Genomic DNA, 52,010 nt, shown 5'->3' with positions numbered 1-52,010 from the left:
ACCATGTCCAGCGCCCCCGCATCGACGGTGGCCGCACCGGCCGGTGGCGGACCGTTCGGCGGCGGGCCGGGCGCCGGCTTCAGTCCCACGGCCACGGACGGCATCGGAGCGGGCATGCCCGACGCCCTGTACGCCGTGGGACTGTCCGGGCTGGCGGCCCGCGGCAGCGCCAGCGGCCGGTCACGTCGCAAATCGGAGGAACCGGCGCCCGACGACGTCGACGCCCCCGCCGCGGCCGCCGCGGCCGCCGCGGCCAAGAAGAAGGCGCGGGCCCGCCGGCGCCGCCCCGGAACGGCCACCGACCGCGCGTACCGCTACGAATTCATGGACCTCGATCAGGAGTCGGGGGCCGGCGACGAGGACCCGGACGCCGTGCGCGCCTCGGACCAGGGCGGGGGACCGCTCGGATTCGCCGGTGCCGCAGCGAGATCCGGTCTCGCGCAGCCGACCGGGTTGGCGACGCTGACCCGCGACGGGTTCGGTGACGGGCCGACCGTGCCGATGATGCCCAGCAGCTGGCGCAGCGACGATTAACCGAGCGGGTAGCGCCGGGGTGTGAACACCCGGTCGCCGGAATCGCTTGCATGCCATTGCGTTTGCGACGATCCGACGATCAGCAGGCAACGCATGTCCACCTGCGCGGGGTCTAGATCGGCCAGCCGCACCACGCGGACGTCCTCGTCGGGCCCGGAAACGCTGCGGCCGACCACCACCGGCGTCCCGGGCTCGCGGTGTTCCAGCAGCAGGTCGCGCATCGCGCCGACTTGCCACGTTCGCGACTTGGACGCCGGGTTGTAGATGGCCAGCACCAGGTCGGCGGCGGCCGCCGCGGCCAGCCGCTCGGCGATGATCTCCCACGGTTTGAGCCGGTCGGACAGCGAGATCACCGCGTAGTCGTGGCCCAGCGGAGCGCCGACCCGGCTGGCGACGGCCTGGGCCGCCGTCATCGCCGGAATCACCCGGATCGCCACTCCCGGCCACTCTTTGGCCTCTTCCAGCACCGCGGTCGCCATCGCGAACACCCCGGGGTCCCCCGAGGACACCACCGCGACGGCACGGCCCTGCTCTGCCAACGCGCAGGCCAGTCGGGCGCGCGCGGGCTCGTCTGTGTTGTCGCTGGGGTGCCGGCGTTGGCCGTCGCGCACCGGGACGCGATCCAGGTAACCGGCGTAACCGATCAGGTCGGTGGCGCCGGCCAGCTCACGCCGGCTCTGCGGGGTCATCCAGTCGCTGCCGCCGGGCCCCAGGCCGACCACCGCGACCGTGCCGGCCGCCGCTGGCTGCCGTCCGCGGCGCCCACCCGGCAGCATCGCCAGCGAGAAGTAGGGCACGCCGGCCTCGTCGACGTCGGCGGCGGGCAGGATTCGCTGCCCGGCGGTGCTGGCCCGCTCGACGTAGAACGCGTCGTCGAGCTGCCCGGACGCCGAAAGCGCTTCGCGCACAGCGCGATACGAGCGACCAAGTTTCAGCACCACCGCGGCGTCCGCGTCGGCCAGGCGGCGGGTGAGCTCGGCGACCGGCAGGGTGCCCGGCAGCACCGAGAGCACCTCGTCGCCGGCCACCAACGGCGTCGCGATGGCCGCCGACGCGGCGCTCACCGACGTAACCCCCGGCACGATGACGGCGTTGAACCGCTGCGTCAGCCGGGTGTGCAGGTGCATGTAGGAGCTGTAGAACAGTGGGTCGCCCTCGGCGAGCAGCGCCACATCGCGGCCCGCGTCGAGATGAGCGGCGATGCGCGCGCTGGCTTCCACGTAGAAGTCCTCGAGGGCCCCGGCGTAGCCGCCGGGGTGGTCGGTCACCTCGGTGGTCACCGGATAGATCAGGTGCTCCTCGATCTGCCCGGCCCGCAGGTACGGTTCGGCGATCCCGCGCGCGATGCTGCGGCCGTGCCGGGCGCTGTGGTAGGCCACCACGTCGGCCTCGCCGATCACCCGCGCCGCCTTGACGGTCACCAGCTCCGGGTCGCCGGGTCCCAGCCCGACACCCCAGAGAGTGCCCCGCGTGGTCATTCGCGGTCGCTCGCGATCGCATTGACCGCGGCGGCGGCCATGGCGCTGCCACCGCGGCGGCCCCGCACCACCAGATACGACATCCCGCGCGGACGGTCGATGAGCTCCTGTTTGGACTGGGCCGACCCGACGAATCCGACCGGCCCGCCCAGGACTCCGGCCGGCGGGGAAATCCCTTCGTCGACCAGCTCGAGCAACCGGAACAGGGCGGTGGGCGCGTTGCCGATGGCCAGCACGGCGCCGGGCAGCCGATCGGCCCACAGCTCCACCCCGGCCGCCGATCGGGTGGTGTGCCTGCGCGAGGCCAGGTCCGCGGCGCGCGGGTCGGCCACCAGCGACACCACCTCGTTGCCGGCCGGCAGCCGCGCGCCGGTGATCCCGGCGGCCACCATCGACGAATCGCACAGCACCGGCGCGCCGCCGCGCAGGGCGGCGCCGACGCGCGCGGCGACGTCGTCGGTGTAGGCGACGTGCTCGGCGATGTCGACCTGCCCGCAGGTGTGGATCAAGCGCACCACCACCCGCGCGATGTCGTCCGGGAAGCGGGCCAGGTCGGCTTCGGCCCGAATGGCCGCGAACGACTGCCGATAGATCTCAGCTGCGTCGCGGATGTAGTCGAGCACCCGCTTACCCTAAGGTCCTGGCGGCGACCCGCTTCGCCCGGCTTCGCCGCGCTTGCGGTCACCGCGTAGCTGGCGGTATCCGTCGCCAGTCGCCAGCAGCACCTCGCCGGTCAGCGGGCTGCCGCACGCGCGGTCGCAGCCGACGAAATGGCGATGCACTCCCGCATCCCCGCCCAGCGCCGCGGCCGCGTCGGCCCGGACATCGGCCAGCGAATGCGCGCATCCGGGGCTGCCGGTGCAGGCGCTGACGTTCAGCCAGGGGGAGTTCTCGTCGAACACCAGACCCAGCGGGGCCAGCACCCGCAGCGCGACGTCGGCGATGCCCTCGTCGAGATCGCACACCAGCACCGAGCGCCAGGGTGTGATCACCAGCGGCGCCTCGATCGCCGCCAGGAATTCCGCGACCCGCGCGGACAGCACCCCGAGCGGCACCGCGGCGCCGAGCGCCACCCTGCCTTCTTGGCCGGGCCAGTCCTGGTTGATCCAGCCCACCGGCGGCCTGGTGACCGCGGGAAAGGCGACGGCGCCCAGTTCCGCGCCGGGCAACAGGCTTTCGATGTCGTCCAATTCCTTGACACGCCAAGCGCTTCCACGTGTCGCCGCGAAACGTGTCGCGATCATGACCAGCGTCTCGATCACCTCGCCGGCCGTCAGCCGGACGCCGGTGTCGCGTCCGGCGAGCAACAACGCCCAGCCATCGGGAAGCGCGTGCACACCGACGTCGGCGCACAGGCCGGAAACGTCGGCGCGCCCGTCGTCGAGGCTGAACCAAAAGCGCCCGCCCAGCTCGACCAGGCTCGGCTCGGCGCGGATCGCCTCGTCCAGCTCGGTGATCCACGGACGCACGTCGACAGTCCCGCCAGCCCGGCCGGATAGCGGCGAAGCGACGATGTTGCGTACCCGCTCGTGGGTCGCCGAGGGCAACAGCCCCGCGTCGGCGATGGCCTCGGCCGCCGCCGTCACATCGGTGATCCCGCGCAGCTGCACGTTGCCGCGCGCGGTGAGCTCGAGCGTCGCCGAACCGAATTCGGTGGCCACCCGTGCCAGCGCGGCGAGCTGGGCGGCCGTCAGCACGCCGCCGGGCAGCCGGATCCGCGCCAGGGCGCCGTCGGCGGCCCGGTGCACCTGTAGCGCACCCGGGCATGCGTCGGTGTCGCGGGATCTGGGCACGCGTCCACGGTACGGGCCTGGTCCGCCTCACGATTGGGGTCTCGGGATCCGGGGCACCCTCGTCCGCATGCAGACGGTCGAATACGCCCCGGGCCGCTTGGCTGATGTCTACGGCGACTCCACTCGCCCCACGGTCCTGTTATGGCACGGCATGCAGACCGACGCGCGCGCGGCCTTCGGTCCGCTCGCCCGCCTGCTCGCCGAACGTGGCGCGGCGGCGGTCGCACCGGACTGGAACTCCCACGCCGACGACGGCGGGCGCGCAGACCTGCTGCGGTCGCTCGACTTCACCCGGGAACGTGCCGGCGACCCCGACGGCATCGTGCTGGTCGGGTGGTCCATGGGTGGGTGCGCCGCGGCGGGCCTGACGCTTCGCGGCGACGTCCCCTTGGCGCACACCGTCTGCCTCGCCGGGGCTTTCATGGTGCCCGACCCGCTCACCGGCCGGGTGCCGACCGGGGCGTTGACGCCGGAGGGCGGCGGCACACCCTTCACGTTGCTGCACGGCCTGGCCGACGATGTCGTCCCGGTGACGGCCAGCAGGGACTTCGCCGCCGCCTTGCGACGGGCCGGCTGGCCGGTGGAGTTGGTGGAGCTGGCGGCCGACCACGGGTCCATCGCGGGCGCCGACTACGACGCCGCCGCGGATCGCTACGAGCCGGGTAAGAGCGACGAGGCGCTGCGGGTCGCCGGAGAGGTCGCCGACCGGATCGCGGCGACCCTACGGTACGAATGAGGGGTGGCTGAGCCGACCATCCTTTTGCTGTCGACGTCCGACACGGACCTGATCAGCGCCCGCGCCAGCGGACGAAATTATCGGTGGGCCAACCCTTCGCGCCTGGATGAAAGCGAACTGCCGGAACTGCTGGCCGGCGCGGCGATCGTGGTGGTTCGCATCCTCGGCGGTTACCGCGCCTGGCAGAGGGGGATCGACAGCGTGGTCGCCAGCGGCGTGCCCACCGTGTTGGTCAGCGGTGAGCAGGCCGCCGACGCCGAGCTGACCGGGCTGTCCACGCTCGCCGCCGGCATCGCGGTGCAGGCGCACATCTATCTGGCGCACGGCGGCGTCGAGAACCTCCGCCAGCTGCACGCCTTCCTGTCCGACACCGTGCTGATGACGGGGTTCGGGTTCAGCCCGCCCGTCGTGACACCGACCTGGGGCGAGCTGGAGCGGTCACACACCAGTGAGTCCGACGGCCCCACGATCGCCGTCCTGTACTACCGCGCGCAGCAGCTAGCCGGCAACACCGGCTACGTCGAGGCGCTGTGCCGGGCCATCGAGGACGCCGGCGCGCGGCCGCTGCCGGTCTACTGTGCGTCGCTGCGGACCGCCGAACCCGAACTGCTGCAACGGCTGGGGGACGCCGACGCCATGGTGGTCACCGTCCTGGCTGCCGGGGGACTGAAGCCGGCCACGGCGTCCGCCGGTGGCGACGACGACAGCTGGAACGTCGAACACCTTGCGGCCCTGGACATTCCGATCCTGCAGGGACTGTGCCTAACCAGCTCTCGGGCCCAGTGGAGCGAAAACGACGACGGGCTGAGCCCGCTCGATGTGGCCACCCAGGTGGCGGTGCCCGAGTTCGACGGCCGCATCATCACGGTCCCGTTCTCCTTCAAGGAGATCGACGACGACGGCCTGATCTCCTACGTTGCCGACCCGGAGCGGTGCGCACGGGTCGCGGGGCTGGCAGTCCGGCACGCGCGGCTGCGCCACGTCGCCCCGGCCGACAAACGAGTAGCCCTGGTGTTCTCGGCCTATCCGACCAAGCACGCGCGGATCGGGAACGCGGTGGGGCTGGACACGCCCGCCAGCGCGGTCGCGCTGCTGCGCGCGATGCGCGCGCGCGGGTACCAGGTGGGCGAAATCCCCGGCGTCGACGCCGACGACGGCGACGCCCTGATCCACGCCTTGATCGAACGGGGGGGTCAGGACCCCGACTGGCTCACCGACGGGCAATTGGCGGGCAACCCGATCCGCCTGTCCGCCAAGGACTATCGGGACTGGTTCGCCACCCTGCCCGCCGATCTGACCGACGCGGTGACACGGCATTGGGGCCCGCCGCCCGGGGACCTCTTCGTCGATCGCACACGAGACCCCGACGGTGAAATCGTCATCGCCGCAATGCAAGCCGGCAACCTGGTGCTGATGGTGCAGCCGCCCCGCGGTTTCGGCGAGAACCCGGTGGCGATCTACCACGACCCCGACCTGCCACCCAGCCACCACTACCTGGCCGCCTACCACTGGCTCGACGCCGGGTTCGGTTCGCACGCCGTGGTGCACCTGGGCAAGCACGGCAACCTGGAATGGCTGCCCGGCAAGACGTTGGGCATGTCGGCCGCCTGCGGATCCGACGCCGCGCTGGGCAACCTGCCCCTGATTTACCCCTTCCTGGTGAACGATCCGGGTGAGGGCACCCAGGCCAAGCGGCGGGCGCACGCGGTCCTGGTCGACCATCTCATTCCGCCGATGGCGCGCGCCGAAACCTACGGCGACATCGCCCGGCTGGAGCAATTGCTCGACGAGCACGCGAACGTCGCCGCGCTCGACCCCGGCAAGCTGCCCGCCATCCGCCAACAGATCTGGACCCTGATCCGGGCCGCCAAGATGGACCACGATCTCGGGCTGACTGAGCGGCCCCCCGAGGATTCGTTCGACGACATGCTGCTGCATGTCGACGGCTGGCTCTGCGAGATCAAGGACGTGCAGATCCGTGACGGACTGCATGTACTGGGCCAAAAGCCTTCGGGGGAAACCGAACTCGACCTTGTGCTGGCGATCCTTCGCGCCCGCCAGCTGTTCGGGGGAGAGCAGGCCATCCCGGGATTGCGGCAGGCGCTGGGCCTTGCGGAGGACGGTACCGACGAACGCGCATCGGTCGACTCGGCCGAGGCAGCGGCCCGCGGACTCATCGCGGCGCTGCAGGCCAGCGGCTGGGAGCCCGACGCCGCCGACCGCATCACCGACAACCGCGAGATCGCGGCGGTGCTCCGGTTCGCCGCCACCGAGGTGGTGCCCCGCCTGGCCGGCACCGCGGCCGAGATCGACCAGGTGCTCGACGCGTTGGACGGCCACTTCATCCCGGCCGGCCCGTCGGGCTCACCACTGCGCGGTCTGGTCAACGTGCTGCCCACCGGCCGCAACTTCTACTCCGTCGACCCCAAGGCGGTGCCCTCGCGGCTGGCCTGGGAGGCCGGCGTGGCGCTGGCGGATTCGCTGCTGACCCGCTACCGCGACGACCATGGGCAATGGCCGCAGTCGGTGGGGCTCTCGGTGTGGGGCACCTCGGCGATGCGCACCGCAGGCGACGACATCGCCGAAGTGCTTGCGCTGCTGGGAGTCCGGCCGGTTTGGGATGACGCGTCGCGGCGCGTCGTCGACCTCACCGCCATACCGCTCGCCGAGCTGGGCCGTCCGCGCATCGACGTGACCGTGCGGATCTCCGGGTTCTTCCGCGACGCCTTCCCGCACGTGGTGACGATGCTCGACGACGCGGTGCGGCTGGTCGCCGGGCTCGACGAGCCGGCCGACGACAACTACGTGCGGGCGCACGCGCAGGCCGACCTGGCGCAGCACGGCGACCAGCGCCGCTCCACGACAAGGATTTTCGGCTCCAAGCCGGGAACTTACGGCGCCGGGTTGCTACAGCTGATCGACAGCCGCAACTGGCGCGACGACGCCGACCTGGCGCAGGTGTACACCGCGTGGGGTGGCTTCGCCTACGGCCGCGACCTGGATGGCCGCGAGGCGGTCGACGACATGAATCGTCAGTACCGGCGGATCGCGGTGGCCGCCAAGAACACCGACACCAGGGAACACGACATCGCCGACTCGGACGACTATTTCCAATACCACGGTGGGATGGTGGCCACGGTGCGGGCGTTGACCGGGCAGGCGCCCGCAGCCTATATCGGCGACAACACCAGACCGGATGCGATCCGCACCCGAACGCTCTCTGAGGAGACCACCCGGGTGTTTCGCGCCCGAGTGGTCAATCCGCGCTGGATGGCGGCGATGCGCCGGCACGGCTACAAGGGTGCGTTCGAGATGGCGGCGACGGTGGATTACCTGTTCGGCTATGACGCGACCGCGGGCGTGATGGCGGACTGGATGTATGAGCAGCTCACCCAGAGCTACGTGCTGGATCCCGAGAACCGGAAGTTCATGGCCGAATCCAACCCCTGGGCGCTGCACGGCATGGCCGAACGACTGCTGGAGGCCGCCGGCCGCGGCATGTGGGAACAGCCGCAACCGGAGACCCTCGACGGCCTGCGCCAGGCGCTGCTGGAAACCGAGGGCGACCTGGAGGGCTGACCCCTGACGCGAGTGTGCGGCTAGCCGCACACTCGGCAGCGAACGTGCGGCTAGCCGCACACTCGGCACGGGCGGGCTACGGGGCGTAGGTTGACACCGTGACACCCACCTTCGCCGATCTCGCCAAGGCGCAATACATCCTGCTGACCACGTTCACCAAGGACGGCAAGCCCAAGCCGACGCCGATCTGGGCCGCCGCCGACCAGGATCGGCTGCTGGTGATCACCGGAGAAAAGTCGTGGAAGGTCAAGCGGATCCGCAACACTCCGCGGGTAACGCTGGCCACTTGTACCATGCAGGGCAAACCGACCAGCGAGGCCGTCGAAGGCACCGCCGCCATCCTCGACAAGTCGCAGACCGGCGCCGTGTACGACGCCATCGGCAAGCGCTACGGCATCCTCGGTAAGGTCTTCAACCTCTTCAGCAAGCTGCGCGGCGGCATGGAGAACAACGTCGGCCTCGAACTCAGGGTGTCCCCGACGTAAGGGCCATGGGCACCGTTCTCGTCCCGATCCCGGACCGCGACTTCGACCCGACCGAGGTCGCGGTCAGTTGGCGCGTCCTGACCGACGACGGGCATCGGGTGGTGTTCGCCACCGAGAGCGGAACGCCCGGCGCGGCGGACGACATCATGGTGAGCGGCCGTGGCCTGGACCTCTGGTCCGCCCTGCCGGTGCTGGGGGCCATTCCCGTCATCGGTCTGATGCTGCGGGCGAACAAGGCCGGGCGCGGCGCCTATCGGGACATGTTGGCGTCAAACGAGTTTCAGCGCCCGGTCGCGTGGGCCCAGGCCACCCTCGACGGCATCGACGCGCTGCTGCTGCCCGGCGGGCATCGGGCCCGCGGAATGCGCAGCTACGTCGACAGCCACATCCTGCATCGGCTTGTGGTGGACGCCTTCAAACGCGGCATGGTCGTCGGCGCCATCTGTCACGGCGTGCTGCTCGCGGCGCGCAGCGTCGACCCCGAGACGGGCCGCTCGGTGCTCTACGGGCACCAGACCACGGCCCTGACGTGGGCGATGGAGCGCCTGGCGTGGCGGTTGACGCGTGTCACCCGGTTCTGGGACCGAGACTACTACCGCACCTACACCGAGGAACCCGGCCAGGCGGAAGGGTACATGTCGGTGCAGGCGGAAGTGACTCGTGCGCTTGAAGATCCGGCGGACTTTCGCGACGTGGTGCGCGGTTCACCGGACTGGCGGCGCAAGACCTCCGGCATGGCGCGCGACACCGCGACCGACCCGCGGCCCGCGTTCGTCGTCGACGACGGCGACTACGTGTCGGCGCGCTGGCCCGGAGACACGCACACGTTCGCGACGGTCTTGTCGCGAAAGCTCAACTGACGCAGCTACGTCGTCGCGCCCGCCGCCAAGTGCTCGCCGAAGAACGCGAACACCCGGCGCCAAGCGTCCTCCGTGGCCGCCTCGTCGTAGCCGAAACCGGTGATCCGCAGCAGTGGCTGGGCCGGCAGGTCGTTGGCAAAGCTATGCCCCACACCGGGATAGACCTTCACATCGGCAGTGATGTTCTTCCTGGCGATGGTCTCGCGCAGCTTCTCGGGCGCGCCCCGTCCCAGCGGGTCCTTGGCGCCGAAACTGGCCACGATCGGGCACGCCCCGTCCAGCGTCTTGTCGAGGTTGCGGGGCAGGGGAGCGCCGTAGAACGGGGCGGAAGCCCCGAAACCCTTGGGAGACATGACCAATGCGAACTGGCCGCCCATGCAGAACCCCGCGATGCCGACCTGGCCGGAACATTCCGGCATGGCTTTCAGGTGATCGCGCGCCGCCAGGATGTCCGATAGGGCGCGGCCGCGCTGCGTCTGCAGCTCCTTCATCACCCGGGTGATGCAGCGCATCCGGCCGCCCCGCGCGTACATGTTGGGGGTGATCGCCACATAGCCGGCCTGGGCGATGCGCTTGTTCGTCGACTCCTTATCCCTGCCGTATCCGAACGCGTCATGAATCACGACGACGCCCGGCCACGGGCCCTGACCCGAGGGAAGGTCCAGCAGCGCGTCGATCGGTCCGTCGGGCGTGTCGATCTCAATCGTGGTCATAGCGTCATCTAACTGCAATCGCCCCGGACACCACCATGGGAACTTCGACGCGGTCGGCGAACGTTGCCCTGACATGCTGTCACGGCTGTTTCTCGGCTACGCCGTCGTCGAGCTGGCGGCGATCATCGCCCTGGTCTCGATGATCGGGTGGGGTTGGACGCTGCTGGCATTGGCGGGCACCTTCCTGCTCGGATGGGGCCTCCTGGTGCCGATGATGGGCTCGCACCTGCTGCGCCAGGTCGGCGACCTCCGCTCCGGTCTCGCAGAGCCGCGCACCGCGGTGCGGGACGGGACGCTGGTCTCGCTGGCCACCCTGCTGGTCTTGGTACCCGGCCTCGTGACAACGGCGCTGGGGCTGTTGCTGATGGTGCGATCCGTACGGTCGGCCGTCGGGCCCGGTTTGGCCGCGATCGCGATGCGCGGACTGCGGCGGCGCATGCCGCTGCTCGCCGACACGACTCTGTTCGGCGCCGGCGCGCGTCAGACCGGCGGCCCCGCGCAAGACGGCTACATCGACGGCGAGGTCGTCGACGTCCGGGACTACCGCCCGGCCGCCCTCGAGAACGAGCCGGTGCGCGGCGGATTCCCGGGCCGGCCCGCCTGGGACTGATCGCCCCGCCCCGAAGCCCACGTAGTTTTGCCCTGTGAGCCACACGCCCACCACGCTGTTGGTCAATGGCCGGGTGCACAGCCCGAGCCATCCGGACGCCACCGCCATGGCGGTGCGAGGCGACGTCATCGCCTGGCTGGGCAGCGACGACGTCGGCCGCGGCCTGTTTCCCGACGCTGACATCGACGACGTGGACGGCGGTTTTGTGGCGCCGGGATTCGTGGACAGCCACATCCACCTCACCGCCACCGGCCTGACGCTCAGCGGCCTCGACCTGCGCGCGGCCGGCTCGAGAGAGCAGTGCCTCCAGCTGGTGGCCGATTACGCGGCGGCCCACCCGGGCCTTCCCGTCTGGGGCCACGGGTGGGACGAGTCCTCGTGGCCCGAGAACAGCGCGCCAACCACCGCCGACCTCGACGCCGTCCTGGGTGACCGGCCCGCCTACCTGTCCAGAGTCGACGTCCACTCCGCGCTGGCCTCGACGGCCCTGCGCCAGCGCATCGCGGACCTGCCGGCGGCCGGCGGCTTCCATCCCGACCGGCCGCTCACCGCCGACGCGCACCATCTGGTCCGCGCCGCCGCCCGCGACCAGCTCATTCCCGAACAGCTGACCGAAGCCCGCACCGCCGCCCTGCGGGCCGCCGCGGCGGCGGGCATCGTCGCGGTGCACGAATGCGCCGGACCCGAGATCGGCGGCCTCGACGACTGGCTGCGGCTGCGGTCGCTCGATCAGGGCGTCGAGGTGACCGGCTACTGGGGTGAGGCCGTGAGCACCACGGCACGGGCGCGCGCGCTCATCGAGGAGACCGGAGCCCGCGGGCTGGCCGGCGACCTGTTCGTCGACGGCGCGCTCGGGTCCCGCACCGCCTGGCTGCACGAGCCCTACGCCGACGCCGCGGACCGGTTCGGCACCTGCTACCTCGACCCCGACCTCGTCGAGGCGCACCTGCGCGCGTGCACCGAGGCCGAGGTGACCGCCGGCTTCCATGTCATCGGCGATGCCGCGGTGTCGGCGGTGGTGACGGCCCTCGAACGGGTCGTCGCCGACCTCGGGGCGGTGGCCGTCGCCCGGTGCGGGCACCGGTTGGAGCACCTTGAAATGGTCACCGCCGAGCAGGCCGGCCGCCTCGGGCAATGGGGCGTGATCGCCAGCGTGCAGCCCAACTTCGACGCGCTGTGGGGCGGCGCCGACGGCATGTACGCGCGGCGTCTCGGCGCCGAACGAGGCCGTCGGCTCAATCCGTTTGCGCTGTTAGCATCGCAAGGCGTGCCCCTCGCGCTTGGTTCCGATGCGCCAGTCACGGGCCTCGACCCGTGGGCGAGCGTGCGCGCGGCGGTCAACCACCACACGCCGGGCAGCGGGGTCTCCGCGCGGGCGGCGTTCGCCGCCGCGACCCGCGGCGGCTGGCGCGCCGCCGGCATCGACGACGGCAGGACGGGAACCCTGGTGCCGGGCGCGCTGGCCTCCTTCGCCGTCTGGGACGCCGCGGCCCTGGAGGTCCACGCGCCCCGCGACGCCGTTCAGCGCTGGTCGACGGACCCGCGCGCCCGGGTCCCGGCCTTGCCGCGCCTGGGCCCGACCGACGCCTTGCCGCGGTGCCGGCGAACGGTGCATCGGGGCGCTGTCATCCATGGCTAGGGAATGGTTCGGCCGGAAAGACCGCCCCGGCCCAGCCGACGAGCCCGACCCGGCGGCCGGCGACCTGGCGGTCCCCCCGGACACCGACCCGATCGGCGACGAAGCCGAATCGGATCGCGACGACGATCCCGCCGACATCGCCCCGGAGTCCGGGGCCGGTGACGCCGCCGCGGAACCGGGCGCCGTGCCGCTCACGCACCGACTGCGGCCGGCGCTCGCGGCGCTGGGGGCGGGAACGCTCGCGCGGCTGCCCGGCGTCCGGGCGGCCATGCTGCCGCGGCTGACCCGGTTGGCGTGCGCCATCGGGGGCGGCGTTCTGCTGTTCACCAGCTTCCCGTCGCTGAATTGGTGGTGGGCCGCGGTCGTTGCGGCCTCGCTGCTGGCCTGGGTGCTCAAGCATCCGGCAACAACTCCGGCCGGTGGTCTGGGCTACGGGTTCCTGTTCGGGCTGGCGTTCTATCTTCCGCTGCTGCCCTGGGTCAGCACGCTCGTCGGCGCCGTGCCCTGGATGGTGCTGGCGATGACGTGTGCGCTGTTTCCCGCGCTATTCGGCCTGTGCGCCGTGCTCGTGCGCGGGCTGCCGGGCTGGCCCGTCTGGTTCGCGCTGGTGTGGGCGGCCCAGGAATGGTTGAAATCGATCGTCCCGTTCGGCGGCTTCCCGTGGGGAGTGGTGGCATTCGGACAAGCGCAGGGCCCGTTCCTGCCGTTGGCCAAGCTAGGGGGGCCCGCGCTGCTCTCGTTGGCGATCGTGCTGATCGGGTTCAGCGCGACCGCGATCGAACTGGAAATCGTCAAGTGGTGGCGCACCGGCAACCGGGCGCACCGCGGTGCCGGCGAAGAGGAGGCGGCCAACGCCGATGCGGCACCGCCTGCGGTGGTGCTGCCCGGCGTCTGCATCTGCCTGGTGCTCTTCGCATCCGTCGTCGTCTGGCCGCAGGTTCGGCACGCCGGCACCGGGTCGGGCGGCGAGCCCTCGGTCACCGTCGCCCTGGTGCAGGGCAACGTGCCGCGACTCGGGCTCGACTTCAACGCGCAACGCCGGGCGGTCCTCGACAACCACGTCCGCGAGACGCTGCGGCTGGCGGAGGATGTGCGCGCGGGGCAGGCGCCACAACCCCAGTTCGTCATCTGGCCGGAGGACTCCTCCGACATCGACCCCCTGGCCAACGTCGACGCCGCGCTGGAAATCTCACAGGCGGCGACCGCGATCGGCGCGCCGATCCTGATCGGCACGGTCTCGGAGCTGCCCGGCAGCCCACCGGAGAACCCCCAATACACCAACACGATGATCGTGTGGAATCCGTCGACGGGGCCCGCCGATCGGCACGACAAAGAGATCGTGCAGCCGTTCGGCGAATACCTGCCGATGCCGTGGCTGTTCAAGCACCTATCCGGCTACGCCAACCGAGCCGGGAACATGGTGCCCCGCCCGGGCAGCGACGTCGTGCACATCGCCGGGGTGCCGATCGGGGTGGCCACCTGCTGGGAAGTGATCTTCGACCGCGTCCCGCGCAAAGCCGTCCTGAATGGCGCCCAATTGTTGGCCGTGCCGAGCAACAACGCCACCTTCAACAAGACGATGAGCGAACAACAGCTGGGCTTCGCCAAGGTGCGGGCCGTCGAGCACGATCGTTATGTGCTGGTCGCGGGCACCACCGGGATCAGCGCCGTGATCGCCCCCGACGGCGCCGAGCTGGTGCGCACCGACTTCTTCCAGCCCGATTACCTGGACATACAGGTGCGCCTGAAGACAAAACTGACGCCGGCGACCCGCTGGGGTCCCATCCTGCAATGGCTCCTGGTCGCGGTGGCCGCGGGGGCGATCCTGGCCGGGATACGGCAGAATGGTTGGTTCGCGCGTCCGGTTCGTCGGAGGTCCGAGGCCCCGAACGAATCCCCAGACACCGGTGCGCCCTCGGGTGAAGCCCCGCTTGACGAGGACAGTCCGCCCGCCGAGGGCGGGGACCAGGCGCCGCCGGGCGACGGCGGTGACTACACTCCGCTCCACGAGGGCGGCCGACGACCGTCGCGTAATTTCGGGCGACACAGAGGAGCTACATGACCACCGGCCAGCCGGCGCCCCGCGGCCCGGGGAATCGTCCCAGCGAGCGTGTCCTGGTGATCATCCCCACCTACAACGAGCGGGAGAACCTGCCGGTCATCCACCGGCGGCTGAAGGACGCGTGCCCCCACGTCCACCTGCTGATCGTCGACGACAGCAGCCCGGACGGCACCGGCGAGCTCGCCGAGGAGCTGGCGGCCGCCGACGCGGGCCGCACCCACGTGATGCACCGCACCGCCAAGGACGGCCTGGGCGCGGCGTACCTGGCGGGCTTCGCGTGGGGTCTGAGCCGCGACTACTCGGTGCTGGTCGAGATGGATGCCGACGGCAGCCACGCGCCCGAGCAGCTTCACCGTCTGCTGGACGCGGTCGACGCCGGAGCCGACCTGGCCATCGGATCCCGCTACGTCGAGGGCGGGTCGGTGCGGAACTGGCCATGGCGGCGCTGGGCGCTGTCCTGGACGGCCAACACCTACGCGCGGCTCGCGCTGGGGATCGGTGTCCACGACATCACCGCCGGCTACCGCGCCTACCGGCGGGAAGTCCTCGAGGCGATCGGTCTCGAGGCGGTGGACTCCAAGGGCTACTGCTTCCAGATCGACCTGACCTGGCGCACCGTGTGCAGCGGGTTCGTCATCGTCGAGGTGCCGATCACCTTCACCGAGCGCGAACTCGGCGTCTCCAAGATGAGCGGATCGAACATCCGCGAGGCGCTGATGAAGGTCACCCGATGGGGCATCGAGGGCCGCAAGACCCGCGCCGGCACCCAGCGCGCCGACAACCGCAGCTAAAGCGGTCTGAGGTCAGCCGCGGCGGCGTGTCCGGATGATTTCGAGCCGCTCCTTGAGCAGCTCTTCGAGCTCTTCGACGCTGCGCCGCTCCAGCAACATGTCCCAGTGCGTGCGCGGGGGCTTCACCTTCTTCGGCTCGGGCAGGTCGCCCTCGATCAGGGTGCCTTCCAAGCCGTTGCGGCACAGCCACGTGCCGGGAATTTCAGCGTCGTCGGCGAAAGGGACCTCGAACTCTTCGCCGTTCTCGGTGCGGTACTTCGCGAGCTGACGTGGGGCGAGGTCGTGATTGCGGTCGGTCTCGTAGCTCACGGCTCCGAGGCGACTGCCTCTAAGGACGCGATCAGCCATGTTGCTACTCCTCTAGGTCTACTGAACTTCGGGCTGCTGTAATGCAATTCTGTCCGCTTGGCAAACGTTGCGGCGGTCTGCGTAGTTCCCCGGTCGGGTGGCCGGCGTACGCGACGCGACCTTCAATGATACCGGGATCGCCGCGCAATCCCGACTAAAGTCGGCAGGCGTGAGCCGCCGTCCCCGCCCGCAGCCGTGCCGTTGGTGCGGTCGAGACGTGTCCGACGCCGGGATGGGACGCCGCCGCCAGTACTGCCGCCAGTCGTGCCGGCAGCGGGCGTACGAACAACGCGCCTCGTTGACCCGGGGCGGTGCCGGCGCCTCGCTGGCCTTGCCTCCCGACGCGGTGGTCCTTTCGGCCGACGACGCCGCCGACCTGTCCGACCGGGTCTACCAGGTGCGGTGCGCGGCGGAGGATGTCGCCACCGCCCTCGACGAGGGAGCGCAGGCGACCGAACTGCGCGAACTGTGCGACCTGCTGATCAGGGCCGCCCGGGCGGCCGACGGCTGGCGCCGGGTGGGCGTCTGAGCCGTCCTGACCACTGCCGATGCATAGCCGGGTACAGTCGCGCCATGGACGGCGCGTCAGTTGTATCCCGGCGTACCGGGGTCGTGAGATGCCCCGGCACCCGCGGGCGCAACGGCGCGTTCCGGATCCCCTTGGACAAGGCGTGCCTCACGCCGATGCCGGTTCTCCCGTAGCAGTCGGGAGCATCGGGCGTTTTGAAATACCGTCAGAGTTGGCCATACTCACCAGCGACATTCTTGGGCCGGAGAGCGGCACGGCATCGCATCGTGCAGCAAATTCCGTGACTCGGCGAGAGTCGCATCGGGGCAGCTGACGGCCAAGTTAGGCGAGAGGTAGTGATGGTGGATCAACTCCAGCATGCGACCGAAGCGCTGCGCAAAGCGCTGGTCCAGGTCGAGCGCCTGAAACGCACCAACCGTGCGCTGCTGGAGCGGTCGAGCGAGCCGATCGCGATCGTCGGTATGTCCTGCCGCTTCCCCGGCGGAGTCGAGACACCAGAAGACCTGTGGCAGATGGTGGCCGACGGCCGCGATGTGATCACCGATTTCCCCAACGATCGCGGCTGGGACCTGGCGAGCCTGTACGACCCGGACCCCGACGCCCGCCACAAGACCTATGCGCGGACCGGCGGTTTCGTGGACGGTGTCGCCGACTTCGATCCGGCCTTTTTCGGCATCGCTCCGAGCGAGGCACTCGCGATGGACCCGCAACATCGGATGCTGCTGGAACTGTCTTGGGAGGCCTTGGAACGGGGCGGCATCGACCCGAGCGGGCTGCGGGGCAGCGCGACCGGGGTGTTCGCCGGGCTTATCGTCCAGGGCTACGGCATGCTCGCCGAGGAGATCGAGGGCTACCGCCTGACCGGCATGACCTCCAGCGTCGCCTCCGGTCGGGTGTCGTATGTGCTGGGACTCGAGGGCCCGGCGGTGTCGGTGGACACGGCGTGTTCGTCGTCGTTGGTCGCGTTGCACATGGCGGTTCAGTCGTTGCGCTCGGGGGAGTGCGATCTGGCGCTGGCCGGGGGCGCGACCGTCAACGCCACCCCGACGGTCTTCGTCGAGTTCAGCCGCCACCGAGGGCTGGCCCCCGACGGCCGGTCCAAGGCGTACGCCGGGGCTGCCGACGGAGTCGGCTGGTCGGAGGGCGGGGCGATGCTCGTCGTCGAGCGGCTCTCGGATGCCAGGCGGTTGGGCCATCCGGTGCTGGCGCTGGTGCGCGGCTCGGCGGTCAATCAGGACGGCGCATCGAACGGGCTGACCGCGCCCAACGGCCCCTCGCAGCAGCGGGTGGTGCGGGCGGCGCTGGCCAATGCCGGCCTGTCGACGGCAGACGTCGACGTGGTGGAAGGCCACGGAACAGGCACCACGCTGGGCGACCCCATCGAGGCCCAGGCGTTGTTGGCGACGTACGGCCAGGACCGGCCCGAGCCCCTGTGGCTGGGCTCGATCAAGTCGAACATGGGCCATACCCAGGCCGCCGCGGGCGTGGCGGGCGTGATCAAGATGGTCCAGGCCATGCGTCACGAAATGCTGCCGGCGACACTGCATGTGGACGTGCCCAGCCCGCACGTCGATTGGTCGGCGGGATCGGTCTCGTTGCTGACCGAGGCGCGGCCCTGGCCCGCGAATCGCCACGTACAACGGGCCGGGGTGTCGTCGTTCGGGATCAGCGGCACCAACGCACACGTGATCATCGAGGCGGTCCCGGCGCCCGAGCCGCTGACCGACCGCCCGAAGCCCGCGACGGTGCCGTGGGCGTTGTCGGCAAAGTCACTGTCGGCGTTGAGGTCTCAGGCCGCCCGGTTGGCCGGGCACCTGCGCGGCCACGACGAGATCGACGTCGCCGACGTGGCCTGGTCGTTGGCCGGCCGCGCCACCTTCGAGCACCGGGCCGTCGTCGTCGGTGCCGATCGGGATCGATTGCTGGCCGGGCTCGACGAGTTGACCGCCTCAGATATTCAGGACCCGGCCGGTTCGGTCATCCAGGGCAGCGCGCCACCCGCGGGCAAGAACGTCTTCGTGTTCCCCGGCCAAGGCTCGCAATGGCTGGGTATGGGGATCGAATTGCTCGACACCGCACCGGTATTCGCGCACCAGATCGACGCGTGCGCGGAAGTCTTCGCGGAATTCGTCGACTGGTCGCTGATCGACGTGCTGCGCGGCAACGCGGACGCCCCGGGCTTGGACCGGGTGGACGTCGTGCAGCCGGTGCTGTTCGCGGTGATGGTGTCGCTGGCCGAACTGTGGAAGTCGGTCGGCGTCAGCCCCGACGCGGTGATCGGCCATTCGCAGGGAGAGATCGCCGCCGCGTTCGTCGCCGGCGCGCTGTCGCTGCGCGACGCCGCTCAGGTGGTCACGCTGCGCAGCAAGTTGTTGCGGTCGATGGCCCACTCCGGAGGCATGCTGTCCATCGCGTGCAGCACCGAACGCGCACGGGAGTTGTTGGCGCCCTACGGCAACCGTGTCAGCATCGCCGCCGTCAACGGCCCCTCGGCGGTGGTCGTGTCGGGCGAAGTGGCCGCGCTCGACGAACTCGCCGGTTTCTGCGTGGACCTGGAGCTGCGCACCCGCCGGATCGACGTGGACTACGCGTCGCACTCGGTCGAGGTCGAGGCCATTCGCGACGAGCTGGCCGAGGCCCTGGCCGGTATCGAGCCCCGTTCCTCGCGTGTCGCCTTCTTCTCCACCGTGACCGGAAGCCGTTTGGACACAGCCGGTTTGGACGCGGCCTACTGGTACCGCAACATTCGGCAGACCGTGCAGTTCGACCAGGCGGTGCGCGCCGCCTGCGAGCACGGGTACCGCACGTTCATCGAATCGAGCCCGCACCCCGCGCTGATCGCCGGGATCGAAGGCAGCGCCAACGACTGCCTGAAAAACTCGGCCGGCGACCCCGAGGCCATCGTGGTTCCCACCCTGGGCCGCGATGACGGCGGCCTCGAGCGCTTCCTCACGTCGGCCGCCGCAGCATTCGCGGCCGGTGTGAGCGTGAACTGGCGTGGCGTCTTGTCCGGGGCGGGCTTCGTGGAACTGCCCACCTACGCCTTTGACCGGCGCAGGTTTTGGCTGTCCGGCGAGGGCATCGGGGCCGACGCCGCCGGGCTGGGGCTCGGGACCAGCGAGCACGCATTGCTCAGCGCGGTCGTCGAACTGCCGGCCTCGGACGGGGTGCTGCTGACCGGCCGGCTGTCGCCCGGCCTGCAGGGCTGGCTGGCCGATCACGCCGTCTCCGGTGCCGCGGTGTTCCCCGGCGCGGGTTTCGTCGAGTTGGCGATCCGGGCCGGCGACGAAGTCGGCTGCTCGGTGGTCGACGAACTCACATTGCAGGCGCCCCTGATGTTGCCCGCGGCCAGTTCCGTTGCCGTGCAGGTCGTTGTCGGTCCCAGCGAAGAATCGGGGCGCCGCGCCGTCTCGGTGTTCTCCCGCGCCGACGCCGGTTCGGCGTGGGTGTGTCACGCGGAGGGTGTGCTGAGTTCGCGGTCCATCGAGCCCCGCGCCGATCTGTCGGTGTGGCCGCCCGCGGGCGCGGTTGCCGTGGAGGTCGCCGACGGCTACGACCAGCTCGCGGCGCACGGCTACGGGTACGGCCCGGCGTTTCGTGGTTTGACCGCGACGTGGACCCGCGGAGACGAGGTGTTCGCCGAGGTGCGGCTGCCGGACGCGGCGGGAGGCGTCGGCGGTTTCGGCGTGCACCCGGCGTTGCTCGACGCGGCGATGCATGCCGTCATCATGGCCCAGCAGGCGGCGGGCCAGCCCGTCGAAGTGATGTTGCCGTTCTCGTGGCAGGACGTGTCGTTGCATGCCGCGGGCGCGACCGCGGTCCGCGTGCGGATCGCACCGACCGACAATGGCCCGCATGCGGGTGCCGGCACCGCCGCCATCTCGATCGAGCTGGCCGACGGGCTGGGCCTGCCGGTGCTGTCGGTGGGGACGATGGTCGCCCGGCCGGTGAGCGAGCGGCAGCTGCGTGCGGCGGTGTCGAGCTCCGGCCCGGAGCGATTGTTCGACGTTGCCTGGTCGCCGGCCTCCGCAACGGCCGTCACGGACCAGGCGCCGCCGCACGAGATTCTGGAATCCCTTGCCGGTGAACAAGATCCGGTCACCGCAACCTACGAGCGCACCCACCGGGCGCTGGCCGCCGCACAGGCATGGCTGACCGAGCGCGACTCCGGCGTGCTGATCGTGGCCACCCGGGGGGCGGTCGGACTGCCGGGCGAGGACATCAGCGACCTGCCCGGCGCGGCCGTATGGGGGCTGGTGCGTTCGGCGCAGACGGAGCACCCCGGCCGCATCGTCCTGGTGGATTCCGATGTGCCGCTCGATGATCGGGCGGTCGCGTCGGCGCTCGCGACCGGCGAACCCCAGGTCTTGCTGCGCAACGGCCAGGTCTACACCGCGCGGGTTCGGCCCAGCCGCGCGGTCGACGACCTTTTGGTGCCTCCGGGCGACGGTCCCTGGCGACTGGGCATCGGCACCGCCGGCACCTTTGAAAACCTGCGGCTGGAGCCGGTTCCCAACGCCGACGCGCCGCTGGAGCCGGGTCAGGTGCGGGTGGCGCTGCGCGCGATCGCGGCCAACTTCCGCGACATCATGATCACTCTGGGCATGTTCACCCATGACGCGTTGCTCGGTGGTGAAGGCGCCGGCGTGGTCGTCGAAGTCGGTCCCGGGGTCAACGAATTCGCCGTCGGCGACTCGGTTTACGGATTTTTCCCCGACGGTAGCGGCACGCTGGTCCCGGGCGATGTCCGCCTGCTGCAGCCGATGCCGGCGGACTGGTCCTACGCCGAGGCCGCCGCGATCTCGGCGGTCTTCACCACCGCGTACATGGCCTTCGTGCACCTGGCCGATGTCAAGCCGGGCCAGCGGGTGCTGGTGCATGCGGCGGCCGGCGGTGTCGGCATGGCCGCGGTCCAGCTCGGCCGCTACCTGGGTCTCGAGATCTTCGCGACTGCCAGCCGCGGTAAATGGGACACGTTGCGGGCCATGGGCTTCGACGACGACCACATCTCGGATTCCCGCAGCCTGGAGTTCGAGGAGAAGTTCCGGGCCGTGACCGCCGGTCGCGGGGTGGATGTGGTGCTCGATTCGCTGGCGGGCGACTTCGTGGACGCCTCCCTGCGCCTGGTGGCTCCCGGCGGCGTGTTCTTGGAGATGGGCAAGACCGACATCCGCGACCCCGGCGTGATCGCCCAGCAATACCCCGGCGTGCGCTACCGCGCCTTCGACCTCTTCGAGCCCGGCCGTCCCCGGATGCACCAGTGGATGAACGAGTTAGCCGGGCTCTTCGAAGCCGGTGTGCTACGGCCGTTGCCGGTGACCACCTTCGACATCCGGCGCGGTCGCGCGGCGTTGCGGTACCTGAGCCAGGCCCGCCACATCGGCAAGGTCGTCATGACCCTTCCGGGTGCCCTGGCGACCGGCACGGTGCTCATCACCGGTGGAACCGGGATGGCGGGTTCGACGCTGGCCCGCCACCTCGTCGCGCACCACGGTGTGCGGAACATGGTGTTGCTCAGCCGCACCGGTCCCGACGCGCCCGGGGCAGCCGAGCTGATCGCCGAATTGGAGCAAGCCGGCGCCCGGGTGCGCGCCGTCGCGTGCGATGCCGCCGACCGGGCGGCATTGGCCTCGGTGCTCGCCGACATCCCGGCGGAGCATCCGCTGAGCGGGGTGATCCATGCCGCGGGCGTGCTCGACGACGCGGTCGTCACATCCTTGACCGCTGAGCGAGTGGACGCGGTGTTGCGCGCCAAGGTCGATGCGGCCTGGAATCTGCACGAGCTCACCCGCGACCTCGATCTCGCTGCGTTCGTGATGTTTTCGTCGATGGCCGGGCTGGTGGGGTCGTCGGGCCAGGCCAACTACGCGGCGGCCAACTCGTTCCTCGACGGGCTGGCCGCGCACCGCCGGGCTCTCGGGTTGCCCGCGATCTCGCTGGGCTGGGGACTGTGGGATCAGGCCAGCGCCATGACCGGTGGGCTGGACGCCGCCGACATCGCCCGGCTCGGTCGCGACGGGATCCTGGCTCTGTCGTCGGACGAGGCGATGGAATTGTTCGACGCCGCCCTGATCGTCGACGAGCCGTTCCTCGCGCCCGCCCGCATCGACCTGAACGCGCTGCGCGCCCACGCCACCGCAGTGCCACCCATGTTCGCCGAACTGGTCAACGCGCCCGCGCGGCGTCAGGTCGACGACTCACTGGCCGCCGCCAAATCGAAATCGGCCTTGGCGCATCGGCTGCACGGCCTGACCGAACCCGAACAACACGCCGTGCTGCTGGACCTGGTCCGCGCGCACATCGCCACCGTGTTGGGCAACACCACACCGGAGGCGATCGACCCGGACAAGGCGTTCCAGGACTTGGGCTTCGACTCGCTGACCGCGGTCGAAATGCGCAACCGGCTGAAAACCGCGACCGGGCTTGCCCTTTCACCCACCCTCATCTTCGACTACCCGACACCGAACGGCCTCGCGGGTTACATTCGGGGCGAACTCGCGGGAGTGCCGCAGGAAGTCGCGCCCGCCCCGGCCGTCCGTGCCGTCGGCGACGACCCGATCGTGATCGTCGGCATGGCGTGCCGGTATCCGGGCGGGGTCACTTCCCCCGACGATCTGTGGCGGATGCTCGTCGAGCAGCGTGACGTGCTCTCGGACTTCCCCACCGACCGCGGCTGGGACCTGGCCGGCATCTACAACCCGGACCCCGACGTCCCTGGCACGTGTTACACCCGCACCGGCGGGTTCGTCGAGGGCGTCGCGGACTTCGACCCCGCCTTCTTCGGTATCGCGCCCAGCGAGGCGCTGGCGATGGACCCGCAGCAGCGGATGTTCCTCGAGCTGTCCTGGGAAGCCTTGGAGCGGGCCGGAATCGAACCCGGCGCGTTGCGGGGCAGCGCGACCGGCGTCTTCGCCGGGGTCTACACGCAGGGCTATGGCATGGGCGCCGCCCCGGCCGCGGAGGGCTTCCGCCTGACCGGGCAGTCGTCGAGCGTGGCGTCGGGCCGGGTGTCGTACGCCCTGGGCCTGGAGGGCCCGGCGGTGTCGGTGGACACGGCGTGTTCCTCGTCGCTGGTGGCGCTGCACATGGCGGCGCAGTCCCTGCGCTCGGGCGAATGCGACCTGGCGCTCGCCGGCGGCGTCACCGTGAACGCCACACCCGACATCTTCGTGGAATTCAGCCGCATGCGCGGGCTTTCCGCCGACGGCCGATGCAAGGCGTACGCCGGGGCCGCCGACGGCACCGGATTCTCCGAGGGCGGCGGCATGCTGGTGGTCGAGCGGTTGTCGGATGCGCAGCGGCTCGGGCACCCGGTGCTGGCGGTGGTCCGCGGTTCGGCGATCAACCAGGACGGCGCCTCCAACGGCCTCACCGCGCCCAACGGCCCGTCCCAGCAGCGGGTGGTGCGCGCCGCGCTGGCCAACGCCGGCCTGTCCGCGGCCGACGTCGACGTCGTCGAAGGCCACGGCACGGGGACCACGTTGGGCGATCCCATTGAGGCCCAGGCGTTGTTGGCCACTTACGGGCAGGGCCGTGCCGAACCGCTCCTGCTTGGCTCGATCAAGTCGAACATCGGTCACACGCAGGCCGCCGCCGGCGTGGCCGGCGTGATCAAGATGGTGCTGGCGATGCGCCACGACCTGCTGCCGGCGACGCTGCACGTCGACGAACCCAGCCCGCACGTCGACTGGTCGATGGGTTCGGTGGCGCTGCTGACCGAGTCGCAGCCCTGGACGGCCGATCATCCGCGGCGGGCCGGCGTGTCGTCATTCGGCATCAGCGGCACCAACGCGCACGTGATCATCGAGTCCGCGCCCGTCGGCGCCGCGCCGGTTGCCGAACGCGCCACGGCGCCGCTCGTTCCGTGGGTGGTATCCGCGAAGTCGTTGTCGGCGTTGGGTTCCCAGGCCGCACGGCTGGCCGAGCACGTACGCCAGCGCGGCGACCTCGACGCCGGTGATGTGGCGTGGTCGTTGGCTGGCCGGTCGAACTTCGAGCATCGCGCCGTCGTTGTGGGTGGTGATCGCGAGCTGTTGCTGGCCGGCCTCGATGAGTTGGCCGCCGGTGAACTCGGAGCGGTCGTCCAGGGCACGGTCACGCCCGGCGGCAAGACCGTCTTCGTCTTCCCCGGCCAGGGCGCCCAAATTCTCGGCATGGGCATGGGTTTGCACGCCGCCTACCCGGTGTTCGCCGAGGCGTTCAACACCGTCGTGGCCGAGTTGGACCGGCATTTGCTGCGGCCGTTGCGCGAAGTCATGTGGGGCCACGACGAAAATCTCTTGAACACCACCGAATTCGCCCAGCCGGCGTTGTTCGCGGTGGAAGTCGCCCTGTTCCGGTTGCTCGAATCCTGGGGCATCCATCCCGACTTCGTGCTGGGCCACTCGATTGGTGAGCTGTCGGCCGCGCACGTCGCCGGCGTCTTGTCGCTGGAAAACGCGGCGGTGCTGGTCGCCGCTCGCGGCCGTTTCATGCAGGCCCTGCCCGAGGGTGGGGCGATGATCGCCGTGCAGGCCACCGAGGATGAGGTGCGACCGCTGCTGGTGCCCGGGGTCGGCATCGCCGCGGTCAACGGGCCGATGTCGGTGGTCATTTCGGGGGTCGAGGACAAGGTGTCCGCGATTGCGGGCCAACTCCGGGCCGACGGGCGCCGTGTCCACCAGTTGGCGGTGTCCCACGCGTTCCACTCGCCGTTGATGGATCCGATGGTCGACGAATTCGGCACGGTCGCCGCCGGTCTCGCAATCGGCAGCCCGACGATACCGATCGTGTCGAACCTCACCGGACAGCTGGCGGCCGACGACTTCGCTTCGGCGGCCTATTGGAAACGGCACATCCGCGAAGCCGTGCGGTTCGCCGACAGCGTGCGCTTCGTGCATTCGGCCGGCGCAAACCGCTTCCTCGAGGTCGGTCCCAGCAGCGGGTTGACGGCATCGATCGAAGAATCGCTTCCCGACGCTCCGGTGATCACCATGTCGGCGCTACGCAAAGACCGCCCGGAGCCGCTGGCCCTGACCAACGCGGTCGCGCAGGGATTCGTCGCCGGGATGGACGTGGACTGGCGCCGCGCCATCGGCAAAGCCAATTTCGTGGAATTGCCCACCTACGCGTTCGAGCGCCGGCGGTTCTGGCTCTCCGGCGCCGGAGCCACGGTCGACGCCGCGGGTTTGGGGCTCGCGCCCGGCGAGCACGCCCTGCTCGGTGCGGTGGTGGAACTGCCGGCGTCCGGCGGGGTGGTACTGACGGGCCGGTTGTCGCCCAGTGCGCAGGGCTGGCTGGCGGATCACGCCGTCGGCGGCGTGGTGCTGTTCCCCGGCGCTGGATTCGTGGAGCTCGCGATCCGCGCCGGCGACGAGGTGGGCTGCGGCGTTGTCGACGAGCTGAATCTGGCGGCGCCGCTGGTGTTGCCGGGCTCCGGATCGGTCGCGGTGCAGGTCGTCGTCGGCGGCGCTGACGAATCGGGTGCCCGTGCGGTGTCGGTCTTTTCGCGCGCTGACGTGGGTTCGGGCTGGTCGTTGCACGCCGAGGGCGTCCTGCGTGCGGGCGAGGTGCAGCCGAGCGCGGACCTGTCGGTGTGGCCACCGATGGGTGCCACCGCGGTCGACGTCGGCGACGGCTATGAGCGCCTCGCCGAGCGCGGATACGGCTACGGCCCCGCGTTCCGCGGCCTGACCTCGATGTGGCGTCGCGGCGACGAAGTCTTCGCGGAAGTGACCCTGCCCGCGGACACGGGGGTTTCGGCGGCCGGGTTCGGCGTCCACCCGGTTATGCTCGACGCGGCCCTGCACGCGGTGATCTTGGCGTCCGACGGCGACGAACTCCCCGAAGGTTCGATGTTGGTGCCATTCTCCTGGCAGCGGGTCTCGCTGCACGCCGCGGGCGCGACGGCGGTGCGCGCACGGATCGTGCCGGTGAGTGATTCGGCGGTGTCGATCGAACTTGCCGACGGGTTGGGGCTGCCGGTGCTCTCGGTGGCGTCGATGGTGGCCCGGCCGGTGACCGACCAGCAGCTGCTGGCGGCGGTCTCGAGTTCGGGACCCGACCGGCTCTTCGAGGTCATCTGGTCGGCCCAGCGGTCGACGTCGGTGCAGCCTGTGACGGTATCACTCTGGGGCGCAACGGAATCAGATGGTCCCGAGACGCAGCCGTCGGCGGTCGTCTTCGAATCGGCGCCGGTGGTCGACGATGTCGTGGCCGATGTCTACGCGGCCACGCGCGCGGTCCTGCCGGTGCTGCAGTCCTGGCTGGCCCGCGACGGCGCGGGCACCCTGGTCGTGGCGACCCGCGGCGCGATGGCGTTGCCGGGGGAGGACGTCACCGATCTTGCGGGCGCGGCGGTGTGGGGACTGGTGCGCTCGGCGCAAACCGAACACCCCGGTCGCATCGTGCTCGTCGACACCGATGCCCGGTTGGACGACGAGTCCGTCGGAGCGGCGTTGTCGGTCGGCGAGCCGCAGGTATTGCTGCGCGACGGGGCGGTGTACACCGCGCGGGTGCATGGCACTCGCGCAGTCGGCGGCCTGCTGGTGCCCCCGGCCGACGGGCCGTGGCGACTCGGCATGAGCAGTTACGGCACGTTCGAGAATCTGCGGCTGGAACGGATCCCGGACGCCGACGCCCCGCTGGCGCCCGGGCAGGTTCGGGTCGCCCTGTCGGCCCTGGCCGCCAACTTCCGCGACGTGATGATCGCGCTGGGGCTCTACCCGGACCCGGATGCCGTCATGGGCATCGAGGCCTCTGGTGTGGTCATCGAAACTGGGCCGGGCAGCGGGCGTTTCGCGGTCGGCGACCGGGTGATGGGTCTGTTCCCCGATGGCACCGGCACGATCGGCAGGACCGACCAGCGCCTGCTCGCCAAGATGCCGGCCGGGTGGTCGCACACCGCGGCCGCCACCACCACGGTGGTATTCGCCACCGCCTTCTACGCGCTGGTGGACCTGGCCGCCGCCAAACGGGGCCAGCGGGTGCTGGTGCACGCCGCCGCCGGTGGGGTGGGAATGGCCGCGGTGCAGCTGGCCCGCCACCTGGGCCTCGAAGTCTTCGCGACCGCCAGCCGGGGCAAGTGGGACACCCTGCGCGCCATGGGCTTTGACGAGGACCACATCTCGGACTCCCGCAGCCTGGACTTCGAGGAGAAGTTCCGGGCGGTCACCGGCGGGCGCGGCATGGACCTGGTGCTGGACTCGCTGTCCGGCGACTTCGTCGACGCCTCCCTGCGACTCGTCGCCCCCGGCGGCGCGTTCCTGGAGATGGGCAAGACCGACATGCGCGACCCCGAGGCGGTGGCCCAGGCACACGCCGGTGTGCGCTATCGCGCCTTCGACCTGTTCGAGGCCGGGCCGGACCGCATCGCGCAGATACTCGACGAACTGACCGCGATGTTCGGTGATGACGTGCTGCGGCCGTTGCCGGTAACCAGGTTTGACGTACGACGCGCACCGGCGGCATTGCGGTATTTGAGCCAGGCCCGCCACGTGGGCAAGGTCGTCATGACCATGCCGGACGCCTGGGCGGCGGGCACCGTCATGATCACCGGTGCCACCGGGATGGCGGGTTCGGCCCTGGCCCGCCACGTGGTCAGGCGCCACGACGCGCGGAACCTGGTGCTGGTCAGCCGGCGTGGTCTCGACGCGCCGGGCGCCGCCGAACTGGTGACGGAACTCAACGCCGCCGGTGCGCAGGTGCAGGTGGTGGCCTGTGACGCCGCCGACCGCGAGGCGCTGGCCAAGGTGATCGCCGACATTCCGGTGCACCGGCCGCTGTCGGGTGTGATCCACGCGGCCGGTGTACTCGACGACGCGGTGATCTCGTCGCTCACCCCGGAGCGGGTGGCGTCGGTGTTGCGGGCCAAGGTCGATGCCGCATGGAACCTGCACGAGCTGACCCGCGACCTGGATGTGTCTGCGTTCGTGATGTTTTCGTCGATGGCGGGTTTGGCGGGAGCGTCGGGTCAGGCCAACTACGCGGCGGCCAACTCGTTCCTGGATGGACTGGCCGTGCACCGGCGCAACCATGGCCTGCCGGCGATGTCGCTGGCGTGGGGGTTGTGGGATCAGGCCAGCGCCATGACCGGCGCGCTCGGTGCGGCCGACCGTGCCCGGTTCGGCCGCGACGGAATCGTCGCGATGTCGTCCGATGAGGCACTGGAATTGATGGACACCGCGCTCATCGTCGACGAGCCGTTCCTGTTGCCCGCCCACATCGACCTCGCCGCGTTGCGGGTCAAGTTCGATAGCGGGACGCTGCCGCCGATGTTCGTCGATCTGATCAACGCGCCGACCCGGCGTCAGGTCGACGATTCGCTGGCCGCGGCGAAGTCGAAATCCGCTCTGCTGCAGCGCCTCGAAGGGCTTCCGGAGGACGAGCAGCAGGCGGTTCTGCTGGACTTGGTGCGGGCCAACATCGCCACCGTGCTCGGCAACTCCAGCCCGGAGTCGATCGACCCCGACCGCGCATTCCAGGAATTGGGTTTCGACTCGCTGACCGCGGTCGAAATGCGCAACCGGCTGAAATCCGCTACCGGCCTGGCGTTGTCACCCACGCTGATCTTCGATTACCCGAACTCCGCCGCCCTGGCCGGTTACATGCACCGCGAACTCGTCGGCGCGGCCGAGCAGCAGACGCCCGCCGCCGCGCCGGGTGAGGCCGAGATCCAGCGCGCCGTGGGTTCGATTCCGGTCAAGCGCCTGCGGCAGGCCGGGGTGCTGGAGCTGTTGCTCGCGTTGGCGAACGAGGCCGACGGCGGTCGGGGGGGCGGACAGTCGCCGGCCGCCGCGGCGACCTCGGAGAAGGACATCGCGGACATGGATCTCGAGGATCTCGTCAACGCGGCGCTGATGGACGACGACGAGTAGCCATGGGTCTGCGCAAGGGCAATCAGTGAGAGTCGCGATCACCGGGGCCAGCGGTGTGCTCGGCCGCGGCCTCACCGCCCGCTTGCTCAGCCAGGGCCACGACGTCACCGGGATAGCCCGGCACCGGACCGAAAGCTGGCCCAGTGCGGCCGAATTCGTCGTGGCCGACATCCGGGACACCGACACGGTCACCCGCGCCTTGGCCGGCGCGGACGTTGTCGCCCACTGCGCGTGGGCAACGAGTCCCGGACACGACGACCGAATCAGCCGGCAGGTCAACATCGACGGCACCCGCAATGTGCTGGCGGCGATGGCCGAGACCCGGGCCAGAAGGATCGTCTTCGCATCGTCGGCCCATGTTTACGGCGGCGGGGACGCACCGAAGACCGAGCACGACGAGAGAACGCCGATCGGCGCCGACGGCCGGCACAAGGCAATGGTCGAGCAGATGCTCGAGGATTCGGACCTGGAGTGGGTCGCGATCCGCTCCGCGCTGATCCTCGGCCGAAGCGTGGACAACTGGGTGCGCCGGCTGCTGGCGCTGCCGGTATTCCCGGATGGATCGGCCGACCGCCTGATGCAGGTGGTCCACCCCGACGACGCCCTTCGGTTATTTCACCGGGCGATCGTCGACGACGAAATCGGCAGCGGTCCAGTCAATCTCGCCGCTCCGGGCGAGCTGACGTTCCGCCGGATCGCCGCTGCGCTCGGACGCCCCGTCATGCGGTTGGGCTTCGAACTGGCCGAGTTGGAACTGGTGCACGGCGCCGCGTTCATGGATACCGCGCGGCTGCGTGAGCAGTGGGGGTTCCGGCCGGCCTGGAACTCCAGTGAATGTGTCGAAGATTTCTCGCTCGCGGTGCGCGGCCGCGTCACGGTGGGCAAGCGGGTGGTGTCACTACCGTGGCGGATGGCCACCATCGGCGACCTTCCGTCCGTCGATGCGCCGACTGAGGACGGGGTGAAGCCCGATTGGGCCGGTCCCGCCGGTGACAACGGGGAATTCGATACCCCGATCGATCCGCGCTTTCCGACGTTTCTTGCCACCAACCTGTCGGAGGCGCTGCCCGGCCCGTTCTCGCCCGCTTCGGCCTCGGCGACCGTGCGCGGGTTGCGCGCCGGCGGCGTGGCAATCGCCGAGCGGCTGCGCCCCGGCGGCGTCGTCCAGCGCGAAATCGCCACGCGAACCGTCGCCGTCTTCGCCCACCGGCTCTACGGGGCCATCACGTCGGCGCATTACATGGCCGAAACCGTACCGTTTGCCAAGCCCACGACCATCGTCAGCAACAGCGGATTCTTCGGACCCAGCATGGCATCGTTGCCGATCTTCGGTGCGGAGCGTGCGCGCTCGGATATCGGCCGGATCCGCAAGCAACTGAGGACCATTCGCAACATCGGGGTCTTCGGCGTCAACCTCATCGGCCTGTCGGCGGGCTCGTCGAAGGACACCCACGAGTTCGTCGCCGACGTCGATCGGCTGGAGCGTCTGGCCGACGACGTCGCCCGCCTGGACGATCGTCGGCTGCTGAGTCTGATCACGTTGGCGCGCGACGAGGTGGTGCACGGCTGGGTGCTGGCGTCGGCGTCGTTCATGCTGTGCGCGGCGTTCAACGTCCTGCTGCGCGGTTTGTGTGGACGAGATACCGCCGCGCCGGCGGGCCCCGAATTGGTCAGTGCGCGATCGGTCGAGGCAATGCAGCGGTTGGTGGTCGCCGCACAGCGCGACCCGAAAGTGACAGCGTTGCTCGCCGAACCGGGGGAGCGGCTGGACAAACTCGCCGTCGAGGCGCCGGAGTTTCACGCCGCCGTGGCGGCCGAGCTGGCGCTGATCGGGCATCGCGGGCCCGCCGAACTCGAGATGCTCTCGATCAGCTACTCGGATGATCCCGAGTTGCTCGTCCGGATGGTGACGAAAGCGATGAGCGCCCCTCCGGCACCTCAGCCGCAGCGTCCTCGTATTCCACTGCACGCCAAGCCCGTTGCGCACCTGGCAGCACACCAGCTGCGCGACCGCGAAGTCCGTCGCGATAAAGTGGTGCGAGCCAACTGGGTGCTACGAAACCTGATGCGCGAGTACGGCCGGAGGTTGGTCGAGGCCGGAATCTTCGACACCGCCGATGATGTGTTCTACCTGCTCGTCGACGAGCTCGATGCGCTTCCCGCGGATGTCGGGGCGCTGGTGGCCCGGCGCCGTGCCGAACAACGCCGGCTGGCCGCCGTGGTTCCGCCGACGGTGTTCAGCGGGAGCTGGCAGCCAACCACGACGACGCCGGCGGCTCTCGCCAGCGGAGAAACTCTGCGCGGGGTCGGCGTGTGCGGGGGGAAGGTTCGCGGCCGGGTGCGTATTGTGCGGCCCGAAACGATCGACGACCTGCAGCCCGGCGAAATCCTCGTCGCGGAGGTCACCGACGTCGGCTACACCGCGGCTTTCTGCTACGCCGCCGCAGTGGTGACCGAACTCGGCGGCCCGATGTCACACGCCGCGGTGGTGGCCCGCGAATTCGGCTTCCCCTGTGTGGTGGACGTTGAGGGAGCCACCAAGTCGTTGCCGCCCGGCGCCCTCGTCGAGGTCGACGGCGTGACCGGCGAAATACGGGTGCTCGCACTGGCCCCGGGAAGTTAGGACTCGGCTGAGTCGGCTAAGGCATCGAATTCGATGTCGAGATCGAGCGGCCCGCTCAGCCCGAGCATCGGCTTCCAACGGGACTCCGTGACGCGGCGCGGGTTGGGCTTGCGCCGGTCGATTTTGAGGGCGCCCGTCGTCCACTGGACGACGCGATGGGTCACGGGTGCGGCGCCGTGTGCTGTTGGGCGGCCTGGCGCGCGAGCCGGTCGTTGTGGATCTTGACCAGTTCGCGGAACCCGAGCCGGTGGTACTTCGGTATCGGCTGGATGCCCCACACGTCCTGCGCGGTGGCCTTGCCTTCGGCGCCCTCCGGCGGCCCGAACGGCGGGTAGGGGTACTTGCACTCCAAAGCGTCGTTGGAGTATCGAATCTTGAGCAGTTCGCTGCAGATCTGCGTGAGGCTCAGCGTGGGGTAGCCGTAGTAGACCGCCATGAACGGCAGCGTGAACGCGCCTTCGATGACGAGCGCTACCAGGCATACCAGGACGGCCCGTTTGATCCATTTGTGCATGCGCGCGTAGTACGGCGTGGTCCCCGGCTCGAGATCCGTTGCCGGTTCCCGTTCTTCGGATGTGGCGGTCATGACGGCGCTCCTTGAGCTAGTCGGTGAAGATTTCTCGGTTGACGGTGTGCAGGTAGGGGATGGCGAGGAACGGGGTGATGTAGAAGATGTCGTAGAGCCACCAGCCGACGACGGGGAATACGACGCCGGCGTAGCGCACGTCGGCGAACATGGTCATGTTGAACACGTAGGCGGACCAGATCACCACGCCCATCCAGCAGGTAACCACCATCCACTGGTGACCCCACCGCTTCATCTGGAGAAACCCGATCGCCGCGGCCACCCGCATGGAGAACACCGTGAGGATCAACCCGGCGACATAGGCCTTCTCGCCGGGCCCCGCGGCGCCGCCGACCCAGAGCTCGTTGTAATGCCAGAAGTATCCCGCGTCGAACATGTTGCCCCAGCCGACCATCAGCACCCGGTTGATCAAGGTGTGGTTGGCGACCAGGTCGAGGGCCCAGCCGAGACTGTTGAGCATCCCGTCGATCAGAACCAGATACCCGATCAGCGTCACGATCATGGGCCGGACCGACAAGCCGGCGCGCAGCGCCTGGCGTTGCAGCCATACGCCGCGCATGAAGATGGGGAATCCGATCAAACCCGGCGCCCACATGCCCATCAAGGCGGCGCCGACGATCATCCACTTGTCCGCGCGGCGCTGCGCGTGGCGGGACGCGTCGTGGTGATCGTCCAGGCTGACCGTGACAGCCGGTTGGGCGACAACAGGTTTCACAAGTTCCACCACCCGCGGGCGAAGGACATGTAGAGCTGGATGCCGAACATTGCCAGCAAATAGCCGTAGATGAACAGCTGGAAGACAATCAGCGCCCTCTTGCGCTTCCTCTCCTGTTGGTCCATGCCGTCAGCTCCTCTCCTAAGGGCGTGCACTCGGGGCGTCGGTGGTGGCCAGGCTGGCCACCGCGACTTCACGTAGGCCGTCGGTGACCGCGCCATCGAGACTCAGCGGCGCGAGGATGCAGGCCTCCGCCGCATCCAATTCGCTTGCCCCGGCGGCGATCAGGTGCGCGGCGGTGACCAGCACCCTGGTCGAAGGCGGCTCGAAGTGGAAGGCGTCGTCGGCGGTGCGGATCGCAACAGCGCACCCGACCAGTCGACGCGCGGCGGCGATGGGGATTCCGGCTTCGGCGACGATCACCTCGGCTTCGCGCTCGGGCGGCAGGTAGCTCATCGCGAGTGTGACGAATCGCTGCCGGAAGGACGGCTTCAGCTCCTTCAGCGAGCTGCGATACGCCGGGTTGTACGAACACACCAGCATGAAGGTGTCCGGCGCCGTCACGACCTCACCCGCCCGATCCAGGTACAGCGATCGCCGGTGATCGGTGAGCGAATGCAGGATGGCCAGCGAATCGTGGCGAGCTTCGACGACTTCGTCGAGATAGCAGATCGCGCCGGCCTTGACGGCCCGGGTCAGCGGGCCATCGGTCCAGACCACGTCGCCGCCGGTCACCATGAAGCGGCCGACGAGATCGGAGCTGGTGAGATCGTCGTGGCAACTGATGGTGACGACGGGCCGCTGCAAGAGCAGGCCCATGTGTTCGACGAAACGCGTCTTGCCGCATCCGGTTGGGCCCGTGAGCATCACCGGCAGGCGCTGGCGGTAGGCCCGCTCGAACAGCTGGACTTCGTTGCCGTGTGCGAAATAGGTATCGGTGGCGGCACTCATGCGGCCACCAGTTCGCGATGGACATGAGCCAACACCCGAGGAAGCTCCTCTACGCGTCGGATCCGTTGGGACCGTCGCGGCCCGAACACCTCCGGTAGGGGATCGACACGCGTCGGGCCCACGCCGACGTAGTACATCGACACCCCCGCATCGTTGCCCTCCTCGACGGCGTGCGCGGCATCCGCCCAGGCGTAGCGCCCCTCGTAGCCTTCATCGGAGAGCAGACCGTCGCCGATGACGATCAGCAGCCGCCGTTCGGATGCCTGCGCGAGCAGCCGGCTGGTCAAATGGCGCAGTGGCGCACCGAGCCTGGTGTACCCCCGGGTGGACAGGCCGAGCCCGCTGGGAGCCACCAGCCGCCGCTCCTCGAAGTCCTTCAGGCAGTGGACTTCGACGCGATGGCGGGTATTGCCGGTGAAAGCGAAGATGCCGTGACGCTCTCGCGCCAGGGTCATCGCGCGCGAAAGCGCGTCGGCGCAAGCCAGTTCGAGTTGAAAGATTCGCCCGCCGTGCACCCCCAGCGACGAACTGCCGTCGAGCAGCACCGCCGTGGTGACGTCGCGGCCGACGGGCAGCAACTCGCGGAAGATCCTCGGTTCCTTGGCCTCGCCGGTGGTCAGGTCGATGTAGTGGCTGACGTATTGGTCGACGTCGAGGTCGGAGCCGTCTTCGAGGCGGTTCGCCATCCCCCGGTGGGTGTGTTCTTCGAACCACTTGCGGACGTCGACGGCCACCGCCGCCGGACCGCCTGCGCGCCGGGCATCCGCACGCTCGATCACCGCGACGTGGTCGCGCACGAACCGCTGGGTCCACATGTTCCATTCCGGGTAGGGGATCCCGGGCCGATGCTCCGGGGTCACGTCGAGATCGTTGTCCTGCGGCCGGCTCGGCGGCGGCAGATTGGGATTACGGACACCGCCGTCGCCGCCGACGGGAACCGCGTACGGTCGCGGCAGTCGGTTTTGCGTTGTCGTCCAGGGCATCCGGCCAAAGCTGCGGCGCAACCTGTCGGCCAAGCCTCGCGGCGCCGTGAAGGCCAGCGGCAACGTGCCCAGCAGCGGATGGACCGCCAATGTCTGACCCGTGGCGGCCAACGCGATCGCCCGGTTGAGCATTTCCAGGGCGCTCATGTCGCCCGATTCGGTTTGGAGGTCCGGCAGCAGTCGTCGCGCATCGGGGAGCAGGCCCGGCCAGCGCGAGGCCATCCAGCCGAGGGCGACACCGGCTTCGACAACGCTGAGAGCGCGCACTTCGCGAGTAGACAACTCGTTCAACCGATATTGGGTGATTCGTTCTTTGGACGGTGAACATTGCAGGGCCACACCGCATGTCAGGGCTCTGCGAGTCCAATCGCACAGTGGTGGGTAGGGGACGTGAACGGACGTCAGCGCCGCGTTCAACCCGAAGCGGCGCCGGTCACCCGTGACGAGCCGCACGCCCTCGCGACGTCGTTCGCTCAGCGCGACGGCTGTCACCGAGCAACTCCGCTCCAGTGACATTGCGTGGGAGTCTTCAGGCATCAGCCGAATCCCATGCGTCCCGGCGGTCCACTCCAGCGCTCAAAACGTGCCGATGTTGGAGAAGAGCCAATACCAGAACCAGATGATCAGTCCGGTGCCGCCCCACGCCGCGACGTAGCGAAGGATCTCCCACACATAAGCCACGTTTGGACCTCCTCAGTGACGTAAGGACATTCGGCTCGCGCATCTCAGTCGGAGAAGAGCTCGCGGTTGACGGTGTGCAGGTAGGGGATGGCGAGGAACGGGGTGATGTAAAAGATGTCGTAGAGCCACCAGCCGACGACCGGCAGCACGACGCCGGCGAAGCGCACGTCGGCGAACATCGTCATGTTGAAGACGTAGGTAATCCAGATCACCACGCCCATCCAGCAGGTGACGACCATCCACTGATGCCCCCAGCGCTTCATCTGCAGGAAGCCGATGGCGGCGGCGATGCGCATCGTGAACACCGTCAGGATCAGGCCGACTTCCAACGCCTTTTCGCCAGGTCCGGCCGCGCCGCCGACCCACAGCTCGTTGTAGTGCCAGAAATAGCCCGCATCGAACATGTTGCCCCAGCCGTTGAGGAGCACGCGGGCCAGCAGCGTGTGGTTTGCCACAAGGTCAAGCGCCCATCCGACGGTGTTGATGGCCGCGTCGATGATGACCAGATAGCCGAGCAGCGTGACCAGCATCGGCCGCACCGAGAGGCCGTCTCGCTGGGCCCGCCGGAGCAACCGGACGCCCCAGAGAAACAGCGGTAGGCCGAAGACACCCAGGGCCGCGGTGCCGATCAGCAGGCTGCCGGAGATGAGCCATCTATCGGCCTGACGCTGCGCCAGGTGCGATCGCTCCACGTGCTCGTCGATGGTCAGACCGGAAGCGGGGCGGGCGGCGACGGTGTCGGCATTGGGCTGGCCCAGCTTCGGCGGATTCACGAACCCTCCCCGGTCGTCAACGCTGATTGGATTGGCCTGCGCACTATAACAGGCTGACTACAGTCAGCGTAAGTGCTGGCCTAGTAGCGACCGGTGTCCACAAGAAACTGGGCGTTACGCCGCTGCGCGGCGTGACATGGCCTTGAGTCCCACGCTCTTCAGCGCTGCATGCTCCGCAACGTCCGCGCGACGTAATCCTCCAGCAGCGCGCGGCCCGTCGGCCAGTGGTTGGTGGTGATCAACAACGAGTACAGGCCGAGCAAGAAGAACACCGCGCTGTTCATCGGGCTGACCTCGGGATCGATCTCGCCGCGCTCTTGAGCCTGCGCGATCTCCCGGGCGACCAATACGATCAGGGGGTGATCCCGGCCGTCCTCGGTGGGCGGACGAGTTTGTGAGAAGTGCAGGGCGAGAAAGTCGTTGAAGAGCCGATCGCCCAGCCGTCGTTCCAATCCCACCACCAGGCGGACCGCCTCGTTCAGCGCGGAAGCGAGATCGTGCTCGGCCTTCAAGAATTGCGCGAACTGCTTGGCGATACGGTCCTCTTCGCGGCGCTCCAGTTCCAGCAGAACATGCTCCTTGGTGGGGAAGTGGAAGAAGAAGGTCCCGTGGGCGACGCCGGCGGCGGCCACGATGGCGCCGACGTCGGCCTCGGCCATCCCGGCCCGGGCGAACTCCGCGATCGCGGCGCCCATCAATCGCTCCCTTGTCTGCAGGCGCTTCGCTTCTCGCGCCGACAGCCGGTCCGTCACAGCCATTTCATCCCTCGCAAATTGACCTGACTCGAGTCTGATTTTCCGGGCTAACCCGACAAGTATGACGTGCTCCGCTCAGAAAGGCTTGCAATATCTGGTCATTGTTGGACGGTACACGCTGTTTCCAGCCTGAATGCCGGAGATTCATTGACTATAGTCAGTAAGATTCATAGATTGAACGGCGCATCCGTCGCACGCGGCCGAAGGAGTCCAGCATGGCATTGGAGCAGTTCCGGTTGGACGGACAGGTCGCGATCGTCACCGGCGCCGGGAAGGGCGTCGGGGCAGGCATCGCCCGGGTGTTGGCGGAGGCCGGGGTGACTGTGGTCGGGACCGCCCGAACCGAGGCGGATATCGTTGGCACGATTGAGGGTATCGAGGCGGCGGGCGGTAAGGGGTTGGCGCTTGTCGCGGACGCGATGAGTCGCCCGGACGGTGAACGCGTCGTGCAGACGGCCATGGAGCGTTTCGATCGCATCGACATTCTGGTCAACAACGTCGGCGGGTCGACCTACGCGCGGTTTCTGGATATCACCGACGAGGATTTTCGGCATACGTTCGACTGGTGTGTGACCTCCGCCTTCATCATGAGCCAGCTCGTGGCACCGCACATGCTCAGTGCCGGACACGGTTCCATCATCAACATCTCGTCGGGATCGGCGCGGTTCGGCATTCGGGCGCTGACCGCGTATTGCGTCGCGAAGGGCGGACTCGAAGCGCTGACCCGTGCCATGGCACAGGAACTCGCCCCGAAGATCCGCGTCAACGCGATCGCCCTGGGCTCGTTCGCCACCGACGGCCTGAAGGGCAGCCTGGATCTGATGCCCGGATCACTGGAGAAGATGCAGGAGGCCACCCCGCTGCACCGGCTGGGCGACGTCGAGGACCTCGGGCGGCTCGCGGTGTATCTCTGCACGCGCGATTGTTACGCCACCAACGCGACCTTCCACGTCGACGGCGGCATCGACTCGAACAATTCACCGTTGCCGATACCCGATTACTGACCTGCCCGGCGCCTGAACGCGTGATGATGGGCTCGGCAGCTTCCTGAAAGGATGTGGGGTAACGGTGCGCAGAGTCATACAGTTTTCCACCGGAAACGTGGGTCGGCACTCATTGCGGGCGATCATCGGTCGACCGGATCTCGAACTGGTCGGAGTGCACGCAGCGAGCGCGGAGAAGGTCGGCCAGGATGCGGCGCGGCTGTGCGGGCTGGACCAGCCGACGGGCGTCGTTGCCACCGACGATGTCGACGCCCTGGTCGACCTCGGCGCCGACTGTGTGGTCTACACGTCTCAGGGTGAGACCCGGCCGATGGAAGCCATCGAGCAGATGGCCAGTTTCCTGGCGGCCGGGACCAACGTCGTTGGCACGTCGATGGTCTGGCTGGTGACTCCTCGCCACGCCGACGATTGGCTTCGCGCGCCGTTGGAACGTGCCTGTGCGGCCGGCAATTCGTCGCTGTACATCAACGGCATCGATCCCGGCTTCTCCGGCGATACGCTGGTGCACTCGGCGGTGAGCCTGACCACCCGCGTCTCGTCGATCACCGTGCAGGAGATCTTCGACTATGGAAACTATGACGACGCGGAGTTCACCGGTGCCGCAATGGGCTTCGGTTCGGCACCGGACGACGACTCGCCGATGATGTTCCTGCCCGGGGTGATCGTGTCGATGTGGGGAGGCCAGGTCCGCAGCCTGGCGGACAACCTCGACATCGAACTCGACGACGTGCGCCAGCGCGTCGAACCCTGGTACACGCCAGGACGAATCGAATGCACAATGATGACGGTGGAGCCCGGCCGAATGGCCGCCGTGCGCTTCGCCACCGAGGGCGTGCGCGCGGGGAGGCCGGTGATCACCCTCGAGCACGTCACCCGGCTCACCCGAGCCGCGGCGCCCGACTGGGAGTTTCCCCCCGATGGGCATACCGGTGTGCACCGCGTCGTCGTCGAGGGTGAGCCGCGGGTGGAGATCAACACCCACGTTTCGCATCCCGTCTTGGATTCCACTGATGCCGGCTGCATTTCGACGGCGGCCCGCGTCGTCAATGCGATTGACTGGGTATGCCGCGCGCCGCAGGGGCTCATCGGCGTGGAGGACATCCCGCTGTCCGCCACGATGCGCGGCGTGATGTGGGACGAGCGGTAGGGCCTAGAGCGGCCAGCTGTTCGGCCCGATCTCATAGCGCAGCGCGGCGGCCGGAGGCAACGACTGTCGTTCGTTGACCGAAATCGCATCGACGACGAGTGCGACGTAGCGTCGCCAGCCGTCGCTACCCGCATCCATCGTCGACAGCACGCTGAAGAGCATCGCGATCAGGCGGGGTAGGTCGTCGCTGACCAGGTCGGCGCGGATGCTGCCGGCTCGCTGACCCTCGAGGGCCAGCTCGGCGAGCGCGACGTTGAGCGAAACCGAGATGTCGGACGTGAGCGCCCCGGCCCGGCGCGCAGCGGTCAGCAGGTTGTGTTCGCGGGCCCCCAACGAGATTGCCGCTTCGATCAGTTGGGTGAGACCGCGCAGCGCGTCATCGGCACGGCGGACGGTCTCGATCACCGGCGTGAGATCCTCCGCGATGCTCTGATCCAGGGCGGCCCGCACCAGGTCGGCCTTCGTCGGGAACCTGCGGTAGAGGGTTCGCTCACCGACGCCGGCGCGCCGGGCGACGGCCTCCACGGGCGCATCCGGCCCCAGCTCGCCATAGACGTCTCGTGCCGCGCGCAGAATGCGCTCGACGTTGCGCGCCGCGTCCGCCCGCAACGGTCGATCCTCAACCGCGGTCATCCCGACAGCCTAACTGACGGTTGACTGCCAACTAGCCTGGCTTTACGCTCTAACAACTGGCAGATACCTGACACTTAATCAGAAACACGGTTCATGGCAATATCTTTCGATGCGTCGGACCCCTGCTCCGACGCGGATCTTCCTGTGCTGCCCGCCCCGCGGCCGGCGCGTTGCCCGCTCGCAGCTCCGCCCGAGTTCGACGAATGGCGCAAACAGCCCGGCCTGCGGCGGGCGATGTTCCAGGGCAGCCCGGTTTGGGTGGTCAGCCGCTACCACGACATCAGGGCGGCGCTGGTCGATCCGCGCTTGTCCGCGAAGACCATTCCGGACTCCATCCTGCCGACGGACGCCGACAACAAGGTCGCGGTGATGTTCGCACGGATCGACGACCCCGAGCATCATCGGTTGCGGCGCATGATGACGAGCAACTTCACCTTTCGGCGTTGCGAAGCGATGCGGCCGCACATCCAGGAATGGGTCGACCACTATCTCGGCCAGATGATCGAGCGCGGCGCACCCGCCGATCTGGTGCGCGAATTCGCCTTGCCGGTGCCGTCGATGGTGATCGCACTGCTGCTGGGGGTGCCGCCCGAAGACCTCGAACTCTTCCAGCACAACACCACCAAGGGGCTTGACCAGAAATCGACCGACGAGGAAAAGGGCCAGGCGTTCGGGGCCATGTACGCCTACATCGAGGAGTTGGTGCAACGCAAGGCGCGCGAACCCGGCGACGACTTGATCAGCCGCCTGCTCACCGAATACGTCGCGACGGGCCAACTCGATCACACCACCACGGCCATGAACAGCGTGATCATGATGCAGGCCGGCCACGAAACCACCGCCAACATGATCTCGCTGGGAACGGTTGCGCTGCTGGAACATCCCGACGTGTTCGAGCGGCTCGGACAGACCGATGACCCGGCCGTCATCGCCAACACCGTCGAAGAGCTGATGCGCTACCTCACCATCGTGCACAGCCAGGTCGATCGCGTGGCGACCGAAGATCTGACCATCGGCGGTCAGCTGATTCGCGCGGGGGAGTACGTCATGATGAATCTGCTCGCCGGGAACTGGGACGCCGAGTTCGTAAACAATCCCGAATCTTTCGACGTCGACCGAAACACCCGCGGGCACTTGGGCTTCGGCTACGGGGTGCATCAATGCATCGGAGCCAACCTGGCCCGGGTCGAGATGCAGGTCGCATTCGCCACGCTGGCGCGCCGCTTACCCGGGCTCAAACTGGCGGTATCCCCGGCGGAACTGAGGTTCAAAGACGCCAACATTTATGGCATGAAAGAACTTCCGGTCAGTTGGTGAACATGGCCACCGCGCTGCGATTCGACGGGCAGGTCGCCGTGATCACCGGTGCGGGCGCCGGCCTGGGCAGGCAGTACGCGCTGTTGCTTGCATCGCGTGGCGCGCGCGTCGTGGTCAACGACATCGGCGGCTCGGTGACGGGGGACGGATCCAACGCCGCAGTGGCGGGCGCCGTCGTCGACGAGATTTGCCGGCTCGGTGGTGAGGCCGCCGCCGACAGCAACAGCGTGACGAGTCCCGAAGGCGCGGAAGCCATCATCGACACCGCCCTGCGCACCTGGGGGCGGGTGGACATCCTGATCAACAACGCGGGCATCGTCGGCGACGCGCCGTTCGAAGACATGACCGCCGACCGGCTCCGACCCCTGCTGGATGTCCACTTGAACGGTGCGTTCTATGTGACGCGGCCCGCGTGGCGGGCCATGCGCGAACGGCGGTACGGCCGGGTGCTCAACACCTGCTCGGCCGCGGGAATCCTTGGCGCCGAGCGCATGAGCAACTACGGCGCGGCGAAAACCGGGTTGATCGGGTTCACCCGGGTGCTGGCCGCCGAGGGTGCCGAGCGCGGCATCAAGGTCAACGCCATCGCGCCGATCGCCTACACCCGGATGCTGACGCACTCGCTCGACGGGGCGGGTCAACAGGATGACCCCGCGTCGCAGGCGGTGATGAACGACCTTGTGGGCCAATACCTTCAGAAGCTGGACCCGGCGCAGGTCGCCCCGGTGGCGGCCTTCCTGACCCACCGTGATTGCCCGGTGTCCGGGGAAATCTACACGGTGGGGGCCGGACACGTCGGGCGCTTCTTCATCGGCCGGACACGGGGCTTCTACGACCCGGGGTTGTCGATCGAAGGTGTGCGTGACCATTTCGATGAGATCCGCGACGAAGCCGGCTACACGGTTCCGCGAGGGCCCGCGGACGAGATGGCCGAGCTGTTCGCGACGATCATGAACAGCTGAACGCCGTGCCGACACCGTCCGGCGCCGGCCCCGGCTTCAGGCAGCCGAACGGCTCGATGCCCGCGGGACCCAGGTGTGCGGCGGATTGGTGGGCGTAGTTCACGCAGTAGAGTCCGGTTTGATCGGCCCGGCAGCGATAGTCGCCGAATGACAGCGAGTCGCCGTTGGCCAATTCCGGACCGTTGCCGTTGATGAACGGACCGGGATCGGCGCGCGACGCACCCACCTGCAGATTCACGCCGTCGAAGGTCACCCAACCGCCCTGCCAATCGCCGTACGAGGTCGCGGGCGCGGCCGGCGGATTCGTCAGGCTGACCAGACAGACCAGGGCGGCACCCGTGTGCTTGGAATCGGTCATGCAGGATGCTTTGCCGGCGACGGCCGAGAACGCGAGGTCGTTGCCGAGCGGCGTGGCCGCACCGTCGCGAATCGCATCGTGATAGCGGCCGGGGTCCGCGGGATGGCCGGCCTCGATCCACGCGATGACGTCGGAGATCGAGGCTCCGGCCGCCGGCGCCGCCGAGGGGGCCGGCCCTTTGCCCCCGGAGGGGGTGGAAGAAGCGCTTCTCGACGTTGGCGTTTGCTGAGACTGGCCGCCGACCGTGTGCGAGCAGCCGGCGATCAGTAACGACGCTGCAAACAGCGCGACGATCCGCATCCAGTCAGGCTAAACCGCCGTGGCCGCGAATAAGGCGCTGCGCGCGCGTTACGCCCGTCATGTCGGCTAACGTCGGGTTATGCATCAGCGCACCGTCCGCGCACGCACGACCATCGGCACCGTGGAGGGTTTCACCCGCGACGGCGTCCACCGCTGGCGATCCATCCCCTACGCCCGGCCGCCGGTCGGGCCGCTGCGCTTGCGGGCACCCCGGCCGGCGCAACCGTGGTCGGGTGTGCGGCACTGCCACGGCTTCGCCAACTGCGCACCCCAGCAGCGCCGCTACACCATGCTCGGCTGGTCCGGTCTTGGAGGCCGTTATCAGCCGATGGGGGAGGACTGCCTGACCCTCAACGTCGTCACTCCCGAGGGGCCCGCCGAACAGCCGCTTCCCGTGATGGTCTTCATCCACGGCGGCGGCTACATCCTGGGTAGCTCGGCGACGCCGCTCTACGACGGTGCGGCGCTCGCGCGCCGCGGCTGCGTGTACGTGTCGGTGAATTACCGCCTGGGCGCGTTGGGATGCCTGGACCTGTCGTCCCTTTCGACCCCGGACATCCCCATCGACAGCAATTTGTTCCTGCGCGATCTGGTGCTGGCGTTGCGCTGGGTGAAGGACAACATCTCCGCGTTCGGCGGAGATCCGGACAACGTCACCATCTTCGGGGAGAGCGCCGGCGCGCACATCACCGCCACCCTGTTGGCGGTGCCCGCCGCCGAAGGGCTGTTCGCGCGGGCGATTTCGGAGAGCCCGGCCGCCGGCATGGTCCGGTCGGGCGAGACCGCGGCGGAATTCGCGACGCGCTTCGCCGAGCTGCTGGGCGCGCGCCCGGAAAACGCCGCCGAGGTGTTGATGCGGGCGTCGCCGGCGCAACTCGTGGACGCTCAACACCGGCTGATCGACCAGGGCATGGAGGACAGGCTGGGCGCCTTTCCGATCGGCCCCGTCGCCGGTGACGATGTCGTGCCCACCGATCCGGTCGAGGCGATGCGCGGGGGCCGGGCCCATCGGGTGCCGCTCATCGTCGGCACCAACGCGGAAGAGGGTCGGCTGTTCACCCGCTTCCTCAAGATGCTGCCGACTAATCAAGCCATGATCGAGGAGTTGCTGGCCGACACGGAACCGGCTGCACGCGAACGCATTACCGCCGCATATCCGGATTACCCCGCGCCATCGGCGTGCATCCAGCTTGGTGGCGATTTCGCGTTCGGGTCGGCGGCCTGGCAGATCGCGGAGGCGCACAGCGCTCACGCGCCGACCTACCTCTACCGGTACGACTTCGCGCCTAGGACGCTGCGCTGGTCTGGGCTGGGCGCCACCCATGCCACCGAGTTGCTGGCCGTCTTCGACGTCTATCGCACGCGATTCGGTGCCCTGTTGACCGCCGCCGCGGACCGGCGCGCCGCGCTGCGGGTGAGCAACCAGGTGCAACGGCGTTGGCGGGCCTTCAGCCATTCCGGCGCGCCGGGCGACGACTGGCCCACCTACAGCACCGCCGACCGCGCCGTCATGGTGTTCGACCGCAAGAGCCGCGTCGAGTTCGATCCACACCCGCACCGCCGGATTGCCTGGGACGGCTTCTCCCTGGCGCGGTGACCTGGCACGCTGACCCTCATGCATGCCGACACCGCGCAAATCATCGAACGACCCGGCGACCTCACCGCAGCATGGCTGGAATCGGTGATCGGCGCCGGGCCCGTCGCCGATTTTGCCGTGGAGCGCATCGGCACCGGACAGATGAGCGAGTGTTACCGCGTCCGGCTCAGCTATGCCGATGGCGCGGCGAAGGCCGGCAGGCCCGAGTCGGTGGTCCTGAAGGTGGCGGCGACCGACCCGGTGAGTCGGCAGACGGGGCTGGCCCTCGGCCTCTACGAGCGCGAGGTGCGATTCTACGGCGACATAGCGCCACGGCTGGGCGGCCCGATAGCGCCCTGCTACCACGCCGCGGTCGACAGCTCGACGGGCGCGTTCGATCTTTTGCTCGGCGACGCCGGGCCGGCGGTCGTCGGGGACGAAATCGCCGGTGCCACAGCCGAACAGGCCCACCTCGGCGTGGTCGAGCTGGGTCGGCTGCACGGACCGCTGCTCGGCGACACCGCGCTCGCCGAAGCGCCGTGGCTCAACCGCGAATCGCCGCTCAACCAGGCGATGCTCGCCCCGCTGTACGCGGGCTTCATCGACCGCTATGGCGAGCAGATCGCGCCGGAGCACCGGATGGTCTGCGAACGCCTGGTCGCGTCCTTCGACGGCTACCTGGCCGCCGAGTCGGCGCCCGACCGGATCCTAGGGCTGATGCACGGTGACTACCGCCTGGACAACCTGCTGTTCGGCACCGCCGGGGCCGAACGCCCGCTGACGGTCGTCGACTGGCAGACGGTGTCCTGGGGGCCCGCCCTGACCGACCTGTCGTACTTCCTCGGCTGCGCGCTGCCGACCCCCGATCGCCGGGAGCAGTACGACGCGTTGTTGCGGGCCTACCACGAGGCGCTGGGGCCTGCGGCGCCGCTGTCGCTCACCGACGTCGCCGAAGGTGTTCGCCGACAGAGCTTTTTCGGCGTGATGATGGCGATCGTCTCCTCGATGCTGGTGGAACGCACCGAGCGCGGCGACCGGATGTTCATGACCATGCTGCAACGACACTGCGACCACGTGCTCGACACCGACGCGCTGGCGACGCTGCCCGCCGCGCAGACGCCCGAAGCCCTGCGGCCCACGGTGGAGGACGAAGGTGCGCACGCGGCGACCGCCGAGCCGCTGTGGAGCGAGAGCTGGTACTCCGACTTCGCCGACGCGGCACAGGGATTGGGCGGCTGGTTCCGCCTCGGCCTGATCGCCAACGAACGGAAGGCCTGGGTGCACGCGCTGCTGTGCGGCCCCGACATGCCCACCGTGGCCGTCGACGCGCAAGTACCGCTGCCGGCGGATCCGTGGGACGTGCGCAGCGATTCCTTCGAGCTCGGCCACTCCGCGACCACCCCGCTGCAGACCTACCGCGTCGACCTGCGTGCCCACGCCCAGTCGTACCCCGATCCGTCGGCGCTGTTGCGCGGAGAGCCCGGCACCCCCGTCGAGATGACGATGAGCCTGGTGTGGGCCACCGACGGCATCCCGTACAAGTACCGGTTGACGACGCGTTACGAGATCCCATGCACGGTCTCGGGCACGGTCACCATCGACGACACCAATTACCGCCTTGAGTCGGTCCCCGGCCAGCGCGATCACTCCTGGGGCGTGCGCGACTGGTGGAGCATGGACTGGATTTGGAGCGCGCTGCACCTGGACGACGGCACCCATCTGCACGGCGTCAACATCCGGATTCCCGGCGCACCGGCATTCAGCATCGGCTACTCCCAGGATGCCGCGGGAACGGTCACCGAGCTGCAAACGGTGGATTCACGAGAATCGTTCGGCGCCAACGGGTTACCACTCCGCGCCACCTTGGCGCTCAACCCCGGCGAGATCACCGCGGACGTTCAGGTCCGCGGCCAGGCGCCGGTGCGTCTGATCGCCGCGGACGGGCGGGTGAGTCAGTTCCCGCGCGTCTGGGCGAGCGTCCGGACCGCCGACGGACGCAACGGCGCCGGCTGGCTGGAATGGAACCGCAACCTGGCCGAACGGTCCGAGTGAGCGGACGGGGCCCCGTCGTGGTGATGGGCGTTTCCGGATCGGGCAAGTCGACCGTGGGAGTCGCGCTCGCGCGCCGCTTGCAGGTCCCCTTCGTGGACGCCGACACCCTGCACCCGCGGGCCAATATCGCCAAGATGGCGGCCGGGGAACCGCTCGACGACCACGACCGCTACCCCTGGCTGGAAAAGGTCGGTGAGTGGCTGGCCGGGCACCGCGGCGGCGGGGTGGTCAGCTGCTCGGCGTTGAAGCGCAGGTACCGCGACCAATTGCGCGCGCACTGCCCGCAGGTCGAATTCCTGCACCTCGCCGGTTCGCCCGCGCTCATCGGCGGTCGGCTGGCGGCCCGCACGGGCCATTTCATGCCGGCCGCGCTGTTGCGCTCGCAATTCGACGCGCTGGAACCGCTGGGCGGCGACGAGGCCGGCGCAACCGTCGATGTCGATCAGGACGTCGACGCGATCGTCGACGGCTTCCTACACGAGGACGGTTGACCGGTCAGGACAGCTTGCGACGGCCGGCCTTGACCTGCTCGCCGACCCTTTCGCGTGCGGTGTCGGCCAGGTAGCCGCCTCGTGCGCGGGCCGTCTCGGCAAGGTAGGTGCCGCGGGCGCGGGCGGTGTCGGCGAGGTCCTCGCCGCGGTCCACAGCCGTGCTGGCCAGTTCTTCGCCGCGCTTACGCGCCTTCTTCGCCAGCTTCTCGCTACGCTTGCGCGCCTTCTTGGCCAGTGGCGCGGCCCAGTCGGCGGCTTCGTCGGCGAGTTCTTCGCCGCGCTTGCGGGCCTTCTTGGCGAGTGGCGCGGCCCAGTCGGCGGCTTCGTCGGCGAGTTCTTCGCCGCGCTTGCGGGCCTTCTTGGCCAGCGGCTTGCTTCGATCGGCGGCGGTGCTGGCGAATTCGCGGCCGCGTTCGAGCGCGGCCTCGGCGTACGGCGCCCCCCGTTCCGCGGCGGTGCTCGCCAATTCGCGGCCGCGCTCGGCGCCGACCTGCAGGCCGTGCACGATCTTCTCGCCCAACTCCGAGAAGTCCGTGTCGAAGCCGTCATCGGAGCCGGGCAGCGCCGACGACACCCGCTCGGAGAGCCGCTCGGCCGCGCGCCGGCCGCGCCATCCGAGCGACGGCTTGCCCGCGGTGTCCGCCGACGCGATCAGCAACCCGCCGACCAGGCTGAGGTCGGTGAGGAACTGCTGGCGCTTCTGCGCCTTGGCCTGCGGGTCGCTTTCGTTCCAGAACGAGTGCGCCCCGAGGTTGGCCGGCAGCACGGTGAAGGCTAGCGCCGCCGACGCGACGCGCGGCAGCTTGCCGGTGGCCAGCAGCAGGCCGCCGCCGATCTGGACGGCGGCGTTGATTTGCGCGAACGTCTCCGGGTCGCTCGGGATGGCCCCGCTCACCGAATTCGGCAGCGCCTGCAAACCATCCACTGCCGGCGCGGCGGCCGCCGCCGCCGACTTGGGGTTGAGCAGGGAGTTGACTCCTTGGCCGATGAAGGCAACTGAAAGCAATGGGCGCGCGATTCTCCGGATCACCATGGCCGGGGGATTACCCGACTCGTTGACGGACAAACCGCCCAGCCCATACGTGCAGCTGAGGCGCCATCCGGGGCGACACCGATAGGGTGAAAGCCGTGAGGGCGTTGATCATCGTCGACGTGCAAAACGACTTCTGCGAGGGCGGCTCGCTCCCGGTCCCCGGCGGCGCCGCCGTGGCGGCCGCCATCAACGGCTACCTGGCCGGCGAGCCGGGCTACCGGCACGTCGTAGCAACCCAGGATTACCACGTTCGCCCGGGCGACCACTTCTCCCACCGGCCGGACTACTCATCGACGTGGCCACCGCACTGCATCGCCGGCAGCCCGGGCGCGGACTTTCGCCCCGACCTCGACACCAGCCGGATCGAGGCGGTCTTCCGCAAGGGCGCCTACGCCGCGGCATACAGCGGGTTCGAAGGGGTCGACCAGAGCGGGACCACGCTGCTGGACTGGTTGCGGCGGCATGGGATCGACGAGGTCGACGTGGTCGGCATCGCCACGGACCAGTGCGTGCGGGCCACGGCCGAGGACGCCGCGCGGGCCGGCCTGACCACCAGGGTGTTGGTGGACCTGACCGCGGCTGTCGCCCCGGATTCGGCCGCGCGGGCGCTGGCGGAAATGCGATCGGCGGGCGTCGAGCTGGTCGGGGGACAGTGATGGCGGTGGCACCGGAGCGGGAACGCCTCCTCGCCGCCGTCGAGTGCTCGCCGCGGGCGGCCGCCGCGCACGACCGCGAAGGCTGGGTGGGGCTGTTCGCCGACGACGGCCGCGTCGAGGACCCGGTCGGCTCGCGTCCGCACGTCGGGCGGGAACGGATCGGCCGTTTCTATGACACCTTCATCGGCCCGCGCGACATCACATTCCACCGCGACCTCGACATCGTCTTCGGCACGGCGGTCCTGCGTGACCTCGAGCTGGAGGTCGCCATGGGTTCCGGCGTCACCATGTACATCCCCGCGTTCCTGCGCTACGACCTGCTAGAGGTCAACGGCGACTGGCGCATTGGCGAACTCCGGGCCTACTGGGAACTCCCCGCCATGATGCGCCAATTCCTGCGAACCGGACCGCGCGCGGTGCCGCCCGGGCTGCAACTGTCGCGAGGCCTGTTGAACAATCAGCGGCTGAGCGGCGCGGTGGGCTTCATCGCGGCATTCCGGCGGGTCGGTGCGCGGCACAAGCAGTCGGTGCGGGCGTTCCTCGACGCCGCCACGGCCGGGGATCGAGACGCGGCTGCCAGAGCGCTATCCCCAAGCGCTGCAATAACTCTCGGCGACCACGAGGTACTCGACCTCGCCGGGCTCGTCGAGCAACTCGACGGCGCCGGCGGCACGAAGATGATCGGCGCGGGCAGCACAGTGGTGGTTTCGCTGACCTCCGCTCGCGGGCGGGCCATCATCTTCGCCGACATGACGTGGCGGCCGAATGCCATCAACCGAATCCGCTACTTCCCGGCCTGAGGGTCCCGCGGCCCACCAGCGCCGGCAAATTTGCTCAAAACCGGCGTCGACATATTGCCCGGAGCGCGACGGTGCCGTACAAATAGCTGTCCCCGAAGGGAGTCGACGATGGGTATGGTGCGGATCTTCGGCGCGGGAATTGCATTCACCGCCGCGCTGAGCGTTGTCACGGCTTGCGGCGGAAAGGAAAGCACCTCTGCGTCGTCAAGCTCGTCGAAAACGACTTCGTCGTCGACGGCGACGTCGAGTTCGACAGCGTCGACGACGACGAGCGGCCCGACGTCCGGCAGTGCACCACTGGGCGACTACACGTACCTCCTCCTTCAGGCGAGCGACGTCGGCATCGACGTCGGAACGACAGGTCCCCCCACGCAGAATCCCGGTGGCGTCGCCGGCGCCGGGGTGACGTTCATCAATCCCGACCACACACGCAGCATCGACGACCTGGTCGTCGTGTTCACCGACCCGGCGACCGCCGCGCAGCAGGCCAAGGAGCGCGCCCAGTCGTTCGGCAAATACGTCACCGGCGCCCCGCAGCCATTCGAGGTCGGCACCAACGGACTGATCGCGGTGGGAACCTCGCCCGACAACTCAAAATCGGTGACCTACGTGACATTCGCCGAGAGCAGGGTGGGCGTCGACCTGGAGTTCGACAGCCCGCCCAACGATCCCGCCCCGCGGGATGTCGTGCTGGACATGGCCCGCAAACAAGACCAACTCGTCAAGGACCGCTTGCCCAGCTAGCGGGGCTCAGTGCACGACCATCAGCGCGAGCGTCGCCGCCGATAGGCACAAGTAGGCGCCGGGAAACGCGATGTTGTACAGCACGTGGGCCCGCAGGTGGGTCACGACCGCGCCGACGAAAAACAGCACCAGGCCGGTAGCGGCCGCGATTCCCAAGGCGCGCAGCCCGACAACTCCCACGACGAGTCCGGCCGCCCCGGCCAGCTTGACCGTCGCCAGCGCCGGCAGCCACGACCGCGGCACCCCGACTTCGGCCGAGTTCGCCAGCACGAACCTGGCGGGGACGAGGTCGGCCACGGCGATCCCGGCGGTGATGGCGGCGGTAAACACCGTGATCACGACGCATGCGGTGGTCATGGGTGCCAAACCCCTGCCCGGCAGCCGGTTTCGCGGCGGGGAGCCGAACGGTGGCCGCGCGTTCCGCGGCGCACAATCGATAAGGTCATAGTGCTGGCCTCCTTCGCAACAGAGGGCTCGATGGACTCGGTCATTTTCTTGACGGTTCCTCTGCGGAAAAGGTGACCCATGAGCGCGCATAAGAATTTGGCCGATCTCGCGCGGCGCTTCGACGCCGACCGGCGGCACCTGAGTGCGGTCGCGTTCCAGCTGTTGGGCTCGGCCGCCGATGCCGAGGACGCGGTCCAGTCGGCGTGGCTGAAGGCCAGCCGCGCGGATTACGGCGCGGTCGACAACCTCACCGGCTGGTTCACCACCATCACCGCCCGCGAGGCGTACGACCAGCTCCGCGTCCGCAAACGGCGCGCCGAACATCCGCTCGCCACCACCGAGGAACTGGATCGGCTCGAAGCGGCTGCGTCGCCGGCGGACGAGGAGACCCTCCTGACGGAGTCGGTCAGCAATGCGCTGCTCGTGGTGCTCGACCGGCTCTCGCCCGCGCAGCGCGTCGCATTCGTGCTGCATGACGTGTTCGCGGTGCCATTCGAGAGGATCGGCGACCTGCTGGACCGCTCGCCGGAAGCGGCGAAGAAGTTGGCGAGCCGGGCGCGCGGGCGGCTGCACGGCGACCCGGGCGGCGAACCGGAGCGCGCGGCAAAGCACCTGGAGATCGTGGAAGCGTTTCTCGCCGCGTCCCGCGGCGGTGACATCGCGTTGTTGCTTGAGCTGCTGGCCCCGGACGTGGTGCGCACGGTCGATCGCGCGCTGGTGCCCGATGACGTGCCGACCGAGCTGCGCGGCGCCGGGCAGGTCGCCGAGGAGACCCGCCGATTCGCCCAGCGGGCCCGCGCCGGTGTGGTCATGCTCGTCGACGGGGCACCGGCCATCGTGATAGCGCCATACGGGCACGCCGAGGCGCTGCTGCTGATCACCGTCGGAACCGATGACCGCATCCACGCGATCGACATCACCGGGGATCCCACCCGGATCCGGTCGGCCGCGCTGGCACTCCCGGGCGGGCCGATCCAGCAACACCACAGCCGCATCGGGTACCAAGGACATCAGACGCCGCCGGCCGGGCGGCCGGCAACGGGGCGAGAACGGAAGGACCATGCTCGATAAGCCGTTCCCGCGGCGCCGCCTGCTGAGTGGCGCCGCCGCGCTGACGGCGGCATCGGTGACGCCATGGGCCGCCGGCTGCGCCCCGCAAGACGACGCGTTGACGTTTTTCTTCGCGGCCAACCCCGACGAACGCGATGCCCGGATCCGCATCGTCGACGAGTTCACGCGGCGCCACCCCGACATCAAGACGTCCGGGCACTTGCCGCCGGCGCAGAACGTCGACAGCTGCTGCATCACGCCCGGGGCCGAAAGCACCGGACGAACCTTGATGTCGGGGTGGCGCCGCGTGAACTCGTCGACGATGCGGATCCGGGCATCGCGTTCGTCGGGGTTGGCCGCGA

38 protein-coding genes and 2 pseudogenes are annotated in these 52,010 nt (G+C 69.3%); 23 read left to right on the top strand and 17 right to left on the bottom strand.

Features of this window, described 5'->3' with window-relative positions; all coding sequences use genetic code 11:
- Positions 1-534 (top strand): hypothetical protein (locus A5701_RS25865; protein WP_231972882.1); only part of this gene is annotated, 534 nt, incomplete at its 5' end.
- Here the strand turns inward: A5701_RS25865 and A5701_RS25860 are convergent.
- From A5701_RS25860 to cobG, 3 genes are read right to left on the bottom strand one after another with little or no spacing between them, the layout of a single operon-like run.
- Positions 531-2,012, bottom strand: coding sequence for a precorrin-2 C(20)-methyltransferase (locus A5701_RS25860; RefSeq protein WP_067760907.1), 1,482 nt, complete (start codon positions 2,010-2,012; stop codon positions 531-533). The two genes, A5701_RS25865 and A5701_RS25860, sit on opposite strands and share 4 nt — an antisense overlap.
- On the bottom strand, positions 2,009-2,635 hold the full coding sequence (locus tag A5701_RS25855) for a precorrin-8X methylmutase (RefSeq protein ID WP_067760905.1): 627 nt from the start codon (positions 2,633-2,635) through the stop codon (positions 2,009-2,011). The genes A5701_RS25860 and A5701_RS25855 overlap by 4 nt, the downstream gene beginning before the upstream one ends.
- A gap of 9 nt (positions 2,636-2,644) precedes the next feature.
- Positions 2,645-3,805 (bottom strand): precorrin-3B synthase, encoded by a 1,161-nt coding sequence (cobG, locus tag A5701_RS25850; protein WP_067760903.1) that lies wholly within the window; start codon positions 3,803-3,805, stop codon positions 2,645-2,647.
- Positions 3,806-3,872: 67 nt separating this feature from the next.
- On the opposite strand from cobG, the gene A5701_RS25845 reads away from it, so the two are divergent.
- The 4 genes from A5701_RS25845 to A5701_RS25830 all read left to right on the top strand — a co-directional run bounded on the left by A5701_RS25845 (position 3,873) and on the right by A5701_RS25830 (position 9,465).
- On the top strand, positions 3,873-4,541 hold the full coding sequence (locus A5701_RS25845) for an alpha/beta hydrolase (RefSeq protein WP_067760901.1): 669 nt from the start codon (positions 3,873-3,875) through the stop codon (positions 4,539-4,541).
- A 3-nt stretch (positions 4,542-4,544) separates the two neighbouring features.
- Positions 4,545-8,120, top strand: a complete 3,576-nt coding sequence (gene cobN / locus A5701_RS25840; RefSeq protein ID WP_067760899.1) for a cobaltochelatase subunit CobN — start codon at positions 4,545-4,547, stop codon at positions 8,118-8,120.
- A 98-nt stretch (positions 8,121-8,218) separates the two neighbouring features.
- Positions 8,219-8,605 carry a PPOX class F420-dependent oxidoreductase gene (locus tag A5701_RS25835; RefSeq protein ID WP_067760897.1) on the top strand — a complete coding sequence of 129 codons (387 nt, stop codon included), beginning with the start codon at positions 8,219-8,221 and terminating at the stop codon, positions 8,603-8,605.
- Between the two features lie 5 nt (positions 8,606-8,610).
- Complete coding sequence (locus A5701_RS25830) at positions 8,611-9,465, top strand: type 1 glutamine amidotransferase domain-containing protein (RefSeq protein WP_067760895.1); 855 nt, start codon at positions 8,611-8,613, stop codon at positions 9,463-9,465.
- A gap of 5 nt (positions 9,466-9,470) precedes the next feature.
- Here A5701_RS25830 and A5701_RS25825 read toward each other — a convergent pair whose 3' ends face one another.
- Positions 9,471-10,178: a dienelactone hydrolase family protein gene (locus tag A5701_RS25825; protein WP_067760893.1), complete on the bottom strand. Its 708-nt coding sequence runs from the start codon at positions 10,176-10,178 to the stop codon at positions 9,471-9,473.
- Between the two features lie 73 nt (positions 10,179-10,251).
- Here A5701_RS25825 and A5701_RS25820 point away from each other — a divergent pair, with 73 nt between their 5' ends.
- From A5701_RS25820 to lnt, 3 genes and pseudogenes are all read left to right on the top strand, one after another.
- The gene (locus A5701_RS25820; RefSeq protein ID WP_067760891.1) at positions 10,252-10,788 is read left to right on the top strand and encodes an FxsA family protein; all 537 of its coding nucleotides are present in this window, start codon (positions 10,252-10,254) and stop codon (positions 10,786-10,788) included.
- A 106-nt stretch (positions 10,789-10,894) separates the two neighbouring features.
- Complete coding sequence (locus A5701_RS25815; protein ID WP_156670269.1) at positions 10,895-12,427, top strand: amidohydrolase; 1,533 nt, start codon at positions 10,895-10,897, stop codon at positions 12,425-12,427.
- 268 nt (positions 12,428-12,695) lie between these two features.
- A pseudogene (gene lnt, locus A5701_RS25810) lies at positions 12,696-15,280 on the top strand (apolipoprotein N-acyltransferase).
- Between the two features lie 12 nt (positions 15,281-15,292).
- Here the strand turns inward: lnt and A5701_RS25800 are convergent.
- The gene (locus A5701_RS25800) at positions 15,293-15,628 is read right to left on the bottom strand and encodes an RNA polymerase-binding protein RbpA (RefSeq protein WP_067760885.1); all 336 of its coding nucleotides are present in this window, start codon (positions 15,626-15,628) and stop codon (positions 15,293-15,295) included.
- Between the two features lie 169 nt (positions 15,629-15,797).
- Here A5701_RS25800 and A5701_RS25795 point away from each other — a divergent pair, with 169 nt between their 5' ends.
- The 3 genes from A5701_RS25795 to A5701_RS25785 all read left to right on the top strand — a co-directional run bounded on the left by A5701_RS25795 (position 15,798) and on the right by A5701_RS25785 (position 31,634).
- Entirely contained in the window at positions 15,798-16,157 is a 360-nt protein-coding gene (locus A5701_RS25795) for a hypothetical protein (RefSeq protein ID WP_082950444.1), read from the top strand.
- A 338-nt stretch (positions 16,158-16,495) separates the two neighbouring features.
- The gene (locus A5701_RS25790; protein ID WP_067760882.1) at positions 16,496-29,011 is read left to right on the top strand and encodes a type I polyketide synthase; all 12,516 of its coding nucleotides are present in this window, start codon (positions 16,496-16,498) and stop codon (positions 29,009-29,011) included.
- Between the two features lie 25 nt (positions 29,012-29,036).
- The gene (locus A5701_RS25785; protein ID WP_067760880.1) at positions 29,037-31,634 is read left to right on the top strand and encodes a sugar epimerase family protein; all 2,598 of its coding nucleotides are present in this window, start codon (positions 29,037-29,039) and stop codon (positions 31,632-31,634) included.
- Here A5701_RS25785 and A5701_RS28395 read toward each other — a convergent pair.
- The 8 genes from A5701_RS28395 to A5701_RS25755 form a co-directional block, all read right to left on the bottom strand.
- Positions 31,631-31,798 (bottom strand): hypothetical protein, encoded by a 168-nt coding sequence (locus A5701_RS28395; RefSeq protein ID WP_156670268.1) that lies wholly within the window; start codon positions 31,796-31,798, stop codon positions 31,631-31,633. The two genes, A5701_RS25785 and A5701_RS28395, sit on opposite strands and share 4 nt — an antisense overlap.
- The gene (locus A5701_RS25780) at positions 31,795-32,220 is read right to left on the bottom strand and encodes a hypothetical protein (RefSeq protein WP_067760878.1); all 426 of its coding nucleotides are present in this window, start codon (positions 32,218-32,220) and stop codon (positions 31,795-31,797) included. Before A5701_RS25780 ends, A5701_RS28395 begins: the two co-directional genes overlap by 4 nt.
- A gap of 16 nt (positions 32,221-32,236) precedes the next feature.
- A complete protein-coding gene (locus A5701_RS25775) occupies positions 32,237-32,935 on the bottom strand; it encodes a hypothetical protein (protein WP_067760876.1) in 699 nt (232 codons plus the stop codon).
- On the bottom strand, positions 32,932-33,060 hold the full coding sequence (locus A5701_RS29175) for a hypothetical protein (RefSeq protein ID WP_255369178.1): 129 nt from the start codon (positions 33,058-33,060) through the stop codon (positions 32,932-32,934). The genes A5701_RS25775 and A5701_RS29175 overlap by 4 nt, the downstream gene beginning before the upstream one ends.
- A gap of 16 nt (positions 33,061-33,076) precedes the next feature.
- Positions 33,077-33,886, bottom strand: a complete 810-nt coding sequence (locus tag A5701_RS25770) for a CbbQ/NirQ/NorQ/GpvN family protein (RefSeq protein WP_067760874.1) — start codon at positions 33,884-33,886, stop codon at positions 33,077-33,079.
- Entirely contained in the window at positions 33,883-35,406 is a 1,524-nt protein-coding gene (locus A5701_RS25765) for a nitric oxide reductase activation protein NorD (protein WP_067760872.1), read from the bottom strand. The genes A5701_RS25770 and A5701_RS25765 overlap by 4 nt, the downstream gene beginning before the upstream one ends.
- Before the next feature lie 188 nt (positions 35,407-35,594).
- Positions 35,595-36,323 (bottom strand): hypothetical protein, encoded by a 729-nt coding sequence (locus A5701_RS25760; protein WP_067760870.1) that lies wholly within the window; start codon positions 36,321-36,323, stop codon positions 35,595-35,597.
- A gap of 158 nt (positions 36,324-36,481) precedes the next feature.
- Positions 36,482-37,081, bottom strand: coding sequence for a TetR/AcrR family transcriptional regulator (locus tag A5701_RS25755; protein ID WP_067760868.1), 600 nt, complete (start codon positions 37,079-37,081; stop codon positions 36,482-36,484).
- Positions 37,082-37,293: 212 nt separating this feature from the next.
- Here A5701_RS25755 and A5701_RS25750 point away from each other — a divergent pair, with 212 nt between their 5' ends.
- Both A5701_RS25750 and A5701_RS25745 read left to right on the top strand, forming a co-directional pair.
- Positions 37,294-38,082, top strand: coding sequence for an SDR family NAD(P)-dependent oxidoreductase (locus tag A5701_RS25750; RefSeq protein ID WP_067760866.1), 789 nt, complete (start codon positions 37,294-37,296; stop codon positions 38,080-38,082).
- A 64-nt stretch (positions 38,083-38,146) separates the two neighbouring features.
- Positions 38,147-39,229 carry a dihydrodipicolinate reductase gene (locus A5701_RS25745; protein WP_067760864.1) on the top strand — a complete coding sequence of 361 codons (1,083 nt, stop codon included), beginning with the start codon at positions 38,147-38,149 and terminating at the stop codon, positions 39,227-39,229.
- Positions 39,230-39,232: 3 nt separating this feature from the next.
- On the opposite strand, the gene A5701_RS25740 is transcribed toward A5701_RS25745, so the two are convergent.
- Positions 39,233-39,862 carry a TetR/AcrR family transcriptional regulator gene (locus tag A5701_RS25740; RefSeq protein WP_067760862.1) on the bottom strand — a complete coding sequence of 210 codons (630 nt, stop codon included), beginning with the start codon at positions 39,860-39,862 and terminating at the stop codon, positions 39,233-39,235.
- Positions 39,863-39,955: 93 nt separating this feature from the next.
- On the opposite strand from A5701_RS25740, the gene A5701_RS25735 reads away from it, so the two are divergent.
- Both A5701_RS25735 and A5701_RS25730 read left to right on the top strand, forming a co-directional pair.
- Entirely contained in the window at positions 39,956-41,179 is a 1,224-nt protein-coding gene (locus A5701_RS25735; protein WP_067760860.1) for a cytochrome P450, read from the top strand.
- A 2-nt stretch (positions 41,180-41,181) separates the two neighbouring features.
- Positions 41,182-42,141, top strand: a complete 960-nt coding sequence (locus A5701_RS25730; protein ID WP_067760858.1) for an SDR family NAD(P)-dependent oxidoreductase — start codon at positions 41,182-41,184, stop codon at positions 42,139-42,141.
- On the opposite strand, the gene A5701_RS25725 is transcribed toward A5701_RS25730, so the two are convergent.
- Entirely contained in the window at positions 42,128-42,799 is a 672-nt protein-coding gene (locus A5701_RS25725) for a hypothetical protein (RefSeq protein WP_067760856.1), read from the bottom strand. The two genes, A5701_RS25730 and A5701_RS25725, sit on opposite strands and share 14 nt — an antisense overlap.
- A 79-nt stretch (positions 42,800-42,878) precedes the next feature.
- On the opposite strand from A5701_RS25725, the gene A5701_RS25720 reads away from it, so the two are divergent.
- From A5701_RS25720 to A5701_RS25710, 3 genes are read left to right on the top strand one after another with little or no spacing between them, the layout of a single operon-like run.
- On the top strand, positions 42,879-44,396 hold the full coding sequence (locus A5701_RS25720) for a carboxylesterase/lipase family protein (RefSeq protein ID WP_067760855.1): 1,518 nt from the start codon (positions 42,879-42,881) through the stop codon (positions 44,394-44,396).
- Between the two features lie 18 nt (positions 44,397-44,414).
- Positions 44,415-46,427 (top strand): phosphotransferase, encoded by a 2,013-nt coding sequence (locus A5701_RS25715; protein WP_067760853.1) that lies wholly within the window; start codon positions 44,415-44,417, stop codon positions 46,425-46,427.
- The gene (locus A5701_RS25710) at positions 46,424-46,918 is read left to right on the top strand and encodes a gluconokinase (RefSeq protein ID WP_082969835.1); all 495 of its coding nucleotides are present in this window, start codon (positions 46,424-46,426) and stop codon (positions 46,916-46,918) included. The genes A5701_RS25715 and A5701_RS25710 overlap by 4 nt, the downstream gene beginning before the upstream one ends.
- 4 nt (positions 46,919-46,922) lie before the next feature.
- Here the strand turns inward: A5701_RS25710 and A5701_RS25705 are convergent, their stop codons facing one another.
- Positions 46,923-47,951, bottom strand: a complete 1,029-nt coding sequence (locus A5701_RS25705) for a DoxX family protein (RefSeq protein ID WP_067760849.1) — start codon at positions 47,949-47,951, stop codon at positions 46,923-46,925.
- A gap of 95 nt (positions 47,952-48,046) precedes the next feature.
- Here A5701_RS25705 and pncA point away from each other — a divergent pair, with 95 nt between their 5' ends.
- From pncA to A5701_RS25690, 3 genes are all read left to right on the top strand, one after another.
- Entirely contained in the window at positions 48,047-48,607 is a 561-nt protein-coding gene (pncA, locus tag A5701_RS25700; RefSeq protein WP_082969838.1) for a pyrazinamidase PncA, read from the top strand.
- On the top strand, positions 48,607-49,407 hold the full coding sequence (locus A5701_RS25695; RefSeq protein ID WP_067760845.1) for a nuclear transport factor 2 family protein: 801 nt from the start codon (positions 48,607-48,609) through the stop codon (positions 49,405-49,407). Before pncA ends, A5701_RS25695 begins: the two co-directional genes overlap by 1 nt.
- A gap of 108 nt (positions 49,408-49,515) precedes the next feature.
- Positions 49,516-50,151: a hypothetical protein gene (locus A5701_RS25690; protein WP_067760843.1), complete on the top strand. Its 636-nt coding sequence runs from the start codon at positions 49,516-49,518 to the stop codon at positions 50,149-50,151.
- Positions 50,152-50,157: 6 nt separating this feature from the next.
- Here A5701_RS25690 and A5701_RS25685 read toward each other — a convergent pair whose 3' ends face one another.
- Positions 50,158-50,508, bottom strand: a complete 351-nt coding sequence (locus A5701_RS25685; RefSeq protein ID WP_067760841.1) for a DoxX family protein — start codon at positions 50,506-50,508, stop codon at positions 50,158-50,160.
- Between the two features lie 168 nt (positions 50,509-50,676).
- Here A5701_RS25685 and A5701_RS25680 point away from each other — a divergent pair, with 168 nt between their 5' ends.
- A complete protein-coding gene (locus tag A5701_RS25680) occupies positions 50,677-51,669 on the top strand; it encodes a sigma-70 family RNA polymerase sigma factor (protein ID WP_067760839.1) in 993 nt (330 codons plus the stop codon).
- Positions 51,659-52,010 (top strand): annotated as a pseudogene (locus A5701_RS29435) (hypothetical protein); the annotation flags it as partial. The gene A5701_RS25680 and the pseudogene A5701_RS29435, both read left to right, overlap by 11 nt.

The sequence above is a fragment of the Mycobacterium sp. E3305 genome (assembly GCF_001666785.1).
Classification (GTDB): Bacteria; Actinomycetota; Actinomycetes; order Mycobacteriales; family Mycobacteriaceae; genus Mycobacterium.
Note: the sequence above shows the minus strand (reverse complement) of the source record. Positions and strands in the feature narration are given on the sequence as shown.

What these genes read in the sequence shown, in the direction of transcription:
- A5701_RS25780 (WP_067760878.1), bottom strand. Translation starts at nt 32,220, where the DNA reads ATGACCGCCACATCCGAAGAACGGGAACCGGCAACGGATCTCGAGCCG.
- A5701_RS25740 (WP_067760862.1), bottom strand. Translation starts at nt 39,862, where the DNA reads ATGACCGCGGTTGAGGATCGACCGTTGCGGGCGGACGCGGCGCGCAAC.
- A5701_RS25705 (WP_067760849.1), bottom strand. Translation starts at nt 47,951, where the DNA reads ATGGTGATCCGGAGAATCGCGCGCCCATTGCTTTCAGTTGCCTTCATC.
- A5701_RS25735 (WP_067760860.1), top strand. Translation starts at nt 39,956, where the DNA reads ATGGCAATATCTTTCGATGCGTCGGACCCCTGCTCCGACGCGGATCTT.
- A5701_RS25725 (WP_067760856.1), bottom strand. Translation starts at nt 42,799, where the DNA reads ATGCGGATCGTCGCGCTGTTTGCAGCGTCGTTACTGATCGCCGGCTGC.
- A5701_RS25830 (WP_067760895.1), top strand. Translation starts at nt 8,611, where the DNA reads ATGGGCACCGTTCTCGTCCCGATCCCGGACCGCGACTTCGACCCGACC.
- A5701_RS25750 (WP_067760866.1), top strand. Translation starts at nt 37,294, where the DNA reads ATGGCATTGGAGCAGTTCCGGTTGGACGGACAGGTCGCGATCGTCACC.
- A5701_RS25680 (WP_067760839.1), top strand. Translation starts at nt 50,677, where the DNA reads ATGAGCGCGCATAAGAATTTGGCCGATCTCGCGCGGCGCTTCGACGCC.
- A5701_RS25825 (WP_067760893.1), bottom strand. Translation starts at nt 10,178, where the DNA reads ATGACCACGATTGAGATCGACACGCCCGACGGACCGATCGACGCGCTG.
- A5701_RS25815 (WP_156670269.1), top strand. Translation starts at nt 10,895, where the DNA reads ATGGCGGTGCGAGGCGACGTCATCGCCTGGCTGGGCAGCGACGACGTC.
- A5701_RS25695 (WP_067760845.1), top strand. Translation starts at nt 48,607, where the DNA reads ATGGCGGTGGCACCGGAGCGGGAACGCCTCCTCGCCGCCGTCGAGTGC.
- A5701_RS25765 (WP_067760872.1), bottom strand. Translation starts at nt 35,406, where the DNA reads ATGCCTGAAGACTCCCACGCAATGTCACTGGAGCGGAGTTGCTCGGTG.
- A5701_RS25720 (WP_067760855.1), top strand. Translation starts at nt 42,879, where the DNA reads ATGCATCAGCGCACCGTCCGCGCACGCACGACCATCGGCACCGTGGAG.
- A5701_RS25770 (WP_067760874.1), bottom strand. Translation starts at nt 33,886, where the DNA reads ATGAGTGCCGCCACCGATACCTATTTCGCACACGGCAACGAAGTCCAG.
- A5701_RS25730 (WP_067760858.1), top strand. Translation starts at nt 41,182, where the DNA reads ATGGCCACCGCGCTGCGATTCGACGGGCAGGTCGCCGTGATCACCGGT.
- A5701_RS25860 (WP_067760907.1), bottom strand. Translation starts at nt 2,012, where the DNA reads ATGACCACGCGGGGCACTCTCTGGGGTGTCGGGCTGGGACCCGGCGAC.
- A5701_RS25755 (WP_067760868.1), bottom strand. Translation starts at nt 37,081, where the DNA reads ATGGCTGTGACGGACCGGCTGTCGGCGCGAGAAGCGAAGCGCCTGCAG.
- A5701_RS29175 (WP_255369178.1), bottom strand. Translation starts at nt 33,060, where the DNA reads ATGGACCAACAGGAGAGGAAGCGCAAGAGGGCGCTGATTGTCTTCCAG.
- A5701_RS25690 (WP_067760843.1), top strand. Translation starts at nt 49,516, where the DNA reads ATGGGTATGGTGCGGATCTTCGGCGCGGGAATTGCATTCACCGCCGCG.
- A5701_RS25685 (WP_067760841.1), bottom strand. Translation starts at nt 50,508, where the DNA reads ATGACCACCGCATGCGTCGTGATCACGGTGTTTACCGCCGCCATCACC.
- A5701_RS25820 (WP_067760891.1), top strand. Translation starts at nt 10,252, where the DNA reads ATGCTGTCACGGCTGTTTCTCGGCTACGCCGTCGTCGAGCTGGCGGCG.
- A5701_RS25845 (WP_067760901.1), top strand. Translation starts at nt 3,873, where the DNA reads ATGCAGACGGTCGAATACGCCCCGGGCCGCTTGGCTGATGTCTACGGC.
- A5701_RS25715 (WP_067760853.1), top strand. Translation starts at nt 44,415, where the DNA reads ATGCATGCCGACACCGCGCAAATCATCGAACGACCCGGCGACCTCACC.
- A5701_RS25800 (WP_067760885.1), bottom strand. Translation starts at nt 15,628, where the DNA reads ATGGCTGATCGCGTCCTTAGAGGCAGTCGCCTCGGAGCCGTGAGCTAC.
- A5701_RS25790 (WP_067760882.1), top strand. Translation starts at nt 16,496, where the DNA reads ATGGTGGATCAACTCCAGCATGCGACCGAAGCGCTGCGCAAAGCGCTG.